This is a genomic window from Streptomyces iranensis, assembly GCF_017874715.1.
Taxonomy (GTDB): Bacteria; Actinomycetota; Actinomycetes; order Streptomycetales; family Streptomycetaceae; genus Streptomyces; species Streptomyces iranensis.
This window is the reverse complement of record NZ_JAGGLR010000021.1, coordinates 114,818-169,998: the sequence shown is the minus strand read 5'-3', so window position 1 is coordinate 169,998 and position 55,181 is coordinate 114,818. Positions and strand designations below refer to the sequence as shown.

The 55,181-nt window shown below is 68.2% G+C and carries 59 protein-coding genes and 1 pseudogene (2 of these 60 running past the window's edge); 30 read left to right on the top strand and 30 right to left on the bottom strand.

The window, feature by feature from the left end:
- On the top strand, positions 1 to 653 hold the 3' portion of the coding sequence (locus J2Z30_RS34160; protein ID WP_209468943.1) for a hypothetical protein. Its footprint begins 121 nt before the window's first position; the window shows 653 of its 774 coding nt (coding positions 122-774); its start codon lies off the left edge, out of view; the stop codon is at positions 651 to 653.
- A 159-nt stretch (positions 654 to 812) separates the two neighbouring features.
- On the opposite strand, the gene J2Z30_RS51090 is transcribed toward J2Z30_RS34160, so the two are convergent.
- Both J2Z30_RS51090 and J2Z30_RS34155 read right to left on the bottom strand, forming a co-directional pair.
- Positions 813 to 941, bottom strand: coding sequence for a hypothetical protein (locus J2Z30_RS51090; protein ID WP_281062779.1), 129 nt, complete (start codon positions 939 to 941; stop codon positions 813 to 815).
- A gap of 37 nt (positions 942 to 978) precedes the next feature.
- Complete coding sequence (locus J2Z30_RS34155) at positions 979 to 1,926, bottom strand: PhzF family phenazine biosynthesis isomerase (RefSeq protein ID WP_044572358.1); 948 nt, start codon at positions 1,924 to 1,926, stop codon at positions 979 to 981.
- A 108-nt stretch (positions 1,927 to 2,034) separates the two neighbouring features.
- On the opposite strand from J2Z30_RS34155, the gene J2Z30_RS34150 reads away from it, so the two are divergent.
- Positions 2,035 to 2,934, top strand: coding sequence for a LysR family transcriptional regulator (locus J2Z30_RS34150; RefSeq protein WP_044572356.1), 900 nt, complete (start codon positions 2,035 to 2,037; stop codon positions 2,932 to 2,934).
- Positions 2,935 to 2,996: 62 nt separating this feature from the next.
- Here J2Z30_RS34150 and J2Z30_RS34145 read toward each other — a convergent pair whose 3' ends face one another.
- From J2Z30_RS34145 to J2Z30_RS34130, 4 genes are all read right to left on the bottom strand, one after another.
- Positions 2,997 to 3,428, bottom strand: a complete 432-nt coding sequence (locus J2Z30_RS34145) for an NUDIX hydrolase (RefSeq protein ID WP_044572354.1) — start codon at positions 3,426 to 3,428, stop codon at positions 2,997 to 2,999.
- 190 nt (positions 3,429 to 3,618) lie between these two features.
- Positions 3,619 to 4,779 carry an SPFH domain-containing protein gene (locus J2Z30_RS34140; protein WP_044572351.1) on the bottom strand — a complete coding sequence of 387 codons (1,161 nt, stop codon included), beginning with the start codon at positions 4,777 to 4,779 and terminating at the stop codon, positions 3,619 to 3,621.
- An 11-nt stretch (positions 4,780 to 4,790) separates the two neighbouring features.
- Positions 4,791 to 5,042 carry an NfeD C-terminal domain-containing protein gene (locus tag J2Z30_RS34135; protein ID WP_044572350.1) on the bottom strand — a complete coding sequence of 84 codons (252 nt, stop codon included), beginning with the start codon at positions 5,040 to 5,042 and terminating at the stop codon, positions 4,791 to 4,793.
- Between the two features lie 115 nt (positions 5,043 to 5,157).
- On the bottom strand, positions 5,158 to 5,850 hold the full coding sequence (locus tag J2Z30_RS34130) for a hypothetical protein (protein ID WP_308280194.1): 693 nt from the start codon (positions 5,848 to 5,850) through the stop codon (positions 5,158 to 5,160).
- Between the two features lie 313 nt (positions 5,851 to 6,163).
- Between J2Z30_RS34130 and J2Z30_RS34125 the strand changes: the two genes are divergently transcribed.
- The gene (locus tag J2Z30_RS34125; RefSeq protein WP_078956768.1) at positions 6,164 to 7,549 is read left to right on the top strand and encodes a hemolysin family protein; all 1,386 of its coding nucleotides are present in this window, start codon (positions 6,164 to 6,166) and stop codon (positions 7,547 to 7,549) included.
- Positions 7,546 to 8,553: a hemolysin family protein gene (locus tag J2Z30_RS34120; RefSeq protein ID WP_044572346.1), complete on the top strand. Its 1,008-nt coding sequence runs from the start codon at positions 7,546 to 7,548 to the stop codon at positions 8,551 to 8,553. Before J2Z30_RS34125 ends, J2Z30_RS34120 begins: the two co-directional genes overlap by 4 nt.
- Positions 8,554 to 8,562: 9 nt before the next feature.
- Here J2Z30_RS34120 and J2Z30_RS34115 read toward each other — a convergent pair whose 3' ends face one another.
- Positions 8,563 to 10,881 carry a serine/threonine-protein kinase gene (locus J2Z30_RS34115; RefSeq protein WP_044572343.1) on the bottom strand — a complete coding sequence of 773 codons (2,319 nt, stop codon included), beginning with the start codon at positions 10,879 to 10,881 and terminating at the stop codon, positions 8,563 to 8,565.
- 312 nt (positions 10,882 to 11,193) lie between these two features.
- On the opposite strand from J2Z30_RS34115, the gene J2Z30_RS34110 reads away from it, so the two are divergent.
- From J2Z30_RS34110 to J2Z30_RS34100, 3 genes are all read left to right on the top strand, one after another.
- A complete protein-coding gene (locus J2Z30_RS34110) occupies positions 11,194 to 11,955 on the top strand; it encodes a DUF4232 domain-containing protein (protein ID WP_044572341.1) in 762 nt (253 codons plus the stop codon).
- 134 nt (positions 11,956 to 12,089) lie between these two features.
- Positions 12,090 to 12,848, top strand: a complete 759-nt coding sequence (locus tag J2Z30_RS34105) for a sulfite exporter TauE/SafE family protein (RefSeq protein ID WP_044572339.1) — start codon at positions 12,090 to 12,092, stop codon at positions 12,846 to 12,848.
- A 114-nt stretch (positions 12,849 to 12,962) separates the two neighbouring features.
- The gene (locus J2Z30_RS34100) at positions 12,963 to 13,547 is read left to right on the top strand and encodes a GNAT family N-acetyltransferase (protein ID WP_308280193.1); all 585 of its coding nucleotides are present in this window, start codon (positions 12,963 to 12,965) and stop codon (positions 13,545 to 13,547) included.
- 18 nt (positions 13,548 to 13,565) lie between these two features.
- Here J2Z30_RS34100 and J2Z30_RS34095 read toward each other — a convergent pair whose 3' ends face one another.
- Complete coding sequence (locus tag J2Z30_RS34095) at positions 13,566 to 14,120, bottom strand: NUDIX hydrolase (RefSeq protein WP_044572337.1); 555 nt, start codon at positions 14,118 to 14,120, stop codon at positions 13,566 to 13,568.
- Positions 14,121 to 14,245: 125 nt separating this feature from the next.
- Positions 14,246 to 14,941 (bottom strand): endo-1,4-beta-xylanase XynA, encoded by a 696-nt coding sequence (xynA, locus tag J2Z30_RS34090; RefSeq protein WP_044572336.1) that lies wholly within the window; start codon positions 14,939 to 14,941, stop codon positions 14,246 to 14,248.
- Positions 14,942 to 15,381: 440 nt separating this feature from the next.
- On the opposite strand from xynA, the gene J2Z30_RS34085 reads away from it, so the two are divergent.
- From J2Z30_RS34085 to J2Z30_RS34075, 3 genes are all read left to right on the top strand, one after another.
- On the top strand, positions 15,382 to 16,077 hold the full coding sequence (locus tag J2Z30_RS34085; RefSeq protein ID WP_308280192.1) for a DUF4232 domain-containing protein: 696 nt from the start codon (positions 15,382 to 15,384) through the stop codon (positions 16,075 to 16,077).
- Between the two features lie 202 nt (positions 16,078 to 16,279).
- Positions 16,280 to 17,005 (top strand): DUF899 domain-containing protein, encoded by a 726-nt coding sequence (locus J2Z30_RS34080; RefSeq protein ID WP_044572334.1) that lies wholly within the window; start codon positions 16,280 to 16,282, stop codon positions 17,003 to 17,005.
- 121 nt (positions 17,006 to 17,126) lie between these two features.
- Entirely contained in the window at positions 17,127 to 17,594 is a 468-nt protein-coding gene (locus J2Z30_RS34075) for a GNAT family N-acetyltransferase (protein WP_044572333.1), read from the top strand.
- On the opposite strand, the gene J2Z30_RS34070 is transcribed toward J2Z30_RS34075, so the two are convergent.
- Positions 17,566 to 18,969: an MFS transporter gene (locus J2Z30_RS34070; RefSeq protein WP_044572331.1), complete on the bottom strand. Its 1,404-nt coding sequence runs from the start codon at positions 18,967 to 18,969 to the stop codon at positions 17,566 to 17,568. The two genes, J2Z30_RS34075 and J2Z30_RS34070, sit on opposite strands and share 29 nt — an antisense overlap.
- 195 nt (positions 18,970 to 19,164) lie before the next feature.
- On the opposite strand from J2Z30_RS34070, the gene J2Z30_RS34065 reads away from it, so the two are divergent.
- Positions 19,165 to 20,061, top strand: a complete 897-nt coding sequence (locus tag J2Z30_RS34065) for a helix-turn-helix transcriptional regulator (protein WP_044572329.1) — start codon at positions 19,165 to 19,167, stop codon at positions 20,059 to 20,061.
- Between the two features lie 90 nt (positions 20,062 to 20,151).
- On the opposite strand, the gene J2Z30_RS34060 is transcribed toward J2Z30_RS34065, so the two are convergent.
- The 3 genes from J2Z30_RS34060 to J2Z30_RS34050 are packed head-to-tail and all read right to left on the bottom strand — an operon-like array spanning position 20,152 to position 24,232.
- Positions 20,152 to 20,790, bottom strand: a complete 639-nt coding sequence (locus J2Z30_RS34060; RefSeq protein WP_044572327.1) for a response regulator — start codon at positions 20,788 to 20,790, stop codon at positions 20,152 to 20,154.
- A 5-nt stretch (positions 20,791 to 20,795) separates the two neighbouring features.
- Positions 20,796 to 21,995 carry a sensor histidine kinase gene (locus tag J2Z30_RS34055; protein WP_209468942.1) on the bottom strand — a complete coding sequence of 400 codons (1,200 nt, stop codon included), beginning with the start codon at positions 21,993 to 21,995 and terminating at the stop codon, positions 20,796 to 20,798.
- A gap of 5 nt (positions 21,996 to 22,000) precedes the next feature.
- Positions 22,001 to 24,232 carry an MMPL family transporter gene (locus tag J2Z30_RS34050; protein ID WP_044572325.1) on the bottom strand — a complete coding sequence of 744 codons (2,232 nt, stop codon included), beginning with the start codon at positions 24,230 to 24,232 and terminating at the stop codon, positions 22,001 to 22,003.
- A 783-nt stretch (positions 24,233 to 25,015) separates the two neighbouring features.
- Here J2Z30_RS34050 and J2Z30_RS51450 point away from each other — a divergent pair.
- A complete protein-coding gene (locus J2Z30_RS51450; protein WP_063790930.1) occupies positions 25,016 to 26,197 on the top strand; it encodes a response regulator transcription factor in 1,182 nt (393 codons plus the stop codon).
- An 85-nt stretch (positions 26,198 to 26,282) separates the two neighbouring features.
- On the opposite strand, the gene J2Z30_RS34040 is transcribed toward J2Z30_RS51450, so the two are convergent.
- The 5 genes and pseudogenes from J2Z30_RS34040 to J2Z30_RS34025 all read right to left on the bottom strand — a co-directional run bounded on the left by J2Z30_RS34040 (position 26,283) and on the right by J2Z30_RS34025 (position 30,534).
- Positions 26,283 to 27,026, bottom strand: a complete 744-nt coding sequence (locus tag J2Z30_RS34040; protein WP_044572322.1) for an FG-GAP repeat domain-containing protein — start codon at positions 27,024 to 27,026, stop codon at positions 26,283 to 26,285.
- A gap of 60 nt (positions 27,027 to 27,086) precedes the next feature.
- Positions 27,087 to 27,749, bottom strand: coding sequence for a DUF4232 domain-containing protein (locus tag J2Z30_RS34035; protein WP_044572321.1), 663 nt, complete (start codon positions 27,747 to 27,749; stop codon positions 27,087 to 27,089).
- A gap of 156 nt (positions 27,750 to 27,905) precedes the next feature.
- Positions 27,906 to 28,031: a hypothetical protein gene (locus tag J2Z30_RS51085; RefSeq protein WP_281062778.1), complete on the bottom strand. Its 126-nt coding sequence runs from the start codon at positions 28,029 to 28,031 to the stop codon at positions 27,906 to 27,908.
- Positions 28,032 to 28,319: 288 nt separating this feature from the next.
- Positions 28,320 to 28,755, bottom strand: a pseudogene (locus tag J2Z30_RS52160) (transposase); the annotation flags it as partial.
- A gap of 786 nt (positions 28,756 to 29,541) precedes the next feature.
- Positions 29,542 to 30,534 carry an MBL fold metallo-hydrolase gene (locus J2Z30_RS34025; RefSeq protein WP_052701451.1) on the bottom strand — a complete coding sequence of 331 codons (993 nt, stop codon included), beginning with the start codon at positions 30,532 to 30,534 and terminating at the stop codon, positions 29,542 to 29,544.
- A gap of 104 nt (positions 30,535 to 30,638) precedes the next feature.
- Between J2Z30_RS34025 and J2Z30_RS34020 the strand changes: the two genes are divergently transcribed.
- From J2Z30_RS34020 to J2Z30_RS50040, 5 genes are all read left to right on the top strand, one after another.
- Positions 30,639 to 31,544: a LysR family transcriptional regulator gene (locus J2Z30_RS34020; RefSeq protein ID WP_044572319.1), complete on the top strand. Its 906-nt coding sequence runs from the start codon at positions 30,639 to 30,641 to the stop codon at positions 31,542 to 31,544.
- Between the two features lie 571 nt (positions 31,545 to 32,115).
- Positions 32,116 to 32,949, top strand: a complete 834-nt coding sequence (locus J2Z30_RS34015; protein WP_044572318.1) for an alpha/beta fold hydrolase — start codon at positions 32,116 to 32,118, stop codon at positions 32,947 to 32,949.
- 288 nt (positions 32,950 to 33,237) lie between these two features.
- The gene (locus tag J2Z30_RS34010; protein ID WP_044572317.1) at positions 33,238 to 33,498 is read left to right on the top strand and encodes a ribbon-helix-helix domain-containing protein; all 261 of its coding nucleotides are present in this window, start codon (positions 33,238 to 33,240) and stop codon (positions 33,496 to 33,498) included.
- Entirely contained in the window at positions 33,495 to 33,938 is a 444-nt protein-coding gene (locus J2Z30_RS34005; protein WP_044572316.1) for a PIN domain-containing protein, read from the top strand. Before J2Z30_RS34010 ends, J2Z30_RS34005 begins: the two co-directional genes overlap by 4 nt.
- Positions 33,939 to 34,318: 380 nt before the next feature.
- The gene (locus J2Z30_RS50040; RefSeq protein WP_245388740.1) at positions 34,319 to 34,492 is read left to right on the top strand and encodes a hypothetical protein; all 174 of its coding nucleotides are present in this window, start codon (positions 34,319 to 34,321) and stop codon (positions 34,490 to 34,492) included.
- A 405-nt stretch (positions 34,493 to 34,897) separates the two neighbouring features.
- Here J2Z30_RS50040 and J2Z30_RS33995 read toward each other — a convergent pair whose 3' ends face one another.
- The 3 genes from J2Z30_RS33995 to J2Z30_RS51835 all read right to left on the bottom strand — a co-directional run bounded on the left by J2Z30_RS33995 (position 34,898) and on the right by J2Z30_RS51835 (position 37,113).
- A complete protein-coding gene (locus J2Z30_RS33995; protein ID WP_044572314.1) occupies positions 34,898 to 35,914 on the bottom strand; it encodes an HNH endonuclease in 1,017 nt (338 codons plus the stop codon).
- Positions 35,911 to 36,462 (bottom strand): class I SAM-dependent methyltransferase, encoded by a 552-nt coding sequence (locus J2Z30_RS33990; protein ID WP_308280191.1) that lies wholly within the window; start codon positions 36,460 to 36,462, stop codon positions 35,911 to 35,913. Before J2Z30_RS33990 ends, J2Z30_RS33995 begins: the two co-directional genes overlap by 4 nt.
- Positions 36,463 to 36,579: 117 nt before the next feature.
- Positions 36,580 to 37,113 (bottom strand): GIY-YIG nuclease family protein, encoded by a 534-nt coding sequence (locus tag J2Z30_RS51835; protein ID WP_345661974.1) that lies wholly within the window; start codon positions 37,111 to 37,113, stop codon positions 36,580 to 36,582.
- Between the two features lie 189 nt (positions 37,114 to 37,302).
- On the opposite strand from J2Z30_RS51835, the gene J2Z30_RS50030 reads away from it, so the two are divergent.
- Positions 37,303 to 38,292 carry an HNH endonuclease signature motif containing protein gene (locus J2Z30_RS50030; RefSeq protein ID WP_245388738.1) on the top strand — a complete coding sequence of 330 codons (990 nt, stop codon included), beginning with the start codon at positions 37,303 to 37,305 and terminating at the stop codon, positions 38,290 to 38,292.
- 1,102 nt (positions 38,293 to 39,394) lie between these two features.
- Here J2Z30_RS50030 and J2Z30_RS33975 read toward each other — a convergent pair.
- The 6 genes from J2Z30_RS33975 to J2Z30_RS33950 form a co-directional block, all read right to left on the bottom strand.
- Positions 39,395 to 39,616: a hypothetical protein gene (locus tag J2Z30_RS33975; RefSeq protein ID WP_044572311.1), complete on the bottom strand. Its 222-nt coding sequence runs from the start codon at positions 39,614 to 39,616 to the stop codon at positions 39,395 to 39,397.
- A gap of 353 nt (positions 39,617 to 39,969) precedes the next feature.
- A complete protein-coding gene (locus J2Z30_RS33970; RefSeq protein WP_044572310.1) occupies positions 39,970 to 40,371 on the bottom strand; it encodes a PIN domain-containing protein in 402 nt (133 codons plus the stop codon).
- Entirely contained in the window at positions 40,368 to 40,616 is a 249-nt protein-coding gene (locus tag J2Z30_RS33965; RefSeq protein ID WP_044572308.1) for a type II toxin-antitoxin system CcdA family antitoxin, read from the bottom strand. The genes J2Z30_RS33970 and J2Z30_RS33965 overlap by 4 nt, the downstream gene beginning before the upstream one ends.
- A 426-nt stretch (positions 40,617 to 41,042) precedes the next feature.
- A complete protein-coding gene (locus J2Z30_RS33960) occupies positions 41,043 to 41,546 on the bottom strand; it encodes a hypothetical protein (RefSeq protein WP_044572306.1) in 504 nt (167 codons plus the stop codon).
- A 184-nt stretch (positions 41,547 to 41,730) separates the two neighbouring features.
- A complete protein-coding gene (locus tag J2Z30_RS33955; protein ID WP_037954118.1) occupies positions 41,731 to 42,372 on the bottom strand; it encodes a nucleotidyl transferase AbiEii/AbiGii toxin family protein in 642 nt (213 codons plus the stop codon).
- Positions 42,372 to 42,701: a hypothetical protein gene (locus J2Z30_RS33950; RefSeq protein WP_037954120.1), complete on the bottom strand. Its 330-nt coding sequence runs from the start codon at positions 42,699 to 42,701 to the stop codon at positions 42,372 to 42,374. Before J2Z30_RS33950 ends, J2Z30_RS33955 begins: the two co-directional genes overlap by 1 nt.
- Positions 42,702 to 43,499: 798 nt before the next feature.
- Here J2Z30_RS33950 and J2Z30_RS33945 point away from each other — a divergent pair.
- Positions 43,500 to 45,302: a hypothetical protein gene (locus J2Z30_RS33945; RefSeq protein WP_209468941.1), complete on the top strand. Its 1,803-nt coding sequence runs from the start codon at positions 43,500 to 43,502 to the stop codon at positions 45,300 to 45,302.
- A 1,747-nt stretch (positions 45,303 to 47,049) separates the two neighbouring features.
- Here the strand turns inward: J2Z30_RS33945 and J2Z30_RS33940 are convergent.
- From J2Z30_RS33940 to J2Z30_RS33930, 3 genes are read right to left on the bottom strand one after another with little or no spacing between them, the layout of a single operon-like run.
- A complete protein-coding gene (locus tag J2Z30_RS33940) occupies positions 47,050 to 47,463 on the bottom strand; it encodes a hypothetical protein (protein WP_044572302.1) in 414 nt (137 codons plus the stop codon).
- Entirely contained in the window at positions 47,457 to 47,885 is a 429-nt protein-coding gene (locus J2Z30_RS33935; RefSeq protein WP_044572300.1) for an ATP-binding protein, read from the bottom strand. The genes J2Z30_RS33940 and J2Z30_RS33935 overlap by 7 nt, the downstream gene beginning before the upstream one ends.
- 45 nt (positions 47,886 to 47,930) lie before the next feature.
- Positions 47,931 to 48,338, bottom strand: a complete 408-nt coding sequence (locus J2Z30_RS33930) for an NUDIX hydrolase (protein WP_044572298.1) — start codon at positions 48,336 to 48,338, stop codon at positions 47,931 to 47,933.
- A 111-nt stretch (positions 48,339 to 48,449) separates the two neighbouring features.
- Between J2Z30_RS33930 and J2Z30_RS33925 the strand changes: the two genes are divergently transcribed.
- The 11 genes from J2Z30_RS33925 to J2Z30_RS33875 all read left to right on the top strand — a co-directional run.
- Positions 48,450 to 49,235, top strand: a complete 786-nt coding sequence (locus J2Z30_RS33925) for a GntR family transcriptional regulator (RefSeq protein WP_044572295.1) — start codon at positions 48,450 to 48,452, stop codon at positions 49,233 to 49,235.
- Positions 49,236 to 49,420: 185 nt separating this feature from the next.
- A complete protein-coding gene (locus J2Z30_RS33920) occupies positions 49,421 to 49,771 on the top strand; it encodes an SCO3933 family regulatory protein (protein WP_044572293.1) in 351 nt (116 codons plus the stop codon).
- Positions 49,772 to 49,776: 5 nt separating this feature from the next.
- On the top strand, positions 49,777 to 51,153 hold the full coding sequence (locus J2Z30_RS33915) for an FtsK/SpoIIIE domain-containing protein (protein WP_044572291.1): 1,377 nt from the start codon (positions 49,777 to 49,779) through the stop codon (positions 51,151 to 51,153).
- Positions 51,154 to 51,234: 81 nt separating this feature from the next.
- Positions 51,235 to 51,444 (top strand): hypothetical protein, encoded by a 210-nt coding sequence (locus J2Z30_RS33910; protein ID WP_044572289.1) that lies wholly within the window; start codon positions 51,235 to 51,237, stop codon positions 51,442 to 51,444.
- A gap of 22 nt (positions 51,445 to 51,466) precedes the next feature.
- A complete protein-coding gene (locus tag J2Z30_RS33905; RefSeq protein ID WP_044572287.1) occupies positions 51,467 to 52,093 on the top strand; it encodes a DUF2637 domain-containing protein in 627 nt (208 codons plus the stop codon).
- 12 nt (positions 52,094 to 52,105) lie between these two features.
- Complete coding sequence (locus J2Z30_RS33900) at positions 52,106 to 52,291, top strand: mobile element transfer protein (protein WP_044572285.1); 186 nt, start codon at positions 52,106 to 52,108, stop codon at positions 52,289 to 52,291.
- A gap of 13 nt (positions 52,292 to 52,304) precedes the next feature.
- Positions 52,305 to 52,499, top strand: a complete 195-nt coding sequence (locus J2Z30_RS33895) for a hypothetical protein (RefSeq protein WP_044572283.1) — start codon at positions 52,305 to 52,307, stop codon at positions 52,497 to 52,499.
- 24 nt (positions 52,500 to 52,523) lie between these two features.
- Positions 52,524 to 52,820 (top strand): hypothetical protein, encoded by a 297-nt coding sequence (locus J2Z30_RS33890; protein WP_044572281.1) that lies wholly within the window; start codon positions 52,524 to 52,526, stop codon positions 52,818 to 52,820.
- A 165-nt stretch (positions 52,821 to 52,985) separates the two neighbouring features.
- On the top strand, positions 52,986 to 54,293 hold the full coding sequence (locus tag J2Z30_RS33885; protein WP_044572279.1) for a replication initiator: 1,308 nt from the start codon (positions 52,986 to 52,988) through the stop codon (positions 54,291 to 54,293).
- Positions 54,286 to 54,489 carry an excisionase family DNA-binding protein gene (locus tag J2Z30_RS33880; RefSeq protein WP_044572277.1) on the top strand — a complete coding sequence of 68 codons (204 nt, stop codon included), beginning with the start codon at positions 54,286 to 54,288 and terminating at the stop codon, positions 54,487 to 54,489. Before J2Z30_RS33885 ends, J2Z30_RS33880 begins: the two co-directional genes overlap by 8 nt.
- Positions 54,489 to 55,181, top strand: the 5' portion of a protein-coding gene (locus J2Z30_RS33875; protein WP_078956767.1) for a tyrosine-type recombinase/integrase. The gene runs 474 nt beyond the window's last position; only the first 693 of its 1,167 coding nucleotides appear in the window; the start codon lies at positions 54,489 to 54,491; its stop codon lies beyond the right edge, outside the window. Before J2Z30_RS33880 ends, J2Z30_RS33875 begins: the two co-directional genes overlap by 1 nt.

The following is a 55,181-nucleotide window of genomic DNA, read 5'->3' as shown; positions in this document are numbered from 1 at the left end:
CGCCGGATCTGAAGATAGACAACGTCACCGTGGCGCTCCTGGTGGTCGCCGTCGTGCCGTGGCTGCGCGATCTGCTCAACAGCATCGAACTGCCGGGCGGGGTGCGCCTGGAGTTCAAGGAGGCGGTCGAGCGGCGCATCGAGGCCGCCGAGCGGATCGCCGACGCCGCCCTCGTGGGGAGCGGCGACGACGGACCCGAGGCCGACGGCGGCGCCACGGCGCTCACGGATGTGCGCCGGCTGGCCGCCGAATACCTCGAGGTCCGTACGTCGATGTTCAGCGGGTCCGCCCGTACGCAGCGCATGAGCGGCATCTTCGCCCGGCTGGTGCGCGCCACCCAGCGGCTCGCCGCCCCCGACCTGGACGGCTGGCTCACCTCGCCGGACGGCGGCCTGCGCCTGGCCGCGTACGCGCGGCTGTACGCGGTGCCGGACGCGGACGCGCTGGCCGCCCTCACGGACGCCGTCGTGAAGGAGCCGCTCGCCTTCGGCCAGTACTGGGGCATCCACGCGCTGGACAAGGTCGTGGACGCCGTCGGGGTCGAGGACGTGCCGCGGGGCGTCGTCCGGCGCCTGGAGGACTGCCGGCCGCGCGGCAGCGACCGGGTGGCCCTGCTGCGGCGGCTGATCGCCAAGCTGCACGGGCTCCCGTGACGGGCTCTCTTTGACGGTCGCGTACGCCGATCAGGCGGTGAGGGCGGGGCAGTCGGTGTAGCCGCGGTGGTCGCCGCCGTAGAACGTGGCCGAGTCGGGGGTGTTGAACGGGCCGCCCGTGGCCCTCCGCTCCGCCGGGACGGGCTTCGGCGTTCGTCGTCATTCGTGCGACCAGGCCCGCATCCGGACCAGCACCTCGCGCGGCCCGGGAGCGGGCACCTCGCGCTCGTCCAGCCGGAGGGCGTCCACGCCGGTGAGGTGCGGCAGGTGGTAGTAGCGCGTCTTCATCACACCGTTCCCCTTCTCACGCGGTCCGCGGGACCGTTCATCGCTCGGTTTCCGGGATCGGGACGGCCTGGCCGCTGACCCGCGCCCGGGGGGCGTCGGGCGCGATGTCGAGCAGGAGGTCGCTGGGGCGGCCCATGTCCTCGCCCTGGCGGATACGGATCCTGGCCGGGCCGTCGACCAGGCCGAGTACCCGCAGATAGCCGCCGAAGGCGGCGGCCGCGGCGCCGGTGGCCGGGTCCTCGACCACCCCGCCGACGGGGAACGGATCGCGGGCGTGGAAGACGAAGCCCTCCGTGGACGGATCCGCGTTCTCGCGCCACACCAGATGCACCGTCGTCCAGCCGCGCCGCCGCATCACCGCATCCAGCGCGTCGAAGTCGTAGTCGAGGTCCGCCAGCCGTTCGCGGGTGGCGGCGGCGAGGACGAGGTGGTCGTTGCCCGCGAAGGCGACATGCGGGGGCAGGGCCGGGTCCAGGTCGTCCGCGGACCAGCCCAGCGCCGCCAGCGTCGGCTCGATCTCCGTACCCGGGTCGGCGGGGCGTGACCGCGTGGGAACGCTGGTGAGCGTGGCGCGGGGCGGCCCGTCGCCGTCGGCCGTGGTCTCGACGCGGATCTCGCCCGAGGCCGTGTCGAAGACCAGCTCACCCGGGCCGTCGCGCTCGGCGAGGGCCACGGCCGTGGCGATCGTGGCGTGTCCGCAGAACGCGACTTCGGCGAGCGGGCTGAAGTACCGCAGCCGGTAGCGGCGCGCGGCCTCGTCCCGCTCGGTGATGAACGCGGTCTCCGAGTAGCCGACCCGCGCGGCGATGGCGGTCATGGCCGCGTCGTCGTCCGCGACGGCCGCGGCGTCGAGGACCACACCGGCGGGATTGCCGCCGTCGGGGCGGGTGGTGAAGGCGGAGTAGCGCAGAACGTCGACATCCGGGGCGGAGGCGGTGGGCGCGGCGGACGCGGTGGACGCCGTGGGTTCCGTGGGTGCGGTCATGCCGTCCACGGTTCCACCGCGCCCGGTATCGCGTCCAACGATTCCTTTCGCTGGAGTCGATCGAGAAACCCAATGAGAGCAGGTCGGAGGCCACCTATCCTGGCCCTCGTGGACACACGACTCCTGAAGACGTTCGCGGCGCTGGCGAGAACCGGCAGCTTCACCGCGACCGCCACCGAGCTCCATCTCGCCCAGTCCACCGTCACCGTCCAGATACGCACCCTGGAACGGGAGCTGGGCACCCGCCTCTTCGACCGGCTGCCCTCAGGCGCCCTGCCGACCAGCGCCGGACGCCGATTGCTGACGGAGGCCGAGGAGGTCCTGGACGCCGAGGCCCGGCTGCGCGCGGTGGCGGCGGCCGGAAGCGGCGGCGGCGCGGACGGCGCGGCGGAGGGCCCGGTCGCCCTCGGCGCGGGCGAGTCGCTGTGCGCCTCGCACCTCCCCCGCGTGATCGCCTCCCTGCGCCGCACCCACCCCGGTATCGACCTCCACCTCCACCCCGCGGGCAGCGCGGCGGCCGTCGAGGGGCTGCGTACGGGACGGCTCGACCTCGTCCTGCTCCTCGAACAGGACGTGACCGACGCCGACCTGGTGGCCCGCCCCATCGCCCGCGAACCCCTCGTCTACGTCGCCGCCCCCGGCCACCCGCTGGCCGGGCGCGAGGCGGGCTGGGACGAACTGGCCGGGCAGAGCTTCTTCGTCCATGAACAGGGCTGCTCCTACAGCGACCATCTCGTCCGCACCCTCCTCGCCCTCCCCGGCCCGGCACCCCGCCTCACCCGCTTCGGCAGCATCGAGGCCGCCCGCGCCTGCGTCGCCGCGGGCCTCGGCCTGACGCTCCTCCCCCGCGCCACGGTGGAACGGCAGCTCGCCGAGGGCCATCTCGCCGAGGTCCACGGCCCGGCCATCCCCCCGGTGCCCGTCCAGCTCACCCGCCACCGCCGCCGCTGGACCAGCCCGGCGGCGCGGGCGGTGGCGGACGAGCTGACGCGGCTGCTCGCGGCGTGAGCCGTACGTCAAACGACCGTCAAACCACCGTCAAAGGGCCGTCGGACGGGGCGGGCCGTACGTCAGACCAGCGTCACGCCGTCGTGGGCGCGGACCGCCGGTGGGGTGGCGGTGTCGAGCGCGTCCAGGACGCGCACCGCGTACGCCTCGTCGGCGAGATCGGGGACCTCGGCGCGGGTGGCCCAGCGCCAGGCGCGGGTTCGGGGGCCGGTGGCGGGGGTGCCGTCGAGGGCCTCGCAGCGGAAGACGAGGGAGACGGTGAGGTCCGTCATGTCCTTGTAGACCCCGGTGAGCGCGGCCGGGAGCGCGATCTTGACGCCCGTCTCCTCGAGGATCTCGCGCTGCAGGGCGTCCGGGATGGTGGCGTCGGGGTCGAGCGCGCCGCCCGGCGGTTCCCAGGTGCTGCCGTCGCGCCGCTTGATCAGCAGCGCCCGGCCGCGCTCGTCCACGATGACTCCGGCGACGCCGACGCGGTGCGGGCGGTCAGTGGTCACGTTCCTTCGGCCCTCTCGGCTGGCTGGGGGTTTCTCACGGTAGCAACGCCCGGACGGGCTGAATGCAGCCCGTCCGGCGATTGAGGACACGCCCGAAGGGCGTCCGGGGCCTGGGGCGGAGCCCCAGTTGTGGGAAGGGGCGGGGAGGGGAAACAGCCCGCCGCAGGCGTCACGCCCCGCCGGACACCCCCTAACGAACCTCGACCGCCCCGTCCTCCGCCCCGCCCCGCCGCTTCGGCTCATCGCGTCGCTTGGGCTCGTCCTCCGCGCCCGGGGCGCCCATGTTGCGCCGCACCGAGTCCAGGATGGTCAGCCCCTGGCCGACCAGGCCCGCCGCGATCTCGCCCAGCCCGTCCGTCCCGTTGAGGACGTTGACGTTCGCCCCGGAGAGTCCGGAGGCGGCCTCCTTGACGATCTGCGGCAGTTGGTCGATCAGCATGCGGTCAAGCGCGACCCGGCCGTGTGAGGCCGCCGCCTCGGCCTGGATCTTCATGCGCTCCGCCTCGGCCAGCGCCACCACCCGGATCCGCTCGGCCTCCGCCTCCGCCGGTTTCACGATCTCGGCCACCAGCTGCTGCTGCCGCAGATCGGCCGCCCGCTGGGCCAACTCCGTGCGCGCGGACAGCACCTCCTGCTGCGCGTGCGCCTCCGCCAGCGGTCCGGCCTGGGCGGCCTGCGCCTGGGCGCGGTCCACCTCGGAGTTGTACTGGGCCTGCACCACCGCCGTCTGCCGCGCGTACTCGGCCTGGTTGCGCGCCGCCTCCTGCTCCGCCTCGGCCGAGGCCTGGCTGGCCTGCGCCTGGGCGATCTGGGCCTGCCGCTGGATGGCGGCCTTGTGAGGGGCGGACATCGCGTCGATATAGCCGGTGTCGCCGTCGTCGATCGACTGGATCTGCAACGAGTCCACGATCAGACCGATCTTCGCCATCTCCGCCTTGGAGGTGTCCAGCACCTCGGTGGCCAGCTTCTGCCGCTCGGTGATGAGCTCCTCGACCGTCATCGAGCCGATGATGGACCGCAGATGACCCGCGAAGATCCGCCCCGTCAGTACCGCCATCTGCCCCTGGTCGGAGAGGAACCGCTGCCCCGCGTTGACGATGGACTCGGTGTCATTGCCCACCTTGAACGCGATCACCGCGCGCACCGTCAGCGTGATGCCCTGCCGGCTGACGCACTTCTCCGCGACCTCGGCCTCACACATCGCCAGTGTCAGGAAGCGGACCTTGCGGAAGACCGGAAGCACGAACTTGCCGTGCCCGGTCACCACGCGAAACGGCGCACCCCCATGTCCACGCCTGCCACCCGAGATCAGCATCGCCTGGTCGGGTGCGGGTACGCGGTAACCGAACATCCTTCGTCTCCTCAACCGGCGCCGCCGGCCCCGCCGGACGACGCGTTCAATGGATCGGTCCACTCGATGACGTCGACCTGGCGGGAGCCGCGGAAGTCGATCACGAGGACGGACGCGCCTTGCGGCAGCGGGTCGGAGGACCAGGCGAGGAACGTCTCCGAACCGCCCCTGACGCGCACCAGGACCTCGCCGGGACCACTGGCACCACGGGTGCCCAGAAGCAGCACCCCGGTGCGACCGATCACAGGATCATCCGGTGTCATGCGGCAGCCCCCCCGTTGTTCCGCTGCTGGAATCCGACGTTAGACCGTTTTCCCGGCGCCGGATACGGTTGTGCGCAGCGGGGATCGGGCGAACCGCCACCCGCGTGGACGGCCGCTACGAGGTGGCGTCCTTGGCGTCGGTGCCGGTGCCGGTGTTCGCGTCAGCCTTGCCCTCGGCTTCGGTCTCGGCCTCAGTCTCGGCCTCGGTCCCGCCGTCCTCCGAGTCCTCGAAATACGCGTCGAGCACCGCGTCCAGCTCCGCCGTCCATTCCTTGAGGAGCTTACGGGCCGGTGCCTCGACATCGGCGGTGTACCAGCGCCGGTTGGTCGTATAGACGGTGATCCCGAAGCGCTTGCCGAACCGCGGGGTGTCGACCTCCACCGCGCCGATCTCGTCCCACCCGAACTCGGCCTTCTCGCCGTCGAGTTCGAAGGTGACCCCTCGGCGCCCGGCCCGTATCGCACCGCGCCGGTCGGACACCTCGAAGACGGCCCCGCCGTCCTCGTCCGCGTCCTCTTCCGCGTCCTCGGCCTCCTCGTCGTCGTCCGCTTCCCCGCCGGACGCGACGACGTCCTTCGACGCGTCGGCTTCGCCGTCGGACTCCGCCTCGGCCTCGACGCCCTCTTCCTCGTCGAGCTCCGGCTCGTCCTCGGCGGTGACTTCCTCCGGCGGTTGCTCCGCCGCTGCCTTGTCCGGGGCGTCCTCCTCCTCTTCGGCAGGGCGCGGGGACGTCAGGCCGGGGATGTACCCCGGATCCGTCCCGGCGGTGTGCATGGGCGGGATGATCGGTCCAGTGCTCTGCTCCACGGCCGGAAGTATTGCCGATAAACCTGTGCCGACGACAGGCAACCCCGGGGCCAATCGAGCCGGCACACGAAAGCCGCAGGTAACACGGAGCCGATTTCGGCGCGGTCCGTGGCGGTCGCCCGACGGGCACACTCCTTTACCGTACCTTTACTATGGGTGTGGGGACACTTGACCTACTAGCGCCCTCCCAGCACTCTCCCAGCGACGTAAGGAGCCCCGGACCCGCGATGGGCGAACCTCCCAGTACCACCCGTGCCACACCCCGCCCGCCCAGCACCAGAGCACCCCTTGTCGGGCAGACGGGACTGGCACGGTGACCGAGATCCTGCTGCTTCTCCTCGCACTGGCCCTCACCCTCGCCTGCGCCCTCTTCGTGGCAGCCGAGTTCTCCCTCACCACCGTCGAGCGCGGCGCCCTGGAGCGCGCCGCCGAAGCCGGTGAGCGCGGGGCCGACAGCGCGCTCACGGCCGTGCGCCGGCTGACGTTCCAGCTCTCCGGGGCCCAGCTGGGCATCACCGTCACCTCCCTGGTGATCGGCATGCTCGCCGAGCCCTCGCTGGCCGCCCTCCTCGAAACCCCGCTCACCGCGACCGGCCTGCCCGAGGGCGCGGCCTCTACGACCGCCGTGGTGCTGGGCGTGGCCGTCTCCACGGTGGTGCTGATGGTCGCCGGGGAGCTGGTGCCCAAGAACTGGGCCATCTCCCGCCCCCTGCATGTGGCCAAGGCGGTCGCCTCCCCGCAGCGGGCCTTCACCGCCGCCTTCGCCCCGCTGATCCACCACCTCAACGACACGGCCAACCGCCTGGTGCGCCGCATGGGCCTGGAGCCCGCCGAGGAGCTGGCCTCCGCCCGTACGCCGGACGAGCTGGTCGCGCTGGCGCGCCACTCGGCCGCCGAGGGCGCGCTGGAGCAGGACGCGGCCGAGCTGTTCGTCCGTACGCTCCACCTGGGCGAGCTCACCGCCGAGAACGTGATGACCCCGCGCGTGGACGTCCAGGCGCTGGAGGCCCACGCCACCGCCGCCGACGCGGCCAACCTCACGCTGGCCACCGGGCGGTCCCGCTTCCCCGTCTACCGCGACACCCTGGACGAGGTGGTCGGCACCGTGCACATCCGCGACGTCCTCGCCCTGGACGCCGCCCGCCGCGCCACCACCCCCGTCACCGACCTGGCCACGCCCCCGCTCCTGGTGCCCGACGGCCTCCCGGTGGACCGGCTGCTGGACCGGCTGCGCCGTGCGCACACCATGGCCGTCGTCATCGACGAGTACGGGGGCACCGCGGGCATCGCCACCCTGGAGGACATCGTCGAGGAGATCGTCGGCGACGTCCGCGACGAACACGACACCGACGAGACGCCGGGCCTGGTGCCCCTATGCCCCGGCGCCTGGGAGGCGGACGGCGGCGTACGGCTGGACGAGCTCACCGGCATCGGCCTGGCCGCACCCGAGGGCCCGTACGAAACCGTCGCAGGCCTCCTGGCCACCGCCCTGGGGCGCATCCCGGCGGCCGGGGACACTTTCGAGACGGACGACGGCTGGCAGCTCACGGTCCTGAAGGTGGACCACCACCGCGCCGACCGCGTACGGATCACGGAGGCCGCCGGGGCCGTCCACACCACCCAGTCCCCCGGGGCCGTCCACACCACCGAGTACCCCGAGGCCGTCCAGACCACTGAGTACCGCGAGGCCGCCCGATGACCGTCGTCCAACTCACCATCGGCGCCCTCACCCTCCTCACCAACGCCTTCTTCGTCGGCGCCGAATTCGCCCTGATCTCCGTGCGCCGCAGCCAGATCGAACCGCGCGCGCAGGCGGGGGAGAAGCGGGCGCGCGGTGTGCTGTGGGCGCTGGAGCACCTGTCCGCGCTGATGGCCACCGCCCAGCTCGGCATCACCATCTCCTCCCTCGTGCTGGGCGCGGTCGCCGAACCGGCCATCGCCCAGCTGCTGGAGCCCGGCTTCGACGCCGTTCACGTCCCGCACGCCCTGGTGCATCCGATCGCGTTCGTCATCGCGCTCACGGCGGCCACGTATCTCCACATGCTCATCGGCGAGATGGTCCCCAAGAACATCGCCCTCGCCGCGCCCGAGCGCACCGCGCTCCTCCTCGGCCCGCCGCTGGTGGCCCTCACCCGCCTCCTGCGCCCCGTCGTCTTCGGCGTCAACGCGTTCGCCAACGCGCTGCTGCGGCTGCTGAAGGTCGAGCCCAAGGACGAGGTCGAGTCGGTCTTCACCGACGACGAACTCATCCGGCTGGTACGGGACTCCAGCGACGCCGGGCTGCTCGACAAGTCCGGCGGCGAGCGGCTGCGCGACGCCCTGGAACTGGGCACCCGCCGGGTCGGCGACATCCTCGTCCCCCTCGACGAGATGGTCACCGTCGACCACCGTGTCACCCCCGCCCAACTGGAACGCACGGCGGCCGCCGCCGGCTGCTCCCGCCTCCCGGTCACCGGGCCCGGCGGCGCCATCCTGGGCTATCTGCACATCAAGGACACCCTCGGCGTCGCCGACCGGGATCGCCCCTTCCCCCGCACCGCCGTCCACACCGTCCCCCGCGTGCGCGCCGACACCCCGCTGGACGACACCCTCACCACCATGCGCGCCACCGGCGCCCACCTGGCCGCGGTGACGTCCGACACCGGCACGGTCCTCGGCTTCGTCACGATGACGGACGTGCTGGACGAACTCGTGGGGATGTAACCGCGCCGCTCAGGACGACGGCCGGACCGACGGATGAACCGACGGACGGTCCGGCCGTACGGAGAACACCGTGTCCCCGGCCGTCGCCACGATCGCGTCCTTGACGAGCACCACCCTCGGCTCCGCGTCCTGCGCCGCCGTCCCGGGATCGTTCAGCGCGGCCGTGCGCCACGCCTCCTTGCCGTCGTCCACGTTCAGCGCCAGCAGACGGCCGAAGCGGTTGGCGAAGTACAGCTGCTCGTACCGCTGGGACAGCACCGGCTCGGACAGGTTCTCCGTCTCTGTCGCCCGCCGCCACAGCTCCCGGCCGCTGTCCGCCGCCACCGCGGTGACCGTCCCGTTGGGACGGACGAAGTAGACGGTGCCGTGCAGCAGGGTCGGCCTGCCGAGCACGGGGCGCTTCAGCGGGATCCGTGTGATCTCGCCGGTTCGCGGATCCATCCGCACCATGGCGTTGTACGGGCGCTCGTACCCCGAGTCGTACACCTCCTTCGCGGTCTGCGGGATCAGGAACAGCGGCTTGCCCTGGACCGCGCCGAGGGTCAGCGCCTTCCGCGGGAGGGTGGTGAGGTGCTGCTGCCTGCCGTCGGGGGGCTCCAGCCGCAGCAGGTCGTACGGGCCCTCGGCGGCCAGGCCGTTGGAGTCGCTGGGCGCGCACAGGCCGTACGGTGCGCCGGCCAGTGTCGTCGGCTCGCAGAACTTCCCCTCGGGTGCCGGCGACTGCCACAGCCGCGCCCCCGACGGCCCGTAGGCGACGAGTTCCCGGGCGTCCGGCGACAGCGTCAGCACCCCGCCGCGGAACATGCGCACCGAGGCGGAGCCGCTGATGCTCCGCTCCCACCGCTGCTTCCGGGTGGCTACGTCCAGGGCCACCACAAACCGTTCGCCGTCCCCCTCCGACTCCCGGTAGGTGTAGACGATTCCGTCCCGCACCCCGATGGGCCGCGCCAGCTGGGGGCGGGTGCCCCACCGCCACTGGACGTGGCCGGTGGCGGCGTCGACCCTGGCGACCGTGAACCCGTCGCCGCCGCAGTAGAGGGTCCGGCCGTCCTCGGGGGCGCATCCCGGCTCGTTGTAGACGAGGGGCGGCCCCTCGGTCCCGACCCGCAGCTCCGTCCGCCACGGCTGCCAGCCCTTGGGGAGCGAGGCGGGCTGCTGGGAGTGCGCGGCGTCGGCGGTGGCGGACGCATCGCCCGACGAGTCCGTCATGTCCGGGGCGAAGACCGCCGCGGCGACGATCAGCCCGGTGACGGCCAGGGCCACTCCGGCGGTGGTGACGACGAGCCGCCGCCGGGCGCCTCGCCTCGGCACGGTCGGCCGGGAGGCGGGCGGCTGGGGGTCGTGGGTCGGGGCGGGGGTGGGGGCCGGGGCCGGGGCCGGGAAGGCGGGAGGAGGGCCAACGGCGGCCATTGCGGGGCCGTGGGGCGTGGCCGGGCCGTGGGCCGCCCCGGGGCTGTCGACCGCCCCAGGCCCGTGGGCCGTTGTGGAACTGTCGGCCGCCGACGGGGAAGCCGCCGGGAAGTCCGGCAGCTCGCGCAGCATGCGATGCAGCTCGTCCAGGCCCGGCCGGGCCTCCGGCTCCTTGGCCAGACAGCGCCCGGCGATGGGCCGCAGCGGTTCCGGGACCCCCTCCAGCGTCGGATGCTCGTACATCACCTGGTAGCCCGACAGATAGGGGCTGTCCGACTCGAACGGGCTGCTGCCCCGCGCCGCGTACACCAGCAGCGAGCCCAGCGAGAAGACGTCCGACGCCCCCGTGACGCCCCGAGGGCTGCGCAGCTGCTCCGGCGACATGAACGGCGGGGTGCCGAGCACCCGCCCGATGGTGACGGTGAGCGTCTGGCTGTCGACGGCGCGGGAGATGCCGAAGTCGATGACGCGCGGACCGTCCTCGGCCATCAGGATGTTGGCGGGCTTGAGGTCCCGGTGCACCACCCCGGCCCGGTGGATGTCGCGCAGCGCCTCGACCAGCCCGAGGCCGAGCGTCCGCAACTCCCGCCCGCTCAAGGGGCCGTTCCTCCGTACGACCTCGGAGAGGGTCTGCCCCGGTACGTACAGGGTGGCCATCCACGGCCGGTCGGCCTCCGGATCGGCGTCCACGACGGGGGCGGTGAACGCCCCGCTCACCCGGCGCGCCGCCGCGACCTCCTGCCGGAAGCGGGTGCGGAACTCCTCGTCCTGCGCGTACTGCTCATGGACCAGCTTGATCGCGACCTGCCGCCCCGAGGCCGCACGCCCGAGGTACACGACGCCCATGCCGCCCGCCCCGAGCCGGCCGAGCAGGGCGTAGCCGCCTATGGATTCCGGATCCCCGGTGGCCAGCGGCATCGCCGATCCCCTCTCCCGCGCCTCTCCCGCGCTGTTTTTTCGCGTCTCGAACGGCCCTACCGAAGACCTACATTAGGTCGGCGGGAGCCTCGGCGGACCATGCGGTCCAGGACGTGGCGGAACGGTGATGTGCGCCACGGTGACGCGCGAGCGCGAACGGGCCGGTGTGGACGGGAAGTTCCGTTAGCGGCGCGTTAGCGGATCGGTGTCGGGACGGCAGTGATACGGCAGCGGACCACGGAAAGCTCATGGCCATACCGAGGGCCGGTGCGGAACACCGGCCGGACCGCCGACCCATTGGGGGAGCCCGCCATGAACGTCACCGCTTACCGCCGCGGCCGCACCGTCCGTACGATCGCCGCCTCCATCGTGGCCGCCGCCGCCCTGAGCCTGACGGCGGCGTGCGGCGGGGGCGGAGACGGAGGCTCCGACGACGCGGGCAAGGCGAACTCGTCGGCCACGGCCCCCGCGTCCTCCACGGACGAACAGGGCGCGGGCAAGGCTGAGGCCGACAAGGGGAGCCAGGGCGGCAAGGGGAGCCAGGGCGGCAAGGGGAGCCAGGGCGGTAAGGAGAGCCAGGGCGGCAAGGAGGGCGCTGCCGCGGGCGTCAAGGACGCGAATTCGCAGTCCCAGAAGTCCGGTGGCGGCTCCGAGGCCGAGCCGGTCGGCGACTGCGACATCAACAAGACGGCCATCACCGTCCAGCACGTCAAGAGCCCCGTCAACCACATGCTGCTCAAAGCGACCAACAAGGCCGGTGTGGACTGCAAGCTGGTCGGCTACCCGGGCCTGAAGTTCGGCGCCGAGGCGCAGGCCGCCACCCCGGTGAACGAGGACAGCAAGCCGCAGGCCGTGGTCATGCTCGCCCCGGGCGAGAGCGCCTACGCGGGCATCACCACCTCCGCGGCGGACGGCTCGGGCGACGAGGGCGGCAAGGTCGACTCGCTCGAGGTCTTCATCGACGGCAGCGAGGACCCCAAGCCGGTCGAACTGCCCGGCGGCTCGGTCTACGTGGACAGCGCGGCGAAGGTCACCTACTGGCAGACGGACGCGCAGACCGCCCTGACCTGGTAACGCGCGCGCAAGCACCCCTGTGCTCGGGCGTCCATGTACATGAACAGTGTCTTGCATAGAAGACAGCCGCCCTGGAGGATGAAGCGGCGCCGCCGACGCGGCGCACAGGGCACAGGCACAGGGGTGGGGAACGGATGGGCATCGGCTCCGCGGCGCTGCTGGTGTCGGCCGGTGTGGCCTCCGGGCTCGCCGGTTCGATCGCGGGGCTGGCCTCGCTGTTCAGCTATCCGGCGCTGCTGGCGGTAGGACTGCCGCCGGTGGCCGCGAATGTGACCAACACGGTGGCGCTGTTCTCCAACACCGTCGGTGCCGCGGCCGGATCCCGCACCGAACTCCGCGGCCAGCGCGACCGCCTCCTCCGGCTCGCCGCCATCGCGGCACTGGGCGGCGCGGTCGGGGCCGCCCTGCTGCTGGGCACCCCGTCCTCCGCCTTCGAGGCCGTCGTACCGTGGCTGATCGCCCTCGGCTCGGTGCTGATCCTGGTCCGCGACCCGCTCCGCCGACTCATGGCCTCCCGCTCACACCCCCTGGCCCAGACCGCCCGCCCCACCCTCCCGCTGGCGTGCGCGGTCCTGCTGGTCGGCCTCTACGGCGGCTACTTCGGCGCGGCCTCGGGCGTCCTGATGCTGGCAGTACTCTCCCTGACGGCCACGGAACCCCTCCCGGTCACCAACGCCGTCAAGAACATCGCCACCGGCGCGGCCAACGTAACGGCGGCAGTCGCCTACGTAGCCGTCGCCCCGGTCAACTGGCCCGCCGCCGTCACCCTCGGCCTGGGCGCCCTCCTGGGCAGCCGGCTGGGCCCCCTGGCCGTCCGCCGCCTTCCCGAAACGCCCCTCCGAATCGCCATAGCCCTGGGCGGCCTCGGTCTGGCCATCTCCCTCTGGCGCTGACCCCACCGTCCTCTCCGCCCGGCCACCTCGTCGCGCCATCGCCGCGACCCGAGGATCGCGAGGATCGTGGGGATCCCGACGATCCCGAGGATCGCGGGGACCTATTCTGTGCGGGTGAGCAACCAGGCGCTCGAAGGCACTGTTGTCCGCCTCATCCCGTTGTCCGACGACCACGCCGAGGCCCTCTTCCCCTCCGCGTCCGACCCCGAGGTCTGGCGGTGGATGCCCCGGCCGAGGCCCGAGAGCGTGGGCCAACTCCGGGACATGCTGGGCGAGATGGTCGCCGACCCGACGCGGCGCAGCTTCGCGGTGCAACGGCGCGCCGACGGCACGGTGATCGGTTCGACCAGCATGTACGACCTCGACCTCGTCGAGAGCCGCACCGAGATCGGCGCGACGTGGTTCGACCGCTCCTGCTGGGGCGGCCCGTACAACGCGGAGTCCAAGCTGCTCCTGTTCGGCCACGCCTTCGACGACCTGCGGCTCGCGCGGCTGGCCCTGCGCACGGACAACCTCAATGTGCGCTCCCAGCGCGCCCTGGCCCGCCTCGGCCTGGTCCACGAGGGGACGTTGCGCAGCCATATGCGGCGCCCGGACGGCAGCCGTCGTGACTCGCTGTACTACAGCCTCCTCGCGGACGAATGGCCCACGGTGCGGGACGCCCTGCTCGCCCGAGTCGCGGCGCGGCGTGTGGCATGACGCCGGGCCATTGAGCGATCAGCGTGCGAGCAGGGGCTCCGCACGGGACAGGGTGTCCAGGATGTTCGCCTCCGTGATCGCCATCCGCGCCTCGTCCGGCGTCAGCCAGCGCAGCGGCGCGTCCGGGTTCTCCGGGCGTACCGCCTCTGGAGCGCTGGTGGCCAGTACGAAGCGCACGTCGGCGTGCTCATGTGCCGGCTCCCGGCTGTTCGCGGGGACCGGGACGATCACCAGATGCCGTACCTCCGCGTCCGGCCACGGGGCCAGATCGGGCAGTCCGGTCTCCTCCCGCCCCTCCCGCAGCGCGATGGCGAGCGGGTCGTACTCACCCGGGTCGCCATGCCCGCCGACCAGCAGCCACGACTGGTGGCGCTGGTGCCAGCGCAGCAGCACCCGGCCGCTGTCGGGGTGCACGATCAGGGCGGAGGCGGTGATGTGGAGGGGACTCGTCCGGTCCCAGGGCGCGCCCGCCTCGATGACGCCGCGCACCCGCTCGACGTCGGAGCATTCCGCGGTGGTCTTCGGCCGGTAGTCCGTAAGGACATGGAGGACTGAGTGATCGGCTGTGGCCATGCGCGGATCCTAACGACGCGAGCCCGCCCACGGCGCGGGGTTTTCCTCGCCCGAGCGCGTGAGCCCCAGGCGGTCGGCCTGGGGCTCTGTGGTGATGAACGCGAGGGACGGCTCGGACCCGAATGTCATCCGCTCACGGTGAGATTCGAATTCCCACTGCTCTGATATCCCTCAGTCGCCAGGATCATGTAGTACTTGAAGGTGCCAAGACCCATTCCGGAACGGGCCCATGCGTCGAAGTGATTGCCCGTGGTGATGGTTCCGCCCGTCTTCTTCGACTGCCGGACACTCCAGTACTGATTGAACGTCCGGATGCCCTCGACCGAGGGGGCGTTGTAGCGCGTCGTCTGGTAGATGTCGTACGTGCCGCCATCGCTGGTGACGGTGCCCTTGTACGTCCCCGTGGGCCGGTATGTACCCCAGTTGTCGACGACGTAGTACTCCACGAGCGGGTTTGAGGTCCACCCGTAGAGACACAGATATCCGTTGCCGGACGGGTTGAAGCTGCCCGAGTACTGCACGTTCCTGCGGCCGCCGTTGCTCCAGCCCTTACCGCACACGAAATTCCCGCAGTTGGTCCACGAGCTCCGGTAACTGCCGCCTGACGACAGCGTCATGGAGACCGATCCACCGCCGTCGGTCCAGAACGAATAGTAGAAGCCGTTGTTGGTGCCGGTTTGGTTCGTGGTGATGGTCGTATCGGCGCTCGCGGTTCCGATGCTGGGCAGCGTCAGCCCGGACGTGACCAGCGTCAGGGCGCCGGCCCGGCCGATTAAGTTCCTGCGGCTGATCGGCTGGGCGGGGGTGTCGTCCCGGTGCATGCTTCCTCCTCCTCGGTTGTGGTGGGGGCCTGTTGGTGCGTCAGTGTTGGACCGGCGCCGTGGGGTGTCAACAGTTTCCGCAAGGATTACGGAAACTCTGCCGGGGCGGGTGATCTCCTGGGAGTGAGTATTTCCTGTTCAACGCCTCCCCTTATTGATCGAATCCAGGAATGATCGATGAGAGGGAGAGAGGCGAGATCATTTCTGAGGCACCTTCATCGAAAATTTTCGGAAGTCTTCCGGATCGATTCAGTGCCCGTGGGACCGGCCGGACGAAGGGGTTGATTCCGTACATGACATAACTCGCGCTCATATTCAGCGGGTTCGTTCTACAAGGCGGTCGGGACGACGAAGTACCTGGTCAGAGCATTGCCAACCTGTTATCAGGGCGTTAGTGACGCGGCAGTAGATCGTCAGTTTCGACTGACAGTCTTGTTGTCATGGCCCCGGAGGACGGGGTCGAAGCCCACGACAACAGAGGACTCATGTCGCACCGCACCACCACTCTTCGCCATGCACGCAAGGTCGCCGCCGCCGCGGTCGTCGCTGTCGCCGCGTTCGGTCTGACCGCGTGCCAGGACAACGCGGACGCCAGCGGAAGCTCGTCCTCCTCGGCCGCGAGCGACTCCTCGGACTCGGGTTCGTCCGGCTCCGGCTCCTCCGGCTCGTCGGACGGGGGCTCGTCGGGTTCGGCCGGCGGCAACCAGGGCAATGGCGGTGCGGGCGGCGGTGGCGGTGCCGGTGCGGGCGCCTGCAAGACCTCGCAGCTGGGGTTCAGGAGCTCGCACGGCATGGGTGAGGGCACGCTGATCGTCGACCTCAAGAACAACGGGTCCGCCCCCTGTACCCTCCAGGGCTTCCCCGGTGTGGACCTCAAGAGCAAGAACGGCTCGATCAGCGCCGAGCGCAGCGACCTCGCGGCGCCGAAGACCAAGGTCAAGCCGGGCGAGGAGACCCGCTTCACGCTGTACTACCCGCCGAACAACTCCGGCGGCAGCGGCGAGACCTTCACCACCCTCGTCGTCACCCCGCCCAACGAGACCCACGCCCACTCCCTCCCCGTGAGCATCAACGTCCCGGTCACCGACGGCTCCGGCGACGCCATCAAGGTGGACCCGGTCGGTACCGGCAAGTAGTCGCGCACAGCATGGCATCCCCGGGCCGCTGGCCTGGGGATTTGCTATGAGCGACGGGTATGGGCAACAAGACCGCCTGAGCGATCGAACGTTCGACTTCCGGCGCACCGGCGTGCGCCCTCGCCCACGACGGCCGACCCTGGATGGCGGGGGCGGTGGAGCGTGGACCGGACCGGAACCGGACTGGAAGGTGAACGTCACGATGGAGACACCCCCGATCGTTTCGGCGCAGGAGTGGGAGGCCGCGCGCCGGCAGCTGCTCGGTGAGGAGAAGCGGCTGACCCGCGCCCGTGACGCACTGGCCGCCAAGCGGCGGCGGATGCCGTGGCTGGCGGTGGAGAAGGCGTACGCGTTCGACGGACCCGAGGGCAGGGTGAGCCTGCTCGACCTGTTCGCGGGGCGCCGTCAGCTGATCCTCTACCGCGCCTTCTTCGAGCCCATCGTCCACGGCTGGCCCGAGCACGCCTGCCGCGGCTGCTCCATGGTCGCCGACCACGTCGGCGACCTGGCCCACCTCAACGCCCGCGACACCACCCTCGTCTTCGCCTCGCGCGCCCCGCAGCCGGAGATCGAGCAGGTGAAGGCGCGGATGGGCTGGACGATGCCCTGGTACACGATCACCGACGACTTCGACGCCGACTTCGACGTGGACGAGTGGCACGGCACGAACGCGTTCATCCGCGACGGCGACCGCGTGTTCCGCACCTACTTCATCAATGCCCGCGGCGATGAGGCGCTGGGCAGCACCTGGAGCTATCTCGACATGACCGCGCTCGGGCGGCAGGAGGCATGGGAGGACTCGCCCGAGGGCTACCCGCAGACCCCGCCGTACGAATGGTGGAACTGGCACGACGCATACGGCGACCCCGAACCGGCCCCGGAATGGCTGGCCCAAACGCGCCGGGGCCCCCGAGGCCGGCCCGCCTGACCGACGTGGCCCCACGGTCGGCCCGCCTGACCGAGGCGGCCCCCACGACCAGCCCGCCTGACCCCCGCGGCCCCGCGGCCCCGCGACACCTCGACGTCCGTATGCCGCACACTGAGGAGCCATGGACCACCACATCCGCGCCGCGACGGCCCCCGACGCCGACGCCGTGAAGGCCGTCATAGATGCGGCATACCGCCCCTACGTCGCCCGGATCGGACTCCGCCCGGCACCCATGGACGCCGACCACGCGGCCGATATCGCGGCGGGCCGCGTCTTCGTCACCGGCGACCCGGTCGTGGGCGTACTGGTCCTGGTGGCCGAGCCCGGCCATCTCGTCCTGGAGAACATCGCCGTACACCCCGACGCCCACCGCCAGGGCGTGGGCAAGCACCTGCTCACCTTCGCCGAAACCCACGCACGCGTCCTCGGCCTGCCGGAGATCCGGCTCTATACCAACGCCCTCATGTGGGAGAACCAGGAGATCTACCCGAGGTACGGATACGAGGTGACGGAACGCCGCCAGGACGGCCAGTACGACCGCGTCCACTACCGGAAGCGCATCACCGGGCTCGCGTCCGACGAGCGGTGAAGGGGCCGGTCAGCAGCGGGGTCGCCGCCGTGGCCGCCAGCAGTACGACGACGGTGATGATCAGGCTGGTGCGCAGGCCGCGCAGGAAGCCCGCGTGATCCGCCAGCAGGGCGCCGAAGACGGCGACGGCCAGGGCGCCGCCGATCTGGCGGGCGGTGTTGAGGATCCCGCTGGCGACGCCCGCGCGGTGGGCGGGCACGTGATCGAGCAGATGCGCGGCCAGCGGCGGCATGATCAGCGGGCCGCCGAGACCGACGGGGATCATCAGGGCGGACACGGCCCAGACCGGCGCCGTCGCGGGCAGCACCGCCAGGACGATCATTCCGGTGGCCATCAGCGAGAGCCCGCCCGTGATCGACGTCCTGAGGCCGACCCATCGCGCGAACCGGGTGGAGGCCGGTGTGAGCAGCGCTGAGCAGGCCATCATCGGCAGGAACGCCACACCGGTGGCCATCGACGACAGGCCGCGCAGCTGCTGGAAGTAGAGGCTGAACAGAAACGGCACCCCATAGAAACCGATCATGAAGGTGAAGCCCACGGTGGCCGCGATCACCATCGTGCGGTTGCGGAACATCTCCAGCGGCACCATTGGGTGCGCGCTCCGGGCCTCGATCACGAGGAAGCCGGCCAGCCCGATCGCCGCGACGGCCAGCGCGACGATGACCCGCCGTGCGGTGAATCCGTCGGCGCCGGCCTCGATCACGCCATAGGTGAGCCCGCCCATCGCCGCGACAGCGGCAACCTGACCGGCCCAGTCGAAGGGCACCCTCCGGTGCGGCGAAGGCCGGATCCGCGCCAGGAGCATCAGGGCGGCCACGCCCACGGGGACGTTGATGAAGAAGATCAGCCGCCAGCTCAGCCCCGTCAGCACACCTCCCACGAGCGGGCCGGCCATGGCAGCCGCGGCACCGCCCATCGCCCACACCGCCACCGCACGGCCCCGGCGCCCCGGATCGTCGTACGCCTCCCTGATCAGGGCCAGCGTGGTGGGCATCACCACCGCGGCCCCGGCGCCCTGCACGAACCGGGCGGCCACCAGGACGCCAAGGCCCGGCGCCAGGCCGCAAGCGGCGGAAGCACCGACGAACACCGCCACGCCGATCCCATAGGCCCGGCGGGCTCCGATCCGGTCCGAGAGGGCGCCGGCCGACAGCAGCAGCGCGGCGAACATCAGGGTGTAGCCGTCCACCACCCACTGGAGACCGCTCATCCCGCCCCCGAGTTCGTCACGAATGGTGGGCAGGGCGACGTTGACGACCGTGGCGTCCAGTGTGATCACGAAGAAGCCGACCACGCAGGCGGCGAGGGCCGCGACCGGGTGACGGCCGCCGTCCCGGACCGCCGGAACGACCGGCTGCGATGTGGTGGTGGGCACGAAGGCCTCCAGGCGGTGAGAGGGGAGTGTGGGCCAGGGGGGCGCGGAACGCGGCGGCCGCCCGCCGGGGGCGATCCGCGCCGCCCCGCTGACACTCTCGATGAAACCGCTGGTCACACCGGTGGGGAAGGTAAAGCTGTGCCAGGTAACGACAGAACCCCCCACACCCTCCACGGCGGACCTAGCCTGGAGACCGTGGTCAGCAGGAACGAGATCAAGGAGTTCCTGGCCTCCCGCAGGGCCAGGATCACCCCGCAGCAGGCGGGCCTCCCCGCCTACGGCGGCAACCGCCGCGTCCCCGGTCTGCGCCGCGAAGAAGTCGCCATGCTCGCCGGAATGAGCGTCGACTACTACGTGCGCCTGGAGCGCGGCAACCTCGCCGGTGCCTCCGAAGCCGTCCTGGACTCCCTCGCCCGAGCCCTCCAGCTGGACGAGGCCGAACGCGACCACTTGTGGGACTTGGCCCGTGCCGCCAACACCACCTCACAAAAGCGCCGTCGCGCCCCTCAGCAGCAGACCCAGGTTCCGCCGAACGTGCAGCGCATCCTGGACTCCATGACCGACGCGCCCGCGTTCGTCCGCAACAGCCGTCTCGACCTCATCGCCGCCAACCGGCTCGGCTTCGCCCTGTACGCGCCCCTGTTCACCGACGGGCGGAAGCCACCGGTGAACATGGCCCGGTTCAAGTTCCTCGACCCCCGTGGCCGCGAGTTCTTCGGCCGCCACTGGGAGGAGTCGATGAACAACACCGTCGCCCTGCTCCGCACCGAGGCCGGCCGCAACCCGCACGACAAGGGCCTGACCGACCTCATCGGCGAACTCGTCACCCGCAGCGAGGACTTCCGCACCGCTTGGGCCCGGCACAGCGTGCGCCTGCACTACAGCGGCCTGAAGCACTTCCACCACCCCGTCGTCGGCGATCTGACGCTCGCCTTCGACGCGATGCAACTGCCCGCCCAGCCCTCGTTGAGCCTGACGGCCATGAGCGCGCGGCCCGGCTCACCCGATGAAGACACCCTCAAGCTGCTGGCCAGCTGGGCCGCCACCGACGAAGCACTGCCCAGGGGTGAATCGGTGAGCTTCCTTCCGTGACCACCACCAGGAACTGCTCGCGGCGACAGCGGCGACAGCGGCAAGAGGGCGACAGCGGCAACGGCGGGGCCTCACCGACGGCGTCGCCCGCTAAGGCCGCTCCAGGATTCCTCTCTCCATGGCCACTACCACCGCCCTCGTCCGGTCGTTCACATCGAGCTTGGCGAACAGCCGGAGCAGATGCGTCTTCACCGTGGCCTCGGCGATCACGAGGCGTCGTCCGATCTCGGCGTTGGTGAGACCGTCCGCCACGGCGTTGAGGACATCGGTCTCGCGGTCGGTCAGCGGGTCCTGAACGGGCCGCCGCATTCGCGCGACCAGCTTCTCCGCGACCCGGGGAGCGAGCACCGTCTCGCCCCGTGCCGCCGCGTGGATGGCGCCGACGAGCTGCTCGCGGGTGGTGTCCTTGAGCAGATAGCCGATGGCACCGGCCTCCACCCCGCGCTCGATCTCCGTATCGGTGTCGTACGTGGTCAGGATCAGCACCCGGGTGCGCGGATACCGGGCGACGATCTCGGTCGTCGTCGCCACCCCGTCCAGTACGGGCATCCGCAGATCGACCAGGGCCACGTCCGGGTCGTACCGCTCGACGAGTTCGAGCGCCGCGCGTCCGTCGCCCGCCTCGCCGACGATCTCGATACTGTCCTCGGCGGCGAGCAGGGCGATGACCCCGGCCCGCATCACGGTGTGATCGTCCACGACGACGATCCGCAGACCTCCCTCGCCCATGTCCCTCATGCCTCCACCTCGCCCGCCATGGGGATCATCGCCAGGATCCGCGTCCCGTCGCCCACCGAACTCGTCACCGTGAGCCTCCCGCCCAGCTCCGCCAGTCGCTTGCGCATGCCGTCGAGTCCGAAGCCCGTCGACTCCCCGACCAGGAACCCGGTTCCGTCGTCGGTGATCTCCAGCTCCACTCCGTGCGGACGCCGCGCCAGCACCACGCCGACCATGGACGCGCGCGCGTGTTTGCGCACGTTGGCCAGGGACTCCTGGGTGCAGCGCAGCAGCGCGATACGGGTCTGCTGGTCGCACTCGAGGTCTGCCAGGTCGGCGTCCACCGCCAGTCCGGTGTCCTCCGCGAAGCGGTCGAGCGTACGGCGCAGGGTCTGCGCCACCGAGCCGCCCGCCACCTGCCCAGGGCCCGGCTGCCGTGCCGAGCCGACCAGCTCCCGGGCCTCGGCGAGGTTTTCCCGGGCGGTGGACTCGATCGACCGCAGTTGCTGGGCGCTGGTCGCCGGATCGTGGTGAATGCCCGCCTGGGCCGCCTCCGCGAGGACGATGATCGACGCGAAGCCCTGCGCGAGTGTGTCGTGGATGTCCCGTGCGATGCGTTCCCGTTCGTCCGCCGCGCCCTGCCGCTGGTGAGCCTCGGACAACTGCGCCTGCGTACGCTCCAACTCCTCGATCAGCCGCGCCCGTTCACTGCTCTGCGCGACGACCGAGTGCGCCCACAGGCCGATCAGTACCCCCACCGCGACCACGATCAGGGTGGACACCATCGTCTCGCCGAAGAACTCCGCGGTCCAGCCCTGCCGGATCAGGCTCCCGGCCAGCGTGGCACCGGTGGCCAGCCCGAGGAACCCCATCGAGACCCGCGGTGTGCGCCCGAACATCCAGTAGTGCGGCAGCGTCACCATGAACAGCGCCGCATAGCTGCTGCCCAGGTAGGCCAGCCCGCCGAGCGCGAGCACGAGCGCCGAGAGATAGACCCGCGGCCGTACGACGGGGTTCCCCGGGAAGCGGTCGAGCACCGCGTAGCACAGCACCACGCAGCTGAGCAGCGCGAGCGCCTCGTACTTGCTCCCGCTGGCCGGGACCGTCGTCACCAGGCCGACGGCCATCGCACCGAACAGCACCCAGCACACGGCGTTCCACCGGCGCAGCGACGTGGCCCAGAAGGCGTCGGCCAAGGGGGTGGCGAGAGCGGTCATACCGATCAACGTACGTCGACCGCCGGTCGTCCGTCGGCCGTGTCGGCCGAAGCCGCCGCCCGCTCTGTTGCCCGACCCGCCGCCCGCTCCGTCGCCCGACCCGCCGCCCGCGACGGCCACCAGCTCGCCTCACCGAGCAGCAGCATCGCCGCCGGAAGGACCATGATCCGGACGATGAAGGCGTCGAGCAGCACGGCCGCCGCGAGGACGAAGCCGATCTGCTTCATCTCGATGATGTGGAGGAAGACGAAGCTCACGAAGACCGTCGTCATCACCACCGCGGCACTCGTCACCACACTCGCCGACCTCCGGATGCCGTCCAGCACGGCCTGCCTCGTGGCCGCGCCCGCCAGTACGGCCTCCCTGATGCGGCTCACCACGAACACCTGGTAGTCCATCGAAAGCCCGAAGAGGATCACGAAGAGGAACAGCGGTACGCGCGATCCGATCGAACCGGTGGAGTGGAAGTCCAGCAGCCCCTCGGCCCAGGTCCCCTGGAAGACCAGGACGAGCAGACCGAGCGCGGCCGCCGCGGACAGCACATTCAGCAGGACCCCGAGCAGAGCCAGCACCAGCGAGCGGAAGGCGTACGCGGTCATCGCGAAGGTCACCAGCAGCAACGCCCCGAGGACCAGCGGGAGTTTGCCGTTCTGGTGCGCGGGATAGTCGGCGTACCGGGCGACGTCGCCACTCACTCCGAACTCCGCCCCGCCGACCCGGCCGACGGTCGCGGGCAGGTAGTCCTCGCGCAGGTGGTCGAGGGAGTCGTACGCCTGGTCGGAGTTGCCCAGGTACGGCACCCTCAGCTCGAGCGTACTGATCCGGTGGTCGGCGGAGGTCCGCACGGGTGAGGCGCCGGTGAACAGCGGGTCGGCGTCGGCGCGCCGGGCCAGCTCCCGCAGCGCCCCGCCGACCTCGCCGGATCGCCCGGCGTCGGCACGTACGACGACCTGGTGGGTGACCCGTTGATCCGGGAACGCCTCGTTGAGCCGGTCGTACACCCGCATGGCGGCGATGTCGCGGGAGTGGGTGTCCCGGCTCATCTCCGTGATCTTCAACCCGGCCAACGGGATGACGAGCGCGAGCAGGGCGAGTACGGACACGCACAGGGTGGCCAAGGGGTGCCGGCTCGCGGGGCGCAGCAGAGCGGCCCATACGCGGCCACCGCCGTTGCCCCGGGTCCGGCGCGCGGGCTTTCCTCGGCCGGCACGGCGCCGCGCCCCGCGCTCCTCCCGTTCGCCCAGCTTGACGAGCATCGCGGGCAGCGCCGTGAGCGAGCTGGCCACCGCGACCAGGACGACCACGATCGTGGCGGTGGCCAGCGAGGAGAAGATGACGTCGGAGGCGAGATACAGCGTCGCGGTGGAGGCCACGACCGCGAGCCCGGAGACCACGACGGCCCGGCCCGAGGTCGCCGCGGCCATGTCCACCAGCGCCTCGGAGCTCAGCCGGCCGCCCGAGCGGGCGCGCTCCTCGCGCTCCCGTTTGAGGTAGAAGAGCGAGTAGTCGACGCCGACCGCGAGGCCGATCATCAGGATGACGTTCGTGCCGACCCCGGCGTCGGGAGAGACATGGGAGGCCACCATCGAGAGCCCGATGGCCGCCGCGATGGACGACAGCGCGAGCAGCAGCGGCACCCCCGCCATGGTCACGGATCCGAAGACGACCAACAGGGTGATCAGGGTGATGGGGAGCGTGATCTTCTCGGAGAGCGCCAGGTCGTCGCCGCGCTGCTGATCGACCCCCTTGCTGATGGAGGGACTTCCGGTCTCCTCCAGCCGCAGCCCCGGATACGCCTTCGCCACGGCGCCGGTCTGTCCGGTCAGCGCGTCGACCTTGTCCTTCGCATCCCGTTCCTCGCCCTTCAGCGCCACCTCGACCATGAGGATCCGGCGATCCCGGGACAGCTGCGGGTCGGCGACGCCCGCGACCTCGGGCAGCCGCTCCATCCGGGCGGTCAGATCCCCGGCGGCGGCCTCGGCCGCGTCCCGGTCGAGGGCGCCCGACGGGGCGGAGATCAGCACCTGCTCGGTGGCCCGGCGCTCCAGACCCCCCTCGGCGGCCAGCGCCTCCGCCCGCCCGGCCTCGCCGACCCGGTAGTCGGCCGTCGTCGCGCTGTGTGTCCCGACGGCACTCCCGGCCCCCAGACACAGCGCCACGAACACCAGCCAGCCGACGATGGCCCGCCAGGGGTGCCGAGCGCTCCAGCGCGCCATGCGCACAGTGAGTGATTTCATGCCAGAAAGCCTTGCTGGGCGGCGCAGTTGGCCGACAGAGGTACCCGGTTGAACTTCCCGTCCACCGATCGGTGGACGGTACGGCTACTGACGCACCCGGCGCGAGGCGCGGCCAACGCGATGGTGCCGAAGCTACGTTGATTGCGGTGCCTTGCGGGGGCGCGTCGGCAGGCCGCACTGTGAGCGCATCACCCTGGGTGAGGGGGAGGACACGCCGATCGGCTTCCGACGCGGCATGGCCACCGCGTGCGAGTCGCGACAGCTCGCGATGGTCGCGGTCGCTGTCGAGAGGAGGTCGCCCGATGTGCCGAACCCCCGAGCCGGACAGCCCCGACACGGACACGGAGGAGAACGGGGGAGGGACGGAACGGAACTCCGCCCGCGCCCTTGAGCCCGAGTCGTCGGCTGGGAGGTGGTGCCTGCGGGAGAGCACCTCGTGGGGGGTGGGGCTGTGCATTGTGTCCGGTGTCTTGGACGCGGTCGCCGTCCTGGCTCAGCACGAGGCCCTCGCCATAGTGGCGAGGGCTCTCCGCGCGATGGGGGAGCGGATCGTCGACGCCGGACAGCACAGGCGATCGTGACTCCCCGGGCCCGGCTGTCGCGAGGCGGCCGGGCCGCACAATTCCAGGAAACTGCACACGTACGGAAGAACCAAGAGACGCTAACTCTTTCGCACCTGAGTCGCGGCACGAAACGGATTACGTGCTCAACGTTCTTTACGTGCTCTGCGTCGCGACGGAGGTCGAGGACGGTTGAGGAGGAGCTTGAGGAGGAGGGCCGCACGTGGATGACGCCGCCGCAGACCGCTGCGAGGAGTGCGGATCGCCGCTGCCCACGCCCGCCAAGGTGGGGCGGCGCCGCCGCTACTGCTCCGACACCTGCCGGTCGGCCGCCCGCCGGACCCGGCGCCGGGCGGAGAACGTCTCCGCTCTCACGGCGGGCCCCTGTGCGACGGACATCGCCGGCCACGCCTGTGGCCGGACGGCGCGCTTCGCCATCGTGCTGAACCGCCGTGAGACCCGGCTGTGCGACACGTGCTACGAGGTGGCTCTGGACTTCCTGGTCGGCCAGGGAGTGTCGGCCCGTGATGTCAGAACGGTCCGACTGACCGACCGGGACACCGCACAACCACAGCCACAGCCGCAGGTACAGCCACAGACACAGCCACAGCCGCCGACACGTCGCCGTCCCCGGGTGCTGTTGATCGAGGACGACGAGGCCATGGTCACCGTTATCGGGATGATGCTGTCAAAGCTCGGCGGCTACGAGGTCAGCCATGCGCTCGACGGATCCACCGGCCTCCGCGAGGCATACGCGCGACGTCCTGATCTGGTCCTGCTCGACATCATGCTGCCGGGCATCGACGGAATCGAGGTACTGCGTCGCCTGCGCAGCGTCAGTGACATCCCGGTGATCTTCCTGACGGCGAGATCCGACGACCAGGACCTCGTGATCGGCCTCGCCGCGGGCGCCGACGACTACATCGTGAAGCCGTTCAGCCCCAAGGAGCTTCTGGCACGCATGGCACGGGTACTGCGCCGCCATGGCAGCACGGAGAATCAGGAACCGGTTTACGAGGACGGGCTGCTGCGCCTGAACTCCCTCAGCGCGGAGGTCCACGTCGTGGGCAAACCGCTGCAGCTGACGCCCGTCGAGTTCCGCTTGCTGAACTGCCTGGTGCGCAACGCGGGCAAGGTACAGCCCTTCGAGCATCTCCTGGCCACGGCCTGGAACGACCCCGGCGGGCGAGCCTCCACCCGGGTGAAGTTCGCCGTCTCACGGCTGCGACGCAAGCTCGACGCCACGCCGCTGGGCGGCGACGCGATCGTCTCGGCCCGCGGCATCGGCTACGTCTACCGCGCCCCGTCCACTTCCCGGCCTACGGCCGACGCGGAGACTCCCCGCCTGGGCCACGGCCACGCGGGCCGGATCCTGGACATCCTCAACAACCGCGAGAACACCTGAAGCCGGGCGCCGACGACGCCGGGCGCCGACGACGCCGGGCGCCACCGGTGCCCAGAGGACCGGCGGCGCCCAGTTGCGGTCAGGATCAGGAGCAGGGCTCGTAGAACTGCTTCCAGCCGTCGCTGGGCATGGCCGGCGGCTCGGCCGTGGTCCCGAACTCGCCGTACTTCTCCTTCAGCGCGTAGTCGAAGTCCCCGGGGCCGCTGCCCGCGTACGACAGACGCACGTCCCGGTCCAACTGCCCGTCACCGGAGTTGTTGAGGATCGCGAGGTCCGGGTACGGGTCGTCGCCGTAGTTGGCGATCCGGAGCTGCTGGACCTCGCCGTGGTCGCCGATGTCGGAGTGCCGGGAGTCGGTGGAGCCCAGGTTCGACCGCTTGAGCGGGCCGGGGCGGTACTCCGCGACGCGCGCCGTCGAGGGGTCGTCCCCGCCGGACGGCTCGACGATGTTGACGATCATGTCCAGGGTGCCATCGTTTTGGAAGTCGGCGACCGCGGCGGACGCGACCTCCCCCTTCTTCGCGCCGAGAAGTTCGCTGACGGACTGCTTCGCGCCGAACGAGCCGTCCGCGGCCCCCCACTGGATGGTCATCTTGGTGCCGGTGTGCCCAGGATTCGCGATCTTGTCCGGGTGGCCGTCGCCGTCCAGATCGCCGACCAGCGTCGTGGCATCGGCCAGACACGGGCCCGCCGCCTTGGTGACCTTCGACTGTCCCGCGTCGCCCGAGGGCGACGACCCGGCCGCACTGGCGTGGTAACCGGCGACAGTCAGGGTCAGGGCGACAGCCGCGATCGGCGCGGCGATCAGGCGTGACCGTTTGCGAAGCATCTACGAACTCCTAACGTTGTTGCTGCGAGAAAACCGCGGTGCACAGCCGACCCCCTATGGCTACTGGTCCGTTCCACCGAAGGGGACGGCATCCGCCGCGGAGGTGTGCCAGTTGGTGACGATGGGCTTGTCGACGGTCATGGTGCCGACCGGCAGGGAGACCGGGTTGGGGTCCTCAGCACCGACCCCGACGATGATGCTGTCCAGCTCCTTGCCGCCGTCTTCGTTGGTGGTCTTGGGGTTCACCCCGGCATAGGCGGTCGTTCCCTTGCCCAGCGTGACCGCCTCCCCGACGGCCTGCTCCGCGGGACCCGCCTCGGTACCGTCCGACCCGAAGGCCACCGTGGGAAGCGCGGCGGGCAGCACACAGGTGATCCCCGGCTTGGCCTTCGCGATGACCAGGATGTACCCGCCGGCCTGCGTCTCCTCCCTGGTGCTCCAGGAGATGTCATTGGCCCCGCACGCCTGCCCGACCTTGCTCCGCTCACCATTCCCGGTGTCGGCGCCGGAGCCGTCCTGGGCCCCGTTGTCCTTCCCATCGGAGGACCCGGCCTCCGAGCCAGAGGCGCTGTCCTTGCCGGTGTCCGCCTCGGCGGAGGCGGACGAGTCACTGGACCCGCTACTCGTGTCGTCCGAGTTCTGACAAGCGGTGGCGAACATCGCGGCCGTCACCAACAGACTTGCACTGGCGAACGTACGGATCCGGGAGCGGGTGATAAGCATGGAATGACCCTCTTCGTCATCAGCGGAGTACTGCGCCCGGCGACGTTTCGCTCGGTGTGCCACTCACCCTGCCGGTGACCGCTACCGTTCCATTAGCGCGCCACTAACGAATCGCTGACGCTCCATCAACCGACGTGCCCGCGGGGTCGTTGGGGGTCAGCGCAGAGCGGTGGCGTTGGCGGGGGAGCCGACGCCACCGGTGAGGTTGAGGGGCTTACGGCCAGGAGGCTGGTCCAGCGGCCGGTGGCCCGGCAGCCAGCCGTCAGAGCGGTCAGGTTCCACAGCTCACCCAACGGCGTGGATGGACGGGACCCGCCAGGTTTCCGGCTCGCTATCGGGGTCGCTATCCGGCTCGCCATCCTGGTCGTTCGGAGAGCCGGAGAAGCTCGGGGAGGCCCTGGCCGGAGAGCTTATCGGCCAGGGCGCGCGTTCCATCCTCGACGAGATCCGGGCCGATGCCGCGGTTTAGCCGCTCAGCTCCCGGGCGGTGACGTCGATCGTGGCGGGGATGCCCGGCCGTCCGCGTGCAGCGTGAACAGGCGGCCGAGTTGTTCACGCTCCCAACGGAAAAGCGATCATCACCATGTGCGGAATGTTGCGAGGCAGTCGCTTGTAGGACTGGCGGTGCGGCCGGCGCCGGGCCCGGCCGGTGTCGGGAAAGAGCCTGCGCAGAGCGTGACAGATCTGTTCAGGGCTCCACCGCATGGCGAGGTGGTACTGGATGAACTCGGGTCGGCTATGTGGATGCGATCCTCTTCGCGCGCAGGCACCTGGATAGGCCGGAAGAAGCCGAAGCCGCCATGTGGATCGGAGGCTTCGGCTTCCCGCTGTTCGGCATGTGCCAGCTGTTGCGCCGTCTCTTACCGGTCCGCCGGTTGATACCGAGGACCCGGCAGGCTTCCGTGTTGCTGTAGCCCTACTTCATGAGCTGGGAGTATGCCTCCCGCTCACGAGCCAGACGGCGGCTCCCCCGGGGCCCTCGGAATCTCCCACTTCCCCCACGCACCCACCTTTTCGGGCGGGCTCCACTATGAGCGTTGAAAGCGGGCCAAGGCACTTCACGCGCCTTGGTTCATCCGCGTTTACAGGTCACTCGCTGGTCCGGCAGCAAACTGCCCACGTCACCAAACGTACAGCTTATACGGACCGCCGTTGTTCGACCGGCAGCTCCAGCTCTCGCCGGTGCCGCCGCCGGTGAGCATATGCGCTGCCCTTACGCACTGCTCATGTGTGGGGTACGACGCGATATACCGCGAAGCATCCGCCGAAGCCGAAGCCGTACCCGCCATTCCGATCGCCGCCACGCATCCGAGCGTGATCAATGCCTTGCGAAGCAAAATACATTCTCTCGAAGATGGTTTCAGCAGATAGCGATGGCCGCTAACTACTGAGTTCGATCGTAGTCATCGAGCTGTCGGCGACGCAATACTTCTCGGAATTTCCCTGTCGTGTCATCCGATTTCCTCGGCCTATACGGAATTACCGAGCCAATTCGTAAGTAGCCGCCGCGAGCCTTTCGGTGCTGCGGAATCTCTCGACATGATCTCGTAGGAAGGTCTTGTTGTTCCCGAATCAGTGAATTTCAACTCGCTCGAATCACCGTTGAAATTCGCCCCAAGGCTCCCGCCCCAAGGCTCCCGCCCCAAGGCTCCCGCCCCAAGGCTCCCGCCCCAAGGGTCTCGACGGCGGTCCGCACCCATCGACCGTTGGAAGCTGTCCTGAGGGGCGGGCACGTTGGCGGCAAGGATGGGTGGTCTTGGACGGGCGAGGGCCGAAGGACGCCGAGGCAAAGTCATATCTCTCCGCCCAGAAGGAAGGTGCTGCCGACCGAGTTCGGCAGGAAGGCGTCGGGCAGCCGGGTCGCCAGCGCCTGCTGTGCCGCCCAGCTGGTGCAGTGCGCGGGCACCACCACTTCGGGCGCCTCGGCGGCCAACTCGTCGATCGTCCGGTCGACGACCGGCCCGGACCGCAGGTGCAGGCCGCCCAGCACCCCGTACAACTGCTGGATTCCTGTCACTTTCTGGGCGTGCCGGATGAGGTTGATGATCCCCGCGTGTCCGCATCCGGTCAGGATCACCAGCCCCTTGCCCCGTATGTTGAGTACGAGGGCCTGGTCGTCCTCGATGAGCTCGTCCGGGCCCCATTCCCCTTCGAGGCAAGCCTGGTGGCCGGGCATGCCCGTCTCGAAGTCAGTACTGCGTTCGACTTCTCCGGTGATCAGGAGGAAGTCGTCGAGCAGCAAGGACGGCCGCCGGTCCTCGATCACCGTGAAGCCGGCCCGTTCGATGGCGCTGCGGCTGGGCGTCGGAAGGTCCAGCACGCCGCCAGGGCCGGCGATCCGGCGCCGCCGCCACGCGTCGGGGTGCAGCAGTACCGGCATGGCGGGTCGCCCAAGTCTGCGTACCAGTCCGTGCAGACCGGTCACGTGGTCGAAGTGACCATGGCTGAGGACGATGGTCTCGAACGTGTCCGGGTGCACGCCGAGGCGGTCGAGATTGCCGATCAGACCGTCGGTGGTCGCTCCGGCGTCGAAGAGTATCCGCCGGTTGCGACCGCCTGTGCTGATCTCCACCATCGCCGAGAAGCCGTGCTCGGCCCGGAGGACGTCGATCGTGGTGCCCGCGGTGGTCAGGCCGGCCGGTGCTATGGGCAGGGGCGCGCCGGCCCCTGCCCCGGCCAGGCCCCACCGCCTCACGAGACGTCCGTCCGGCAGCAGGGCGTCGCTGGAATTGTCGATCAGCGTCGTCACCCGCGCGCCGTCGACCGGTAGCAGCTTGCCGTGCATGCTTCCTCCTCGGTTCTGTACCGCACCGATGTCACCGCGTCCGAGACCACCAGGTCCAGGACCGATTCCGTATCGCCCCGAGCGTCTCGGTATCGTGGCCGGTCATGGACTTGAGGCAGCTTGGGTACTTCGTCGCTGTAGCCGAGGAACTGCACTTCGGCCGCGCCGCCGCCCGCCTGCACTTGTCGCAGCCGCCGCTGAGCCGGCGCATCCGAGAACTGGAGGAGGAACTCGACTGCCGACTGCTGGAACGGTCACCGCGAGGTGTGCTGCTCACGGACAGCGGCCGGGTCCTGCTCGACGAGGCGAAGGAACTGCTGGAACACGCCGAGCGGGCGAAGGAGAAGGTGCGACAGAGCACCGGACACCGCACGATCGTCGTCGGCGCGGTCGCCGGCGCGGGAGCGGTCCTCGACGCCGGGACGCAGGAGACCTTCCGCCGACGGCATCCCCGGGCAGCCGTCCGGCTGCGGGAGTGCGGCCTGACCGATCCGAGCGCGGGGTTGCGTACGGGGCAGGTCGATGTGGCCCTCACCCGCCTGCCCTTCGACACGACGGGCTTTGCCATCCGGGTCCTCTACGAGGAACCCCTGGTGGCCGTCATGCCCTCCAGCGACCCACTGGCCGGGTCGGCCCGGATCGACGTCTCCGACCTGCGCGGACGCACGACGTTCCGGCTGCCGCCGGGGGCCGACCCGCAGTGGCGTGACTTCTGGCTCGCCGCCGATTCCGACGATCCGGACACGCCCGTGGTGACCACGATCGGCGAGTGCCTGCACGCCGTCGTGTGGCAGTCCGCCGTCGGCCTGCTCCCGGCGGCCGCGGCTCACCGCCACGCGACACCGGGCGTCAGCTTCGTGCCCGTCACCGGCCACCGCCCCAGCCGCGTGGTACTCGCCTGGCGAGCCGGAGAGCTCGACAAGCTCGTCCTCGACCTGATCGACGTCGCCGGCAACGACATGGTGCCGAGCCAACCCGCCCAACCCACCCAGCCCAGCCGGGTTCTCTGACAAGGTCATGTATCGGGACTGCCAACCTTGCTATCGATGAGCTGTGGAAGCGGATAGCTCCACCGCCGCCGGAGCGAGCCGTGCGGCCGCACCGTCATCCCGGCGAGTCAGGGCACGCCAGGGCACGGCGACCCCTGAGAGGTCTGGACAACAAAGAAGCCCCGGGCCGCTGGCCCGGGGCTTTGCTGTGGAGCGGCTGTCGGGAATCGAACCCGCGCTCTGAGCTGGGGATCACCGGCGGCTAACGGGTGTGTACAAGCCCCGACCTGCGAAGCCGTATGCGGAGGAGCGCCTTGGTTCATCAGCCCCGAGGCCGCGCCGGCGTCCCTGTTTGCTGTGGGGCCCCGCCCAATGCGCTCTCGCAGATGCCTGACACTCCGGTCAGAGCTGCTGTTGCTGAGATTCCACGCGTGATGTCGCCGACGGCATCGTCTTGAACTGCGACGATCGTCGGCCATGGCGCGACATCACGCAAAGATCATCAGTAGCCGCGATCTGCGAGCGATGAGTCTGCACCGTCCGGAGGGTCTACGTCATCGACAGACCCATCACGGCCTCATCCGGAGAGCGCATGATCACTGACCCGACTGACACCGCCACTGTCCGTTCCCTGAAGGTGCCCGGCGCGCGTCTGCACTACGAAGTACGCGGCGAGGGTCCTCTCATCGTGCTGGTCGGTGCCCCGATGGACGCCGCAGCCTTCGCCTCGCTGGCCGGGATGCTCGCCACCGACCACACCGTGCTCACCACCGACCCACGCGGCATCAACCGCAGCACACTCGACGACCCCGACCAGGACTCGACACCCCAACTGCGCGCCGACGACCTGTCCCGGCTGATCGCCCACGTCGGCGCGGGACCGGCCATCGTCCTGGGCTCCAGCGGCGGCGCCGTCAGCGCGCTGGCCCTCGCTCAGACCCATCCCGACCAGGTGCACACCCTCGTCGCCCACGAGCCACCGCTGATCGAACTGCTGGAGGACCGAGAGCAACTGCGCACCGGCACCGAGGACCTCATCGCCACCTACCTCGCCGGTGACGTGACGGGGGCCTGGAAGAAGTTCTTCGCCCAGGCCGACATCACGATGCCCGAGCCCGTGATTGAGCAGATGTTCGGCGGGGAGCGCGATCCGCAGCAGGTGGCGGACGAGCGCCGCTGGTTCGCGCACGAGATGCGCGCCTCCACTTACTGGCAGCCTGACCCGGCAGCCCTACGCGCGGCGACCACCCGCATCGTGGTGGGCATCGGCAACGACTCCGCCGGACAGCTCTGCGATCGAACCTCCCGCGCGCTCGCTCAGTCGCTGGGCACCGAGCTGACGACGTTCCCCGGCGGCCACACCGGGTTCGTCGAGACCCCCGACGTCTTCGGCACCCACCTGCGCACCGTCATACGCGAGGGCTGAGCCACCGGAACACGCACCGATGTGGCCGACTGGAGAGCCCAGTCACAAGAGCACGGTCTACGGCTGGAGTACTGGACGATGCGCCTCCGCGCATCCGAGACGGCATCAGCCGTGCCGGGAATCATGGAGCGAGTGGGGCCATTCCACGTAATCGCTACGGGACTTTCAGCGGTTCACACTCCTGCCGTTGGTGCATGGCTTATGTAGAACCCGCATGGAGGCGAATCTCCGCTCGCCTACGCTCCGCTTCGACATACATCAATCTGGTACATATGCTACCGTTGGTACATGTCCATGAAGCGGACCAATGTCTACGCCGACCCGGAAGATCTCGCCATCATCAAGGAGGCGGCCAAGCGCCGTGGCATCAGTGAGGCCGAGATCATCCGGCAGGGCATCCATCTCGCCGCGATGGCCAATCGTGTGTGGGATGAGCCGTTGTTCTCCCGCACGTTCGCCGGCCCTGGGCGCAATCTCTCCAAGGACGAGGTTCGTGATGTCGTCGCTGATGCTGCCCAGCGCGAAACCGGCTCAGGAACTACTGCGTGATCGTCGTCATCGCTGACACCTCTGGCCTGCTGGCCGCGCTCGATTCCACGCACCCTGAGCACGAAGCGGCCCAAGAGGCGATCATGACCGCCGGTTTGCTCGTCATGTCGCCCTTGCTGCTAGCTGAACTGGACCACGTAGCCACCCGCGAACTGGGCCGTGAGGCCGCGGTGAGCGCGATCGACGACATCCGGGGCTGGATGCGCCGCGGCCGGGTATCCGTCCCCGAGATCACCGAAGGGCACCTCGGCATCGCTCAGACCGTCCGATCCCGCTACCTGGCGCTCGACCTTGATCTCACCGACCTGGTGAACGTCGCCCTGGCAGCCGACTACGACACCGACGCGATCCTCACCCTGGACCGCCGAGACTTCCGTGCCGTACGTCCCCTCGGCCATCACAAGGCGTTTCGTGTCCTGCCTGACGATCTACCGCTCTGAAGTCCCACCGCACTCCGGAAGACCTCGAAGGCCAGTTCGCCCTCTCCCGTGCGGAGTTGTCGACCCGGGCCGGCCCGGTGTGCGCCCACCCGGTTGAAGAGGTGAGGGCTTCTGGCGCGGATCTGGCACGAGACGCATAGCGCGGTCTAGACAATAGTGGGCAACAAACAAGGCCCAAGCCGCTGACCTGGGCCTCTGTCGTCACCTACGACGACGCCGCTGTCGACGACGACGCGGACGCCGCTCTCGCCCGCGTCCGCGACGGACTGACCACCATCGGCTAGCCGGACTGGGCCGCCCACATCGACCCCCTGCCGTTCGCCGCGCGGCTGCGCGAACACCGCGCCGCCTGTGCCGACGCCCGGCAATTCGCCCAGACCATGCCCGCCGCCTGGGTCCGCCAACTGAGCGTCGCCAGCGCCCCCGACCAGGCACGCGAAGCGATCACAGCCCGCCACGCAGCAGGCGCGACCAGCGTCGTCCTCGCTCCCACCGGCCCCGACGCCCTGACATCCCTCACCTCGCTCGCCCGCGCCCCGGACTCCCGCCCCTGAACCGAAACCGCTGGGACCCGGAGGAAGTCCCACCATGTCCACCGCACCATGTCCATCGGCCTACGCATCGTCCTGTTCGACCTCTTCGAGGTCATCGCCCTCGCCCATCCTGGGCGTGGCACCCATGGTGCGTCGGAGCCGTCACCGCCGCGTATGCGGCGGCCTGCCGGGCCCCGACGTCGACTGTGGCGGGGATCTCCAGGAGGGTGCAAGGCGCTTGGGAGGGGTTGGACAACGGCAGCCAACAAGCAAGCTTGGCCTCAGGTTGCTGACCTGTGGCTTCGTGGTGGAGCGGGTAACGGGTCGACCCCTGAGAATGACTCCTGGGCGATCTTGAGCGTGGCGGATGGTTGACCGTGGTCTACCGCTCGTTCTGACACGCATGTGGCACAGCAGTGCTCGTGATCAGTCGCAGAAGGTTTGGACCTGGCGGAGGAAGCGCGACCACGGGGCACCGACGCCGCTGCCCAGCCGCATGTCTCTGAGACTGAGCTGAAGGGTTCGCCTCAGCGGACGGGGCGATTGCATGATCGCCTCATTTCGTTGGGCGAGGCGGTGCAGTTCCTGGGGAGTGGGGAGCCGGGCACTCTTGGCGCTGTTGCATGCCTTGTGGGCAGGGGCAAGGTTCCAGATGACGTCCAGGTCGGGCCCCTGCCAGCCGGACACACCGCCCATGCGCTTCATGAGGGAGAACGGGAACACGTGGTCGACGGCGGTCTTGTCATCGGGGCCCATCGGCTGGGTGCAGATCAGACAGCGCCCGTGCTGGAACCCGACCATGGCTTCGATGACCCCGGTGACCGGACGACGGCGCAGCTTGTCCGTGATCTTCAGAGTCTGCAAGTCCACCGCGATACCCTCTTCCATGAGGCTGCGGCCGATGCCTGCGGCGAAGGAGCTCTCGACGATATTCCACCGTGCGTCCAACTCACCGCGGAGACCGGAGGCTTGCTCACCTTGAGCCATACTGCGGAGGTCGGCGGTCAGTCGCACGATGCGCTTGCTCGATGTTCCGGCCAGCTCGTAGAAGCGATGCGCCGTCTGTGTTCCGCCCCGCAGGTTGTGGAACTTCTGCATCACCATCTCTGGCATGGACTTCACGGCCGCGTGCAGGAGTCGATCCGTCGGGTGGCCAAGTCTGGTTGACTCCTCGGCCTCTTGTTTGGCCAACGCCAGGAAGTCCGAGTCGCGCAACGATTGGCTTGATGGTGCTTGGGGTGCTTCTGCCAAGTGTGCGAGCAGCCCCATGGCGTAGGGCGCGGCGAGTTCTTCCAGCGTCACCTCCGTTCTGTCCTGTGCGGCGTATCCCAGGAGCGCGGCTCCGAGGGAGAACTTGTAGGTGCGTGAGTTGGCGCCCATCAACACGGCCAGCCGCCAAGACGTGCGGGCGCTCGGCTGCGTGCCGTAGAAGTCCACGGTCATTCGCCCTCACCACGATCGGTGTCAGCCTCTGCCCGGAAGACGAGGGCACTCCATCTGACACCTGCTCGGCCCAAGACATCCGGCTTTTCACCGTGGTGCACAGGCGAGAGGCCGAACCGGTCGGCCAGCGCGATGGTCTCGGCCGCGGAGACCTCGAACATGCGCCGCCCGGCAGGGACCGGGCCGTGCCGCAGGGACATGGCCACACAGCCCCTGGGGGAGACCAACTCGGCCAGCCTACGCATGCCTTCAGAGCGTTCCTGCTCGTCCAGGTGCATCCACACCGCGGAGAGCAGGATCAGGTCAAATCTCCCCCGCAGGCCGCTCAGCGCTGGAAGGGCGTCGTCCACCCACTCGATCGCCGCGTCCGCGTGCAGGCGCTCTGCGACATCCCGCAGTTCGGGGATGGGTTCGACGGCCACGACCTGGTGCCCGCGAGCGGACAGCGCGGCGGCATCCCGGCCGCTGCCCGCGCCGATGTCGACCACCCTGCCCGGATCAGCCGGTAGCCAGGGTAGAAAGTCGTCGTGCACGGTCTCGAAGGCCACAGCCTCATACTGGCGCGCCCTTTCCTCGGCGTCGTCCCCGTAACCCATGGCACTGGCCGGTCGCGATCCCATGTCCGCCTCCCTCTCCCCTGTCAACGTGCTTCAAGACCTCCCTACTCATGACGTGACCGGTCGCTCCCTCGCTCGCTGGCGTGCCTGGGCCCGCAGTTCCTTCAAGCGTGGGCGGAAGGCGTTGCGCTTGCTCTGGTCGAGGTTGAGTGGCAGGTCGAGCCGAGCGATCAGGTCGGCCTCCGCGGTCCATGCCTCCGGGTGCTCCACCCAGCGCACCCGGGCGTTCTCTGCCATCCACTGGCTGAGAGCGGCTTCCCCAGCCGTGCCGAACGTCTTGCGTCGGCCGCTGCCCACACGTCGTAGCTCCGGCCCGAGCAGACAGCCGAGCGTAAGCCGAAGGGTCGAGCCGGCTGCGTTGCCCCTGAAGCGGTACCGCACCCGCTTCCGAAGGTTCTGCGTACTCGTCCGCGTCACCATGTGCCGCGGGGCGATGCCGACGTGCGGCAACTGACCGTCAGGAAGATCGGAGAACGGGGAGGCATGGAAGCGCCAGCCGTGCACACCTGGAGCCGACGGGATGGGGCTGGGGCGTGCCAAGACCTCGCTCGCAGACCACAGAGGATCTGGACTGATCAGCATGGCAGCGTCCACAGCAGCCTCCCCAACTCGACCTGCACGGTGCACTGCACCTTACGTGGCAGCACTGACAGCACGGGGGTGCCAACCGCGCGGCACCGCGCGCTTCGGAAGCCGCGGCTTTTGGCCCGGATGTCAGCGCGATCTGCCATGCTCCCGTGCCATACCAAGACCGTGGCCTAGGGGGGTTCCGTGGCGAAGAAGACGCGACAGCAGACGCGGAAAAAGAAGACGCAAAAGGGGGTTGCGATTTACCATGACATGAAAGTATACGAGAACTTCGAGCGGAGTGCGCTTCGTATCTTCGAGTGTATTAAGCAAGCAGAGAAGAGCTCGCCTGGCGCCCCACGATTTCTCTATATCGACATCCAGGGTCACAGGAATGAGGCTGGTGGATACGACCACGATGCCTTCGAACTGATCAAAGATTATGCGCTCGGATTCCTGAGAGACTATTTAACGGAAATTCATACCCCTCTTTACGATGTACGGAACCCGGGTAAGCAGCGCAACGACATTCCCGACGCCTTGCAGATCAATCATCCAGATGACGGCAGTAAATACGGGTACGATGCCGGATCGCTAGGGATTCAGCCGCGAGAGAAGGAGCCAGCTAACCGGAAGACGGCGCCAACCGTTCGGGCGATTGCCGACTACCTGGGCATGGAGGAAGCCGCCTGCCTGGTGTGCTGGCGTAGGCCTGTTGAGCGGGCGCATGTTGTCCCGACTGCTCTGGGGGGCTCCATGGATGTCAGGAACTTTGCGCTGCTGTGCCGAGACCATCACGCTGAGGCTCGAGACGTGGCCGATGCGGAGAGCTTCTGGGCTTGGATCGACTACGCAGAGCTCAGGGACAGTCCGGAAAAGTGGGTGGACGCACCCGAGGAATTTAAGGAATTTCTACGGAGAAGCAATGTCCGGATCGGAAAGGAACCCCGCGAACCTCTGTCCTTCTTCTCGGCCGTGAAGGAGGAGCTGAAATCTCTCTACGGTTGGGGCGATGGTGATTTCGAGGCGATAGCTTGGTCGGAACTGATGGATGAGTTCCATAGCGTCCTGGATACAGCGACAGGGCGACACTTCTCCATCGATAAAAAGGTCTCTACTTATGCCTGGGCCTATGATATAGCGTTGAGGAGAGTTAAGGGAGTCGCTGGCCGCATCATACGTGACACTCCATGACACAGGTCGGCGGAGCGATTTTGGTCTGGAGTACCCCTGCTGTCGGCCGGGGACGGTGGTGTACTTCATCCTGGCCCAGGGCCACTTCGGGGACTGTGCCATTGCCGCTTGTGGGTGGCGATGATGGCCCGATGGCCAACTGGGATGGTGCCTCATCCATCAGCGGCAGCCTTGCGGGCAGGCGCGCCAGCGTTTTGGGGTGAAGCCGCTGATGCCGCTCTTCGACCGGCTGCGCGGCCTGGTCGGCGCCGCCGCAACGCCGGGAGTGCTCTGGTGGGACTGCGGCTGGCGGCCTGGGACGGCACCTGTCCGGAGGTGGACGACAGCCCGCAGACCATGAGCACATCCGTCGGCACGTGGCCCGTACCACCCCCCTGGCCGGCTATCCACAGTTGAGGCTGACCGTGCGGCCAAGGCTGCGGCCGAGGAGCGCCACGATCAGGCATCTGGCACGGATCTGGCACGAGATGCCTAGAGGGGTCTGGACAACAAACAAGCCCCCGGCCGCTGGCCTGGGGCTTCTGTCTGGAGCGGGTGACGGGAATCGAACCCGCGCTCTGAGCTTGGGAATCACGGGGCCTAACGGACGCGAAACCGGCCCTGATCTGCGCTAACGCGCTGCTGGCTGGGCTCCGGCGGGGTCCCTCTGAGCCCGTGATTGGCCGCTGTTCGCCGCCCTATCGGGCACGCATCGGGGACGGCGCAGCCTCATGGCAGGAGCGTCAGCGCGGGTACGTGGAGGGGTTTGATGGCATGGAAGTGGCGATGATCCAGTGTGGCGACCGTGGGCGCTTTGAGGCGCTCCGCAAGGGCGACTACTGAGGCATCGGCAACACCAAGAGGAAATCCGCGGTACTTGCATGAGTTCGGCCATGCGGGAAAGGTCGTCCCGGGCGGTTGGGGCCTGGACGAGGTCCTCTGCGGCAACAGCCTCGATGAGGTTGATCTCTGCGTCGGGGCCGACGTACTTGGCGAGCAGGTAGCAGGCTTCGGTCAGCACATACGGCGTGATCAGTAGTTCGCCGTTGTGGGACTCCAGTAGCTCGGCCAGCTCTTGTGGTCGGGATCGTTGCGGTTCAGTAGGGCGACGATGGGGCCAGTGTCAACGATCAGCATCGGCCTCGCCGAGTTCCTCGCGAGCGATGTCCTTGGCGCGAGCTCCGAGGTCGTCCGACGGTCCGTCGAAGCTTCGCAGGACGCGGAAACGGCTCGGCAGGGGCGTCCTCACCAAGCGCAGGGCGTGGCGACGCAGCTCTTCCACCTGCTCGGGCTCAAGCCGCTCGATGATGTCGTGCAGATCGCTGTAGTCATGGGCGGCAGTCATCGACTCTCCCTGTCGGCCGTCTCTGCTTCACGATAGTGCTCGACCGAGGAGACCGCCGGGGACTCTACATCTGGTGCGAGCCGTCTGGAGGGGGTTGGACAACAAACAAGCCCCGAGCCGCTGGCCTGGGGCTTCTTTGTTGGAGCGGGTGACGGGAATCGAACCCGCGCTTTGAGCTTGGGAATCACGGGGTGATCGACACTGGGCATGCCGCTGACCAGCATGAACGAATGCTGGCTGCGGGCTGGTGTGCCCGCCGCAGCACCCGTCATCGACCGTTGCTTACCGCTCTATCTGGTGCGGATCTGGTGCGTCGTCCTCCACGCATCAGTCTGTCCTAAGGGGCCCGCGCCTCATAGGGCGATCAGTCGCACGCGGTCATTGCAGAGCTTGGCCATGTCGTCGGTGTCGGAGGTGAGTACGGCGGCTGGTGGCGGCTGGCGTAGTGCTGCCTCGGCGACGGTGGCGTCGATCGCGTATTTGTGCCCGTGCAGTCCTGCTGACTTGAGTAGTTCGGCGGCAGCCTTAGCCGCCTGTTCGGTGACGGGTTCGACCTTGACGCGGGAGAGGGCCCAGTTCAGGCGTGGGAGGTTCACTCGCGAGTGGCTGACTTCGACGATGGTGTTGGCGCTGATGACGAGATCGGCTCCCATCTCGTGGAACACCTGGAACATCGCGAGAACTTTGCGGTCCTGGGCAACCCAGGCGGACAGTCCCTGGGAGTCCAGGACGACGGTCTCAAGGTGTGTGCTCACGCGGCGTCCGTGCGGCTGGCACGGTCGGCGGTGCCGAAGATCTTGGCGCGGGCTTCGGCGAGCTCTTCGTCTGTGAAGGCACCTTGTTCCTCCTGATGGCGCCGCAGATCGTCGCCGAGGAGTTGGTGGCGGATCTGGCGGGCCACCGCTTCAGCCACGTAGCCGGACACGTTGTCCGTGAGCTTCCTCAGCTCGGCGACCTGCTCGGTGGGCAGGGTGACGGTGATGCGTGTTGTGGCGGACATGAGTCGAGCATACTCCAGTATGCGTTTGATCGAAGTCCGGCTGCGAACGGCTGTCCCTGTGAAAACCAAACAAGGCCCAGGTCGCTGACCTGGGCCTTAAGCGTGGAGCGGGTGACGGGAATCGAACCCGCGCTCTGAGCTTGGGAATCACCGGGCCTTGTGTGTGTGGATCGGCTCTGACCTGCTGGAACGGGCTACATGCCGTGGCACGCCAGGGCTCCTCAAGGACTCTGATTGACCGTGGTTCACCGCCCGATCGGGCACGCATCGGGCACGACCTTGCTTCCGGATCTAGCTGGTCGGTGAGAACGGTTCGCCTTACGATCGATTTGCTGGCGTCAGGTGGCGGCTGTAGACCCGCAGCACCAGCCCATTGCCGTGGGGTACGCGCTGCGCCGCCGCTGTCGTCGATATCAATCGAGGATGTCAAGACTCACGATCCAGGCTCGGCCGATCCAAGGTGTGCAGGTACGGTTCTCCCTCCAGCGGAATGGGCTGCCCTTCGAGGTGGGCTCGACCGTTGGAAAGGAAGATGCCTCGGGCCTTGGAGACGGCGTTCCAGGCTTCCTCGGCTCTTCGCCGGGCTTCTTCGGCCCCTGGCCGAAGGACCACCGCATATTCCGCCAGTCGGCGCTCCGCGCGTTGACATTGCGCGTAGATGTCCCAGGCGAGATCGACGATCTCCATCGGCCCATGCAGCTGAACGATCATCGCTGCGTGGGCCACGTCATCCTGCCTGGAGTCCAGCGTGCTGTAGAGGGCAGGGTCGACCTGTTGCCATTCGGGGTTGATACCGAAATGTCGACCGTTGATCACGGCTTGTACGTCTACGAACGTCCGGGAGAACTGGAAAGCCGCTGTCCCCAGATCCGCGTAGGCGGCACGCCGCGCCTCCGCCCGGGATAGCTCGTGGCTCTCAGCACCGGCCACCGCCGCCGCCTCGACGGCCGATCGTCCTCCGATGCGGGCTCCGACAAGCGCCGCCAGAGCCCCCACTGCTGCCGCGACTACCGCCGCTATCCCCGCGTCCACGCTCTGCCTGACGCGCGGTGCCCGTCGAACGGTTCCAGGCCTGTGGACGAGCCCTCGGCCTGCGACGGGGAGGCCTGCGGGGTCAAAGCAATTTGTGCTGCCAGTCGGCAAAGGTGGCGCGGATCGTGGCGGCTTGATCGGCGTCGAGATCGTAGGCGGCGAACTGCTTGTTGGTGTACCGCTGGATGCGGGCGAGTGAGTCGGCGAACATGCGGCGGTCGAAGCCTGCGTCGTTCTGGGCGGCGAGGTCCATGAGTTGTTCGCGGGTGTAGCCGGCCTTCAATAGCCCCGCGACGTCGATGGCGTCGCGGACCTCGGCTCGGGCGAACAGTGCACTGGTCTTACCTGCGGCGACATCGTCGCGGTGGAGTACCGGTCCGAGGTCGGAGTCGACCGGCGTGTGGTGCAGGAATTCAGCGACGAGTTCCACCTTGCTCTGTGTGCCTGAAGCTGGGTCGGTGACGTTCAACCTGGTGTAGGTGGAAGTCAGGTGGACCTGCTCGACGATGTATCCAGCGGCTTTGTAGGCGGTGGTGATCCGCTCCGCGGCCTGTTCCATCTCGCGGCTCGCTCTGTCGAACGGTGCGAAGAGGTCCACGTCGTCACTGACTCGGTTGACGATGTGGTGGGCCTGGACGGCGTAACCGCCTGCGAGGGCGTATCCGTAGTCCTCGGCGAGAGCGTCCAGCCCGATGCGGATCAGTTGGCGGTGCAAGTCGTCCACTAGGCGGCTGCTGTCGTGGTGCCCGGTGCACGGAGTTCGGGGAAGCGAGCTTCCCAAGCGGCCTTGACGGGGAAGGGTAGAAACAGCTCCCGCCATACCTGCCGTAGAGATGTCGCGTCCAGGTACGCGTTGAGGTCGTCGCGCGTCTGGGCCTCACGGATGACTCGCTCGTACATCAGCCGGAGGTCGGCCTCGTCGGCCAGGTCGTAGACGTAGTGCGGTCCCCAGTCGATGTGGCGCGGCAGCGTGGCGCCACCAGTCGTGGGCCCACTCAGCTCGGCGAGCGACTCCGGCAGTACGTACGGCTTGGCCGCTGCATACCTGCTCATGGATCCAGCATGCCTGATGGGGACTGCCGAGCGCATCGACAGTGCGGATCGGGACACGGGGGAGTGAACGTGACCGCTGGCCATGTGCGACAGCTATCTGGCACGGAACGGGCACGGTGACCTAACAAGGCCCAGGTCGCTGACCTGGGCCTTCGTCGTGGAGCGGGTGACGGGAATCGAACCCGCGCTCTGAGCTTGGGAATCACCGGGCGTGGTGGACACCAAATCTGCGCTGACCTGCTGGAACGGGCTACCTGTCGTGGCACGCAAGGATTGCTCAAGGCACCTGAATGACCGTGGTTCACCGCCCGATCGGGCACGCATCGGGCACGACGGCCGCCGAAGGCATGGCTGCCCCCTTGATGCGAACTACGGGCCGTGCGGCCAGTGAGGTTCCCTCGGCTGTTCGGTCGGTCGTGTGCGTCGGGCAGTGATCGAGGGAGGGGGCGATCGCGCATGTTGCTGTACTTGGCTGCCACACAGCCCTCACTTAGTTCGATCACGACCCGGCTCGGCGGTGGAGCGAGGTCGGCCGAACCAAGTCCTGCTCGCGCACTGACGTGTTCGGTCGTTGATGTCACTCGTGGTGCCAGTGTGGGCTAGCGCTTCTGCGTATCTCCGGGGTGCACCTTCCCCCTCCGTTGGTGCTGCTGTGGGCTGCGGGCATGGTCGTTCACCGGCGCCCATCCCTCAACTATGACCCTTTCAGGCAAAGTGCATGCGTTGTCCCCATTTATCAGGCACTCTGGATCAACCTTCGGTGGCGAGGGAAGCCGCCGATCGCAAGGGAGGGGAACTATGGAGCACTGGTGCCTCATACGCATGGTTTCAAAGGAACTAGGTAGCAATGGCCATCACTCGCTCAAATATATTCGAGATCTTCGTGACGGCGAGAAAGGAGAAATCGACGATGCGCAAAAGTTGTTGAGGTCTTTTTCTGGCAACTGGCAAGGCAATGCCGTGGACCTTTCTTTTCAGCGCTTCAATGAAGTATTTGAAGAGTGCGTCATGGGCATACAAAAGGCCAATGGGTGCCTTAGCGACAGCGACAGATCGATGCTTTCTAGGGCAGCTGTGGAAGCGGCCGAAGCTATCTCGTCGTGGCCCAGGAAGGTTCTGGGCAGAGAATACGACAATCTAGGAGACACCCCCGAGACTCAAGAAGCGATCTCGGACGTCGCGAAGAAACTGCTTTCCGAGGGATCGCCAATTCTAGCGTTGGAGCGTATAGGCGAATGTCGCGACGATTCGCTAGTGTCAATAGCGACTGTGTCGCGCGAGGGGCGAAATCACCTTGTAGCCCATTTCCGAAAGGAAGTCCTACACGCCGCTGGGGTTCCCGGCGCCGATAATTGGGTCGTTCAAGAGTTTTTGGCCGTAGGACTTTCTCAGCTTCAGTATCTGGCGGCGACAATTCTTAAAACGCACCGGAAACAGATCGAGAAATCGGCTCAAGTTATCCTTTCTTTGCATGGAGAGACGCTTTACGGACATCCAACGCTGGTGCCAAAAGACGTGTTGGCTAACCTCGGCAAAGGGAGAGACCTGTCCTTCACTCCTGTCGAGAAGCCAAACCTTGAAGGCATCCTCCGGGCAGTAGATACGGCTGAGGGTCTTCTCGAAAGAGAGGATGACAGAAAAGTCCAACCAGGATCGCCAGCTACTTCCAAAGTCGTGCCAGTAGAGCCTGAAAAAATGCAAGAGGGCGAAGCGAAAGATCCACCCGGAGCCTCAGATCTGGCAACTCTCCTTACCTATGTCAGTAACTTAAGTACAGATTTGGAGAAGCGCTGGTCTTCTCTGGTCGAAGATGAGGGAAGCGAGCCTCAAAAGGAGGTGCTAAACAAGTGGTATTCATTCATCTCGTCACTCAAGTTCCATGTTGGCAAGCAGGATCGCAGCACTGGGCCAGAAAATCGTCCGATAGTTCGATTTCCGATGGCGGCGTCTGATTTCACACCTGACCCTGCTGTAACGCCAATTCGCAGGTCGCTGAATCAGGCAGCCATAGCCGAGATGTATGCGGTGCGAAATCTTGTGGACGTGATGCAAGGGTTGCGGCAACCGACGGCATCACAAATTGACCTGATCACGGGAAGTGAAACTCATTGGTGGGAATCTGGTGCATTTAATCTGGTTCGTAAGGCCGCCGAAGTTGCTCTCCGGATAGTCAATCGGCGAGACCAGCTAATTGAATTGGGAGAATCTCAAGATTCAAATAATCCAGAACTTGTAGGCACTTCTCGAGCCGCTGATATCGTCCTATATCTTAGTCTGAGTCGGGCGGCCATGGATCAAGGATTGCCTGAGTCCTCTCTTCTCTACTGCAGTATGACACTTCGAGGAATTGCCATAAAATTTGGCGGACGACAGGATTCGGCTGAGCAAGTAGCGAGTACTATCAGCGCTGGCTCTCGCAGCGCACTTCGAGAGCCGACGGAGCAGGTTATGGTCCTGGTGCGAGATCTAGCATCGGGGAGAGATGCGCCCTTGGAGCAAATCTTTAATCTCGCCAGTTTTTGGTACGAAGCAATAGGTCCATTGGTAGAGGAAGCCCTCGCGCATACAACCGCCGCACACGACGAATCGGCTACGCAATGACTGCAGATGAAGAAATCAACTATCGGAATCTATTTCCGTTGGGGGATGGGGCGAGACGGGAGATTGTGTGCTTCGGCTCAGTGGATGTCAGTCATGCGGTTTTCTCTCTCGCTGTGAGAGGTAAGCTAAACGACATCACGGAAGCCAAGCTGTCTATCAACAGTCGCTCCTCAATCGTAAGTAGGATGGATCTGAGTAGTCAGGTCACTGTAGAGCGAGTGCAGGGGGAATATTCGCAAATAATATTCGCTGGCTTCGTTGTTGAGGCGACCGCTGAAGCGGGCTCAATAGAAATCACATGCAGTGCTCGTCCCGAGTTCGCAGAGCGGCGTGTGGCGCCCATGGCTACCGCAGATATGCCTGCAATTGAAATGATCTACACTCTCGCACGAGGAGGTGGGCTAAATGATCAGCAAATCGAAATTCAGGATGTTCAGACGCTACCTAGCGAGGTATTCGAGGTCATCTGCCCTGTTAACGGAATAGAGGTGGATCGGCCGATTCGCCTCGGATCCGTGACAATCTCTCCAAATGGTTCTCTGGAATTGTCTTCGCTCCCAAATTTGAACGGATTGGAGAGGGAGTTTATCGAGGCGAAAGCGTATGCCGTCACCTACATAGAGAGCACTCTTGCGCTTGTTGCGGAAGAAAAAGCGATACAAGAATTTGACCTCACCCTATCCTGGCTGATAGTTCGGTCAAGGTACTCAGTTCCACCATTGCCGGATGGATCGACGGGCAGTTGGGATAGGAAGAGTCTCTTTGTGGAGCCGCATCGAGGCCGCCTTGTGTATGTGAGGGGGATTCGCAGTCACAGGCGCTGGCTGCGTGTTCCGGAGCAAGGACCCCATCTGACCATTCTGGAGCCTTCTACTCGGCACATTGGTGTCACTCGTCCACCCATCCCACGTGACCTTCCTCGGAACGTTGTTCAAGCAATTCTTGCGTGCGCTAGGGCTGCGCGAGGGGATGATGGCATTAGTCGCATTACTGCGCTTTGGGAATCCGTCGAATTCTATGTGGGCAAGACTCCTGTGCCGGATCTTTTCTCGAAGGGGGATAAGCGGGCTATTCGCAGATCCATTGCTAAGTTCGATGACCCCCTCAAAACGACCCGAATAGAAAATCTGTTGGCGGATATCAATAATCCGCCGCTCTTCGTGCGGTTTCGTCGTCGTGTTGCTTTAGACGGTGCTCCTGTGAGTCAGTCAGACGTAGATCTCTTGTCTAAGCTGCGCAAGGTCAGGAATGACGTAGTTCATGGCCGGTCCCCTCGCGAGCCTGAGAGGCATGAGGTGGATCAAGGCGTGGCTATCGTGTCGCGAATCTTGGTTCACACTGTGCACAACATTCCAGGTTCCAGGTGACAGACCGCAGTAGACTCACGATCCGCTTGGATTTCAGAGGTCGGTGGAGCGGGTTTGGGCTGGAGCTGCTTTGGGGCGAGTGATCATGGCCCCGTAAGCTTGCGGCGCGTCGGGCAGTCTGTGGACCTGCCCGTTAAAGCACGACGTTGGGGCCATGATCTTAGAGGCTCGCCCCAAAGTGGCTGCCTAAAGCCGTGGAGCCGACCGCCCCAGCCACGATGTACCCCTTCTCTGACGCTAGGTGGCTGATTGCTGTGCGCGCGGCACGGGCGGCGGCCGGGCTGGAGCGGGGCGGAGACAGGAGCGCAGGCCCGGCCGGGGGCCGGGCCGCGTGCGGTGAGCGGAGCGAGCCGCCTTGAACCTGTAGAGAAGGTTGTAACTCAGTGGCTGTTGGGCTGGTGTCGGGCGATCTTGTGTGTGGTGGGGCATGTGAACTGTTCGGCGCACGCCGGGAGGCGTTGGGCTTCGCGGTGTGCGAGCGGTAGGAAGGTGACTGGCCGGAGGATCCATTCGATGTGGGTGTCGTGCTGGGTGAGGGCGAACGTGGCTGTTTCGCCGTTGGTGAGGGCGTCTTCGGCTTCCTTGAAGCCGTGGGTGACCCAGTCCCATGCCTCGTGGGCTGTTTCCCGGTCGAGTGCTGAGGCGATGGTGCGCACGGTGACGCGGACCCAACCGGTGGCCTCGCTGGGGCTGTCGGTTTCGATGGAGGCGAGCAGGACGGAGCGGGGTCCTGTGGCTGGTGAGCGCGTCCAGCATTCGCACCAGTAGCCAGGTCGCAGCAGGGGCCTCAGCATGTGGTGACCCCCGGCTCGGGGGCTGCTACGAGCTGGGCGGTGACGGTGCGGCCGTACTGGCCGCCGGTGATGTCCAAGCGGCGGGCGAGTGCCATGACGATGGTTAATCCGCGGCCGTGGGTGTCGTCTGCGTCGGCCTCCGTAGGGCTGACTTCTTCGGGGTGGCCTCCCTCGTCGGTGACGGAGATCGCGACGGTGCGGGGCGAGAGGGAGAGCGTGAGCTGGAAGGTGCCGTAGGGGGTGCCGCTGGCGGTGTGGGTGAGGGCGTTGCTGCCGAGTTCGCTGACGATCAGCTCGGCGTCATCCGCGCAGGGGTGGTTGCTCAGGATGTCGCGGGTCCAACGGCGGGCGCGGGTGACTTCTTCTCGGGATCCTGGGCACATCAGGCCCCAAACTCGCGGAGCACTCATATACTCGTCCATACAAGTTCCTTCGTGCTGGTAGGGGCTATGGGTCGTGGGTGCGTGCTAGATGAGTCGTACGCCGTCGTGGGCGCGGACGGCCGGCGGGGATGTGTTGTCGAGCGCGTCCAGGACGCGGATCGCGTATGCCTCGTCGGCGAGCTCGGTGATCTCGTCGCGGGTGGCCCAGCGCAGGGCGCGGGTTTCCGCTCCGGTAGTCGGGGTGCCGTCGAGTGCTTCGCAGCGGAAGACCAGGGAGACGATCAGGCCGGTCATGTTCTTGTAGACGCCGGTGAGGGTCGCGGGAAGCGCGATCTTGATGCCGGTCTCTTCGAGGACTTCCCGCTGCAGGGCGTCGGGGATGGTTTCCTCGCGTTCGAGCACACCGCCGGGCGGTTCCCACTTACCGTTATCGCGTCGCTTGATCAGCAGCGCACGGCCCGCGTCGTCGACGATGACTCCGGCGACGCTCACGGAGTGCGGGCGCTCAGTGCTCACGTTCCTCGGCCCTCCCGGCTGGCTAGGCTCTCCACCGTAGCAATTCCGGTCAGCCGCTCGTCTAGATACCTAAAGGAGTACGTACACATGCCTTCCCTGACTTCCGTCCTGGGTGTACTGGACCCGACGAGCGACCGGGCGGTGTTCCGGCAGATCGCCGACGCGCTGCGGGAAGCGATCGACAAGGGGCGCTTCCGTGAGGGAGACAAGCTGCCCTCCGAAACGGAACTGGTCGACCACTTCGGCGTCTCGCGGATGACCGTCCGCAACGCTCTGTCGCTGCTCCAGCAAGAGGGGCTGGCCGTATCCGAGCATGGCAAGGGGGTCTTCGTGCGGCCCCGGCCGCCTGTGCGGCGGCTGGCCTCGGACCGGTTCGCGCGGCGGCATCGGGATCAGGGGAAGGCTGCCTTCACGGTGGAGGCGGAGGCGGCGGGCAGTCGTCCGGAGGTGGACAGCCTGGAGGTGAAGGAGGAGCGGCCTTCGCCGGGTATCTCTGCTCGGCTGGGCTCGCCTCGTAAGGTGCTGGCCCGGCGGCGGCGGTATCTGCTGGACGGGCGGCCGGTGGAGTTCGCCACCTCGTATCTGCCGCTGGATCTTGCGCGGAACACTCCGATCGCGCAGCCCAACCCTGGTCCCGGTGGCATCTATGCCCGGCTGGAGGAGATGGGGCACCGCCTGGACCACTTCGATGAGGAGATCCGGGCCCGGATGCCTTCCCCTGCCGAGGTGCGCACGCTCCAACTCGCCTCGGGTGTGCCGGTGATCCATCTGGTTCGGACTGCCTACGACACCGAGGGGCGGGCGGTGGAGGTGTGTGACACCGTGATGGCCGCTGACGCGTACGTCCTCGCCTACCAGCTTCCTGCCAACTGACGCATGGCTGGGGCGTGGTGGGCCCCGGACCGCTTCTTCTGACTCGTACACACGAAGACGCATACTCGTATAGACGAGTGGGCAAGCTGTGTGGCATGGTGGTCCCCGTTCCCGCCCGTTCGGGTTCGAAGGCCGCAACTCATCTACACAAGTAGGCGGGTTGGATGCGAGAGAAGGAGAAGTAGTTGCGTTCCATCCGAGTTGAGACCTCCGGTGCCACGGTTCTGCTGACCGAGGCGCCGGAGCCGAAGGTGAAGGACCGGCAGACTGGCGAGATCGCCAAGGACGCGCAGAGCGGTGAAGTTCTGATGCGGCTCGGCGTCGTCTACATCGACGGCGGGGAGTCCTCGCTGCTTCAGGTCACCGTGCCAGAGAGCGGTGTGACGGAGGGGCTGGCGCTCGGTTCGCCGGTCACGCTGATCGGGCTGATCGCCCGGCCCTGGGACACCGTGTTCAACGGTCAGCAGCGTCACGGGATCGCCTTCCGGGCCGAGGCCATCGCCCCGGCCGCCATATCGGTCGGTGCGGGGGCCTGAGCCTGATGGCTGACGTGATGACGCTGATGGAGGTGGGTGGCCCGGCCGCCGGAATGGTCGGCGGGGCCGCCTACCTCCGGGCCCGGCACCCGGCCGCCTACTGGTCGACCATCGGGATGCCCATCTCGACGGCCCGGCTGTTGGGGTCGTACGGGTCCGTGATGGACGCGTGCGGCCTCACCGTTCCGCCGTCGCGGCTGCGGGCCTGGGCAGTGCGGGCGCTCACCCATCGGGAGGTGCGGCCGGTGCCTCCGCGTCGGGGACTGATCCGGCCTACGCCGACCGGGCTGCGGGTCCGGCTGCGGCTGGCACCAGGGCAGGAACCTGCCGACGTGGCTGCCTCCGCCGAACGGCTGCGGCATGCCTGGGGCGTTCACGGCGCCTACGTGGAGGAGATCAAACCGGGTGTGGTCGAACTGCGGCTGATCGGCTTCGATGTGTTCCGGAAGGTCCGGATGCCTCGCAAGACCAGTGGCGGCTTCCTCAAAGTGCCGGTGGCGCTGCGGGAGGACGCGACGCCGTTCGTCCGGGACTACCGGGCTATCCCGCATCAACTGACGCTGGGCGCCACGCTGTCGGGGAAGTCGATGTTCCTGCGGCACCTGATAGCCGGGCTGGCTCGGCAGCCGGTCGCGCTGGTGGGGATCGACTGCAAGCGGGGTGTCGAACTGGCGCCGTTCGCTCCACGGTTCTCAGCCCTGGCCACCGATCCCGTACAGGCGGCGGAGCTGCTGCCCGTGCTGGTCGGGCTGATGGAGGACCGGTACGACCTGATCAAGGCCCGGCAGGGCATCGCTCCCAGCACCCCGGACGAGGAGATCACCTCTGACATCTGGGGTCTGCCGGAGGATGAGCGGCCGGTGCCCGTGGTGCTGCTCGTGGATGAGGTGGCCGAGCTGTTCCTGGTCGCCACGCGGAAGGACGAGGAACGGCGGGACGAGATGGTCACCCAGCTCATCCGGCTCGCCCAACTCGGCCGCGCAGCGGGCATCTACCTGGAGGTCTGCGGGCAGCGCTTCGGCGCCGAGTTGGGCAAGGGGGCGACGATGCTGCGGGCGCAGCTGACCGGGCGGGTCTGCCACCGCGTGAACGATGAAGCCTCCGCCAAGATGGCGCTCGGCGACATCGCCCCCGAAGCGGTCGGCGCGGCCTGCGCCATTGCTCCAGAGCGGCCCGGTCTCGCGGTCGCTGGTGATACGTCCGGTGGATGGTCCCGTATCCGTACGCCGTACCTGTCGCTGGCTGAGGCGGCCGAAGTGTGCCGCGAGACCGCTCATCTCGTGCCGGACATGCCCGCGCTGGAGCCGTTCCGGCCGGACGTGCCGGCCGTTCCGGTGAGCGCTCCGGCGTCCCTGCTCAAGCCGCTTCCGGCTGCCGAGTAATCCACCCCGTCTGACGGTTGGCGCACCGTACCCGTGCCGTGTCCCTACCCCCGCCGTGCCTGAAACCGAGAGGGAGTCCCTGTGTCCCGTCCCACCATCTCCGAGGTCTCCGCGCTCCTGGCCGACCTGGCCGACTTCCGCACACGCGGGGCCGGGAGCAACGCCGAGCTGATGAACCGCAAAGCGGACCTGCTGGAGCGCATCGCCGCTGCCCGGCCCGATGACGTTGAGGCCGCTGAGGTCGCCGCTGCCGCTCGCGCACGGGCCGACGAACTCACCGCTGAGGGCTGACCGGACCGGAAGGAGTTCCCTCATGCGCGCTTACCTGGCGCGGGTTGACGCGGTGCTCGTGCAAGCGGTCATCGCTGCCGCGCTGTCCTTCGCCCACCTGCACGACCTGGCCTCGGCGGCCGGACAGGGCGGGTGGAAGGCGTGGGCCTATCCGGTCTCCGTTGACCTGCTGCTCGTGGCGGCCTGGAAGCGGCTCCGGTCGGGGGCGTCCAAGGCTGCGGGCTGGTGCTGGTTCGTCGTCGCCCTGGCCGCGTCGCTCGGGGCGAACGTCGCCACCGCCGGGCTGCTCGACCTGGCCGACGTGCCGGACTGGCTGCGCATCCTCGTTGCCGGGTGGCCCGCTGTCGCCTTCCTCGGCGGAACCCTCCTCGCCCACACCGCACCAGCGCCCGAGACCGCGTCGGCTCCGGCTGAACTTGCCGAAGTCGTATCGGTCCCGACCGAGCCGGAAAACGCGGGGCCACCCGCCGATCCGGAACCTGAGCCGAAGCGGCCCGCTCCGCACGTTCCGGCCGCGCTCGTGAACCACGCGCGCAAGCTTGCCGACGACCACCACGCCCGTACCGGCTCGCCCATCGACACCGACACCCTTCGCGCCCGCCTCGGCGTCCCGGCGCCGTTGGCTGACGCCATCGCCTCCCGCCTCTGACAGGAGTCCACCATGCTCCACCGCTTCCGCAACATCCTGCGCGTTGGCCCGGTCCGTGTTGGCACCGCCAACGACCAACGCGGGCGCGTGAAGCACACCGCCGTGTGCACCGCCCCCCGCTGTGACTTCTCCGCCGACTACGACACCCGCGCCGCCGCCGAGCTGGCCGCCCGTACGCACCGCTGTCCCATCCGCTGAACGGAGATCGCCCGTGACCGTCAGTCTGCCCCTGGTCCTCGTCCTCGGCGCCGTCGCCTGGATCGCGATCAAGTTCATGGGCGTCCGCCTGTGGGTCGCCGTCGTGATCGCGCTCTTCGGCTTCTGGCTCGCCCACACCGGGCTTGCGCCGTTCGTGGAGTCCGGTACGCGCTCCGGCGTCGACTCCGTCAACGACCAACACAACTAGACGAGTAGCTGAGAGGAGATCGCCGTGTTCCGTCCGAAGTACCCCGAAGCCCCCAAGCCGTCGATCGTCCACGTGCCCACGGCCGTCCCGGCGGCCCAGCAGAGTCACGCTGCGGCCTGCTCCTGCCAACACGCCCCCGCGCCCGCTCAAACTCGCCCGGCCGGGGTCTTGAGCGGGATCAACGCCGGAACGGTCGGCGCCGTGGTCACGGTCGGCATCGTCCTGACGGCCCTGCTCGCCGCTGTCGCCGTCACGGCCATATCCGTCGCCGTGGCCGCCGTCGTCATGCGCTCGCTCCTGGCCAGCCAGCGCCGCCGCTAACCCCGAACGAACACGACTGCCGGGGCGGCCTCGATACCGCCAAGCATCCGCCGCCCCGGCAGCCCAACCCCTCCCGACCCAAGAGCCGAAAGAGGAGACCCCATCATCACCCGCACCACCCCGCCACCGCTGCCCGAACTGGGCAGCCTGGCAGCTCTCGGCACCATGCCTGCACTGCTCCGCCAACTCTCCGGCCTCGGCGGCTGCACCAACCCCATCCGCCTCGACGGCCACCGCACCGAACACCACCTCAACCAGGACACTGGCGAGATCGGCCGCGTTCTCCGACACCTGGACTCCGCCGAGCTGCCTGCTGGGCATCTCCTGGTCCGCTGCAACAACCGCCGCATCACCCGGTGCGCGGCCTGCGCCGAGACCTACCGCCGCGACACCTTCCACCTGATCACCGCCGGACTACGCGGCGGCAAAGGCACACCGGAACAGGTCGCCACCCACCCGCGAGTCTTCGCCACCTTTACCGCGCCCAGCTTCGGCCCGGTCCATAACCGGCCCACCGGCCCGGCTGGCACGGTCCGTCCGTGTCGGTGCGGCGTCCGCCACGAACAGGACGACGACGCACTTGGTACACCGCTCAACCCGGACACCTACGACTACGAATCCGCGGTGCTCTGGAACGCTCACGCGGGCCTGCTGTGGCGGCGGTTCTCGATCTACCTGCGGCGGGAGGTCGCCAAGCGGGCCGGGCTCACGCAACGGGTCTTCCGCGACCATGCGCGGCTGTCCTTCGCCAAGGTCGCCGAGTACCAAAAGCGCGGCGCCGTCCACTTCCATGCCGTGATCCGCATCGACGGCCCCGAGGGTGGCGACACCCCGCCTCCGGGCTGGGCCACGGCCGAGCTGCTGACCGATGCCATCCGCGCTGCCACAACCGCCGCTACGACCAGGGCCCAGGTCGTCGGTCCTGTCATCGATGGCCGGGCCCACACCTTCGCCTTCGGCGGGCAGCTCGACGTACGGCCCATCCGAGGCGCCGACTTCAACGGTGGCCAGGAGCTGACCGACCGGGCCGTGGCCGCGTACATCGCCAAGTACGCCACCAAGGGCGCCGAGACCGCGACGGGGGCCCTGGATCGGCCCATACGGCTCATCGCCGAAGTCGCCCAGCTCGACATCAGCGAGCACGTCTGCCGCCTCGTCCGCACTGCTTGGGCGCTCGGCGCTCGCAGGGACCTGGAACACCTCCGGCTCCGCGCCTGGGCTCACATGCTCGGCTTCCGGGGCCACTTCTCGACCAAGTCTCGTCGCTACTCCACCACCCTCGGCGCGCTCCGGGATGCCCGTGCTGCCTGGCGACGTGCTCAGGCTGCGGCCATCGACACTGGCCCGGACGAGACCACGCTTGTCCTCGCCCACTGGGTCTACGCCGGTACCGGCCTCACCCCCGCTGAGGAATGGCTCACCGCCTCCATTACCCCCGCTCCTGGAACGGAAGGAGAACCGACCCATGCGTGACCGGTACCTCAGCGCTGCTCAAGTGGCCGAGCTGCTGGGCACCACGGACCGTTTCCCTCGGCGGCTGGTCGCTGAGCGGCGCATCAAGTACGTGAAGGTGGGGCGCCATGTCCGCATCCCGGAGAGCGTCATTCAGGAGTACATCGACGCCAACACGGTGCAGCCTCGGCGTCGGCGTCTTGGGCGGGCTGCCTGATGCCGAAGAAGAAGCCATCGAAGAAGCGGCGCTTCGGGCGTGTTCGCAAGCTGCCCTCCGGTCGCTATCAGGCGCGGTACCTCGGCCCCGATGGCATCGACCGCCCGGCACCAGTCACCTTCGCCACGGCCGGGGAGGCAGATGACTGGCTGGCGGAGCAGCAGACGGAGGTACGCAAGGGCGACTGGCAGGACCCCGACGCGGGGGCGGTCAACTTCGGCGAGTACGCCGCGCAGTGGGTCGATGAACGGGACCTCTCCGCGACCACTGAAGAGCTGTACCGGCGCCTTCTGCGGCTGCACATACAGCCCACCTTCCGGGCCTGGGACCTGGATGAGATCACCCCGCCCAGAGTCCGCACATGGCGGGCTGAGCGGCTCAAGGCCACCGGGGAAACGACCGTCGCCAAGTCGTACCGGCTGGTGAAAGCGATCCTGGAAACGGCGGTTGAGGACGAGCTGATCCGCCGCAATCCATGCCGCATTCGAGGGGCGGGCAAGGAGTCGGCTCCTGAGCGACCCGTCGCCACTGTGGACCAGGTGGACGCCCTCGCGGACGCGATCGGGCCCCGCTGGCGCCTCATGGTCTACATCGCGGCGTACGGGCCCGCACGGCCGGAGGAGCAAGCCGAGCTGCGGCGGCCTGACGTGGACCTGGAAACGGTCGGTGTATGGGTGCGCCGGGCCGCTCCC

Coding starts and splice junctions, on each gene's coding strand:
- J2Z30_RS33925 (WP_044572295.1), top strand. CDS start 48,450: ATGCCTTCCCTGACTTCCGTCCTGGGTGTACTGGACCCGACGAGCGAC.
- J2Z30_RS33975 (WP_044572311.1), bottom strand. CDS start 39,616: ATGACTGCCGCCCATGACTACAGCGATCTGCACGACATCATCGAGCGG.
- J2Z30_RS34140 (WP_044572351.1), bottom strand. CDS start 4,779: ATGTTCGGTTACCGCGTACCCGCACCCGACCAGGCGATGCTGATCTCG.
- J2Z30_RS34155 (WP_044572358.1), bottom strand. CDS start 1,926: ATGACCGCACCCACGGAACCCACGGCGTCCACCGCGTCCGCCGCGCCC.
- J2Z30_RS34035 (WP_044572321.1), bottom strand. CDS start 27,749: ATGCTTATCACCCGCTCCCGGATCCGTACGTTCGCCAGTGCAAGTCTG.
- J2Z30_RS34055 (WP_209468942.1), bottom strand. CDS start 21,995: ATGACCGCTCTCGCCACCCCCTTGGCCGACGCCTTCTGGGCCACGTCG.
- J2Z30_RS34080 (WP_044572334.1), top strand. CDS start 16,280: ATGGAGACACCCCCGATCGTTTCGGCGCAGGAGTGGGAGGCCGCGCGC.
- J2Z30_RS34060 (WP_044572327.1), bottom strand. CDS start 20,790: ATGGGCGAGGGAGGTCTGCGGATCGTCGTCGTGGACGATCACACCGTG.
- J2Z30_RS34110 (WP_044572341.1), top strand. CDS start 11,194: ATGAACGTCACCGCTTACCGCCGCGGCCGCACCGTCCGTACGATCGCC.
- J2Z30_RS33965 (WP_044572308.1), bottom strand. CDS start 40,616: ATGTCCGCCACAACACGCATCACCGTCACCCTGCCCACCGAGCAGGTC.
- J2Z30_RS34020 (WP_044572319.1), top strand. CDS start 30,639: ATGGACTTGAGGCAGCTTGGGTACTTCGTCGCTGTAGCCGAGGAACTG.
- J2Z30_RS34115 (WP_044572343.1), bottom strand. CDS start 10,881: ATGCCGCTGGCCACCGGGGATCCGGAATCCATAGGCGGCTACGCCCTG.
- J2Z30_RS33945 (WP_209468941.1), top strand. CDS start 43,500: ATGGAGCACTGGTGCCTCATACGCATGGTTTCAAAGGAACTAGGTAGC.
- J2Z30_RS34095 (WP_044572337.1), bottom strand. CDS start 14,120: ATGGCCACAGCCGATCACTCAGTCCTCCATGTCCTTACGGACTACCGG.
- J2Z30_RS34075 (WP_044572333.1), top strand. CDS start 17,127: ATGGACCACCACATCCGCGCCGCGACGGCCCCCGACGCCGACGCCGTG.
- J2Z30_RS33935 (WP_044572300.1), bottom strand. CDS start 47,885: ATGGACGAGTATATGAGTGCTCCGCGAGTTTGGGGCCTGATGTGCCCA.
- J2Z30_RS33880 (WP_044572277.1), top strand. CDS start 54,286: ATGCGTGACCGGTACCTCAGCGCTGCTCAAGTGGCCGAGCTGCTGGGC.
- J2Z30_RS51090 (WP_281062779.1), bottom strand. CDS start 941: ATGAAGACGCGCTACTACCACCTGCCGCACCTCACCGGCGTGGACGCC.
- J2Z30_RS34105 (WP_044572339.1), top strand. CDS start 12,090: ATGGGCATCGGCTCCGCGGCGCTGCTGGTGTCGGCCGGTGTGGCCTCC.
- J2Z30_RS51835 (WP_345661974.1), bottom strand. CDS start 37,113: ATGCTGATCAGTCCAGATCCTCTGTGGTCTGCGAGCGAGGTCTTGGCA.
- J2Z30_RS33900 (WP_044572285.1), top strand. CDS start 52,106: ATGCTCCACCGCTTCCGCAACATCCTGCGCGTTGGCCCGGTCCGTGTT.
- J2Z30_RS33885 (WP_044572279.1), top strand. CDS start 52,986: ATGCCTGCACTGCTCCGCCAACTCTCCGGCCTCGGCGGCTGCACCAAC.
- xynA (WP_044572336.1), bottom strand. CDS start 14,941: ATGCACCGGGACGACACCCCCGCCCAGCCGATCAGCCGCAGGAACTTA.
- J2Z30_RS34135 (WP_044572350.1), bottom strand. CDS start 5,042: ATGACACCGGATGATCCTGTGATCGGTCGCACCGGGGTGCTGCTTCTG.
- J2Z30_RS34010 (WP_044572317.1), top strand. CDS start 33,238: ATGTCCATGAAGCGGACCAATGTCTACGCCGACCCGGAAGATCTCGCC.
- J2Z30_RS33995 (WP_044572314.1), bottom strand. CDS start 35,914: ATGACCGTGGACTTCTACGGCACGCAGCCGAGCGCCCGCACGTCTTGG.
- J2Z30_RS33915 (WP_044572291.1), top strand. CDS start 49,777: ATGGCTGACGTGATGACGCTGATGGAGGTGGGTGGCCCGGCCGCCGGA.
- J2Z30_RS34015 (WP_044572318.1), top strand. CDS start 32,116: ATGATCACTGACCCGACTGACACCGCCACTGTCCGTTCCCTGAAGGTG.
- J2Z30_RS50040 (WP_245388740.1), top strand. CDS start 34,319: ATGCCCGCCGCCTGGGTCCGCCAACTGAGCGTCGCCAGCGCCCCCGAC.
- J2Z30_RS34120 (WP_044572346.1), top strand. CDS start 7,546: ATGACCGTCGTCCAACTCACCATCGGCGCCCTCACCCTCCTCACCAAC.
- J2Z30_RS34050 (WP_044572325.1), bottom strand. CDS start 24,232: ATGAAATCACTCACTGTGCGCATGGCGCGCTGGAGCGCTCGGCACCCC.
- J2Z30_RS34040 (WP_044572322.1), bottom strand. CDS start 27,026: ATGCTTCGCAAACGGTCACGCCTGATCGCCGCGCCGATCGCGGCTGTC.
- J2Z30_RS34085 (WP_308280192.1), top strand. CDS start 15,382: ATGGCCCCGGAGGACGGGGTCGAAGCCCACGACAACAGAGGACTCATG.
- J2Z30_RS33905 (WP_044572287.1), top strand. CDS start 51,467: ATGCGCGCTTACCTGGCGCGGGTTGACGCGGTGCTCGTGCAAGCGGTC.
- J2Z30_RS34025 (WP_052701451.1), bottom strand. CDS start 30,534: ATGCACGGCAAGCTGCTACCGGTCGACGGCGCGCGGGTGACGACGCTG.
- J2Z30_RS33940 (WP_044572302.1), bottom strand. CDS start 47,463: ATGCTGAGGCCCCTGCTGCGACCTGGCTACTGGTGCGAATGCTGGACG.
- J2Z30_RS33950 (WP_037954120.1), bottom strand. CDS start 42,701: ATGAGCAGGTATGCAGCGGCCAAGCCGTACGTACTGCCGGAGTCGCTC.